Origin of the sequence: Thioclava kandeliae (assembly GCF_040297545.1) — a bacterium.
Lineage (GTDB): Bacteria > Pseudomonadota > Alphaproteobacteria > Rhodobacterales > Rhodobacteraceae > Thioclava > Thioclava kandeliae.
Genome location: NZ_JAYWLC010000006.1, coordinates 1 through 54935, shown reverse-complemented (window position 1 = coordinate 54935; position 54935 = coordinate 1). Strand labels below are relative to the sequence as shown.

General features: G+C 61.9%; 56 protein-coding genes and 2 tRNA genes (1 of these 58 running past the window's edge). 30 read left to right on the top strand and 28 right to left on the bottom strand.

Translation table 11 applies throughout. The features are described from left to right. The 8 genes from rpmI to VSX56_RS09325 all read left to right on the top strand — a co-directional run. Positions 1-119 carry the 3' portion of a 50S ribosomal protein L35 gene (gene rpmI / locus VSX56_RS09360; protein ID WP_339108460.1) on the top strand. Its footprint begins 82 nt before the window's first position, so the window shows 119 of its 201 coding nt (coding positions 83-201); its start codon lies beyond the left edge, outside the window; it ends in the stop codon at positions 117-119. Between the two features lie 18 nt (positions 120-137). Further along, a complete protein-coding gene (gene rplT, locus VSX56_RS09355; protein ID WP_339114014.1) occupies positions 138-497 on the top strand; it encodes a 50S ribosomal protein L20 in 360 nt (119 codons plus the stop codon). Positions 498-655: 158 nt separating this feature from the next. Continuing rightward, the gene (locus tag VSX56_RS09350; RefSeq protein WP_350936612.1) at positions 656-1789 is read left to right on the top strand and encodes an acyltransferase family protein; all 1134 of its coding nucleotides are present in this window, start codon (positions 656-658) and stop codon (positions 1787-1789) included. A gap of 89 nt (positions 1790-1878) precedes the next feature. Continuing rightward, positions 1879-2961 (top strand): phenylalanine--tRNA ligase subunit alpha, encoded by a 1083-nt coding sequence (pheS, locus tag VSX56_RS09345; RefSeq protein ID WP_350936610.1) that lies wholly within the window; start codon positions 1879-1881, stop codon positions 2959-2961. Positions 2962-3183: 222 nt separating this feature from the next. Beyond that, entirely contained in the window at positions 3184-3681 is a 498-nt protein-coding gene (locus VSX56_RS09340; protein ID WP_339114017.1) for a hypothetical protein, read from the top strand. Between the two features lie 10 nt (positions 3682-3691). Then, positions 3692-3985 (top strand): YrhK family protein, encoded by a 294-nt coding sequence (locus tag VSX56_RS09335; protein ID WP_339114018.1) that lies wholly within the window; start codon positions 3692-3694, stop codon positions 3983-3985. Between the two features lie 72 nt (positions 3986-4057). Further along, complete coding sequence (pheT, locus tag VSX56_RS09330; protein ID WP_350936607.1) at positions 4058-6466, top strand: phenylalanine--tRNA ligase subunit beta; 2409 nt, start codon at positions 4058-4060, stop codon at positions 6464-6466. 143 nt (positions 6467-6609) lie between these two features. Then, complete coding sequence (locus VSX56_RS09325) at positions 6610-6879, top strand: DksA/TraR family C4-type zinc finger protein (RefSeq protein WP_339114020.1); 270 nt, start codon at positions 6610-6612, stop codon at positions 6877-6879. On the opposite strand, the gene VSX56_RS09320 is transcribed toward VSX56_RS09325, so the two are convergent. The 4 genes from VSX56_RS09320 to putA form a co-directional block, all read right to left on the bottom strand. Continuing rightward, on the bottom strand, positions 6880-7236 hold the full coding sequence (locus VSX56_RS09320) for a VOC family protein (protein ID WP_339114021.1): 357 nt from the start codon (positions 7234-7236) through the stop codon (positions 6880-6882). It lies immediately after the preceding gene. A gap of 43 nt (positions 7237-7279) precedes the next feature. Further along, on the bottom strand, positions 7280-7975 hold the full coding sequence (locus tag VSX56_RS09315; RefSeq protein WP_350936604.1) for a helix-turn-helix transcriptional regulator: 696 nt from the start codon (positions 7973-7975) through the stop codon (positions 7280-7282). Beyond that, entirely contained in the window at positions 7972-8352 is a 381-nt protein-coding gene (locus VSX56_RS09310) for a GFA family protein (protein ID WP_350936602.1), read from the bottom strand. Before VSX56_RS09310 ends, VSX56_RS09315 begins: the two co-directional genes overlap by 4 nt. Before the next feature lie 87 nt (positions 8353-8439). After that, on the bottom strand, positions 8440-11835 hold the full coding sequence (gene putA / locus VSX56_RS09305; protein WP_350936599.1) for a bifunctional proline dehydrogenase/L-glutamate gamma-semialdehyde dehydrogenase PutA: 3396 nt from the start codon (positions 11833-11835) through the stop codon (positions 8440-8442). Between the two features lie 108 nt (positions 11836-11943). Between putA and VSX56_RS09300 the strand changes: the two genes are divergently transcribed. After that, positions 11944-12423, top strand: coding sequence for an Lrp/AsnC family transcriptional regulator (locus VSX56_RS09300; protein ID WP_339114025.1), 480 nt, complete (start codon positions 11944-11946; stop codon positions 12421-12423). Here VSX56_RS09300 and VSX56_RS09295 read toward each other — a convergent pair. Beyond that, entirely contained in the window at positions 12407-12820 is a 414-nt protein-coding gene (locus VSX56_RS09295) for an META domain-containing protein (protein ID WP_350936597.1), read from the bottom strand. The two genes, VSX56_RS09300 and VSX56_RS09295, sit on opposite strands and share 17 nt — an antisense overlap. A 188-nt stretch (positions 12821-13008) precedes the next feature. Between VSX56_RS09295 and VSX56_RS09290 the strand changes: the two genes are divergently transcribed. The 8 genes from VSX56_RS09290 (at position 13009) to VSX56_RS09255 (ending at position 18942) form a co-directional block, all read left to right on the top strand. Next, on the top strand, positions 13009-13473 hold the full coding sequence (locus VSX56_RS09290; protein ID WP_350936595.1) for an Lrp/AsnC family transcriptional regulator: 465 nt from the start codon (positions 13009-13011) through the stop codon (positions 13471-13473). Between the two features lie 103 nt (positions 13474-13576). Continuing rightward, positions 13577-15535 carry a heme lyase CcmF/NrfE family subunit gene (locus tag VSX56_RS09285; protein WP_350936592.1) on the top strand — a complete coding sequence of 653 codons (1959 nt, stop codon included), beginning with the start codon at positions 13577-13579 and terminating at the stop codon, positions 15533-15535. A 9-nt stretch (positions 15536-15544) separates the two neighbouring features. Continuing rightward, positions 15545-16009, top strand: coding sequence for a cytochrome c-type biogenesis protein (locus VSX56_RS09280; protein ID WP_339114029.1), 465 nt, complete (start codon positions 15545-15547; stop codon positions 16007-16009). A gap of 52 nt (positions 16010-16061) precedes the next feature. Then, positions 16062-16144, top strand: a tRNA-Leu gene (locus VSX56_RS09275). A gap of 123 nt (positions 16145-16267) precedes the next feature. Continuing rightward, positions 16268-17056, top strand: a complete 789-nt coding sequence (locus VSX56_RS09270; RefSeq protein ID WP_339114030.1) for an exodeoxyribonuclease III — start codon at positions 16268-16270, stop codon at positions 17054-17056. A gap of 84 nt (positions 17057-17140) precedes the next feature. Then, positions 17141-18058: a thioredoxin gene (gene trxA, locus VSX56_RS09265; protein WP_350936588.1), complete on the top strand. Its 918-nt coding sequence runs from the start codon at positions 17141-17143 to the stop codon at positions 18056-18058. Positions 18059-18085: 27 nt separating this feature from the next. Beyond that, the gene (locus tag VSX56_RS09260; RefSeq protein WP_339114032.1) at positions 18086-18724 is read left to right on the top strand and encodes an LON peptidase substrate-binding domain-containing protein; all 639 of its coding nucleotides are present in this window, start codon (positions 18086-18088) and stop codon (positions 18722-18724) included. 59 nt (positions 18725-18783) lie between these two features. Next, the gene (locus VSX56_RS09255) at positions 18784-18942 is read left to right on the top strand and encodes a Trm112 family protein (RefSeq protein ID WP_350936819.1); all 159 of its coding nucleotides are present in this window, start codon (positions 18784-18786) and stop codon (positions 18940-18942) included. Here the strand turns inward: VSX56_RS09255 and VSX56_RS09250 are convergent. After that, the gene (locus VSX56_RS09250) at positions 18939-20201 is read right to left on the bottom strand and encodes a UbiH/UbiF/VisC/COQ6 family ubiquinone biosynthesis hydroxylase (protein ID WP_434096022.1); all 1263 of its coding nucleotides are present in this window, start codon (positions 20199-20201) and stop codon (positions 18939-18941) included. The two genes, VSX56_RS09255 and VSX56_RS09250, sit on opposite strands and share 4 nt — an antisense overlap. An 88-nt stretch (positions 20202-20289) precedes the next feature. Between VSX56_RS09250 and VSX56_RS09245 the strand changes: the two genes are divergently transcribed. The 4 genes from VSX56_RS09245 (at position 20290) to VSX56_RS09230 (ending at position 26967) form a co-directional block, all read left to right on the top strand. Continuing rightward, complete coding sequence (locus tag VSX56_RS09245) at positions 20290-21609, top strand: amidase (protein WP_350936585.1); 1320 nt, start codon at positions 20290-20292, stop codon at positions 21607-21609. Between the two features lie 120 nt (positions 21610-21729). Then, positions 21730-22908 carry an aminotransferase class I/II-fold pyridoxal phosphate-dependent enzyme gene (locus tag VSX56_RS09240; protein WP_350936583.1) on the top strand — a complete coding sequence of 393 codons (1179 nt, stop codon included), beginning with the start codon at positions 21730-21732 and terminating at the stop codon, positions 22906-22908. A gap of 13 nt (positions 22909-22921) precedes the next feature. Continuing rightward, a complete protein-coding gene (locus VSX56_RS09235; RefSeq protein ID WP_350936581.1) occupies positions 22922-26275 on the top strand; it encodes a DNA translocase FtsK in 3354 nt (1117 codons plus the stop codon). 89 nt (positions 26276-26364) lie between these two features. After that, positions 26365-26967, top strand: coding sequence for a LolA family protein (locus tag VSX56_RS09230; RefSeq protein WP_339114036.1), 603 nt, complete (start codon positions 26365-26367; stop codon positions 26965-26967). 9 nt (positions 26968-26976) lie between these two features. Here the strand turns inward: VSX56_RS09230 and VSX56_RS09225 are convergent, their stop codons facing one another. Next, a complete protein-coding gene (locus tag VSX56_RS09225; protein ID WP_339114037.1) occupies positions 26977-27558 on the bottom strand; it encodes a transglycosylase SLT domain-containing protein in 582 nt (193 codons plus the stop codon). A 191-nt stretch (positions 27559-27749) separates the two neighbouring features. On the opposite strand from VSX56_RS09225, the gene hspQ reads away from it, so the two are divergent. Continuing rightward, on the top strand, positions 27750-28076 hold the full coding sequence (hspQ, locus tag VSX56_RS09220; protein WP_339114038.1) for a heat shock protein HspQ: 327 nt from the start codon (positions 27750-27752) through the stop codon (positions 28074-28076). 6 nt (positions 28077-28082) lie between these two features. Here the strand turns inward: hspQ and VSX56_RS09215 are convergent, their stop codons facing one another. Both VSX56_RS09215 and VSX56_RS09210 read right to left on the bottom strand, forming a co-directional pair. Next, a complete protein-coding gene (locus VSX56_RS09215) occupies positions 28083-28595 on the bottom strand; it encodes an ATP-binding protein (protein WP_339114039.1) in 513 nt (170 codons plus the stop codon). After that, a complete protein-coding gene (locus VSX56_RS09210) occupies positions 28585-28932 on the bottom strand; it encodes an STAS domain-containing protein (RefSeq protein ID WP_350936577.1) in 348 nt (115 codons plus the stop codon). Before VSX56_RS09210 ends, VSX56_RS09215 begins: the two co-directional genes overlap by 11 nt. Before the next feature lie 177 nt (positions 28933-29109). Between VSX56_RS09210 and VSX56_RS09205 the strand changes: the two genes are divergently transcribed. Further along, the gene (locus VSX56_RS09205) at positions 29110-29760 is read left to right on the top strand and encodes a pseudouridine synthase (RefSeq protein ID WP_339114454.1); all 651 of its coding nucleotides are present in this window, start codon (positions 29110-29112) and stop codon (positions 29758-29760) included. A gap of 6 nt (positions 29761-29766) precedes the next feature. Here the strand turns inward: VSX56_RS09205 and VSX56_RS09200 are convergent, their stop codons facing one another. The 3 genes from VSX56_RS09200 to VSX56_RS09190 all read right to left on the bottom strand — a co-directional run bounded on the left by VSX56_RS09200 (position 29767) and on the right by VSX56_RS09190 (position 30447). Continuing rightward, positions 29767-30000 carry a WGR domain-containing protein gene (locus VSX56_RS09200; protein ID WP_350936575.1) on the bottom strand — a complete coding sequence of 78 codons (234 nt, stop codon included), beginning with the start codon at positions 29998-30000 and terminating at the stop codon, positions 29767-29769. Between the two features lie 163 nt (positions 30001-30163). Beyond that, positions 30164-30289, bottom strand: coding sequence for a type B 50S ribosomal protein L36 (gene ykgO, locus VSX56_RS09195; RefSeq protein WP_096433353.1), 126 nt, complete (start codon positions 30287-30289; stop codon positions 30164-30166). 83 nt (positions 30290-30372) lie between these two features. Next, a tRNA-Val gene (locus VSX56_RS09190) sits at positions 30373-30447 on the bottom strand. A 192-nt stretch (positions 30448-30639) separates the two neighbouring features. On the opposite strand from VSX56_RS09190, the gene VSX56_RS09185 reads away from it, so the two are divergent. Then, the gene (locus VSX56_RS09185) at positions 30640-31503 is read left to right on the top strand and encodes an N-formylglutamate amidohydrolase (RefSeq protein ID WP_350936572.1); all 864 of its coding nucleotides are present in this window, start codon (positions 30640-30642) and stop codon (positions 31501-31503) included. A gap of 1 nt (position 31504) precedes the next feature. On the opposite strand, the gene VSX56_RS09180 is transcribed toward VSX56_RS09185, so the two are convergent. After that, positions 31505-32770 (bottom strand): DNA polymerase IV, encoded by a 1266-nt coding sequence (locus tag VSX56_RS09180; protein ID WP_350936570.1) that lies wholly within the window; start codon positions 32768-32770, stop codon positions 31505-31507. A gap of 214 nt (positions 32771-32984) precedes the next feature. Next, positions 32985-35597 carry an ATP-dependent chaperone ClpB gene (gene clpB, locus VSX56_RS09175; RefSeq protein ID WP_350936568.1) on the bottom strand — a complete coding sequence of 871 codons (2613 nt, stop codon included), beginning with the start codon at positions 35595-35597 and terminating at the stop codon, positions 32985-32987. A gap of 465 nt (positions 35598-36062) precedes the next feature. Here clpB and pyrF point away from each other — a divergent pair, with 465 nt between their 5' ends. Next, positions 36063-36773 (top strand): orotidine-5'-phosphate decarboxylase, encoded by a 711-nt coding sequence (gene pyrF / locus VSX56_RS09170; protein ID WP_339114045.1) that lies wholly within the window; start codon positions 36063-36065, stop codon positions 36771-36773. Positions 36774-36829: 56 nt separating this feature from the next. On the opposite strand, the gene VSX56_RS09165 is transcribed toward pyrF, so the two are convergent. The 6 genes from VSX56_RS09165 to def (VSX56_RS09140) form a co-directional block, all read right to left on the bottom strand. Next, entirely contained in the window at positions 36830-37093 is a 264-nt protein-coding gene (locus VSX56_RS09165) for a hypothetical protein (protein WP_339114046.1), read from the bottom strand. A 120-nt stretch (positions 37094-37213) separates the two neighbouring features. Further along, a complete protein-coding gene (locus tag VSX56_RS09160; RefSeq protein WP_350936566.1) occupies positions 37214-37417 on the bottom strand; it encodes a hypothetical protein in 204 nt (67 codons plus the stop codon). 22 nt (positions 37418-37439) lie between these two features. Next, positions 37440-37649 carry a hypothetical protein gene (locus tag VSX56_RS09155; protein WP_339114048.1) on the bottom strand — a complete coding sequence of 70 codons (210 nt, stop codon included), beginning with the start codon at positions 37647-37649 and terminating at the stop codon, positions 37440-37442. A 4-nt stretch (positions 37650-37653) separates the two neighbouring features. Next, positions 37654-38550 (bottom strand): methionyl-tRNA formyltransferase, encoded by an 897-nt coding sequence (gene fmt / locus VSX56_RS09150; protein ID WP_350936562.1) that lies wholly within the window; start codon positions 38548-38550, stop codon positions 37654-37656. 4 nt (positions 38551-38554) lie between these two features. Further along, positions 38555-39055, bottom strand: coding sequence for a peptide deformylase (def, locus tag VSX56_RS09145; protein ID WP_339114050.1), 501 nt, complete (start codon positions 39053-39055; stop codon positions 38555-38557). Continuing rightward, positions 39055-39597 carry a peptide deformylase gene (gene def / locus VSX56_RS09140; protein WP_350936560.1) on the bottom strand — a complete coding sequence of 181 codons (543 nt, stop codon included), beginning with the start codon at positions 39595-39597 and terminating at the stop codon, positions 39055-39057. Before def (VSX56_RS09140) ends, def (VSX56_RS09145) begins: the two co-directional genes overlap by 1 nt. A gap of 135 nt (positions 39598-39732) precedes the next feature. On the opposite strand from def (VSX56_RS09140), the gene VSX56_RS09135 reads away from it, so the two are divergent. Then, on the top strand, positions 39733-40911 hold the full coding sequence (locus tag VSX56_RS09135) for a MalY/PatB family protein (protein ID WP_339114052.1): 1179 nt from the start codon (positions 39733-39735) through the stop codon (positions 40909-40911). Between the two features lie 42 nt (positions 40912-40953). Here VSX56_RS09135 and VSX56_RS09130 read toward each other — a convergent pair whose 3' ends face one another. From VSX56_RS09130 to VSX56_RS09115, 4 genes are all read right to left on the bottom strand, one after another. After that, positions 40954-41331: a hypothetical protein gene (locus VSX56_RS09130; protein WP_339114053.1), complete on the bottom strand. Its 378-nt coding sequence runs from the start codon at positions 41329-41331 to the stop codon at positions 40954-40956. A 956-nt stretch (positions 41332-42287) separates the two neighbouring features. Further along, positions 42288-43694, bottom strand: a complete 1407-nt coding sequence (locus VSX56_RS09125; RefSeq protein ID WP_339114054.1) for an HlyD family type I secretion periplasmic adaptor subunit — start codon at positions 43692-43694, stop codon at positions 42288-42290. Next, positions 43694-45451 carry a type I secretion system permease/ATPase gene (locus VSX56_RS09120; RefSeq protein WP_339114055.1) on the bottom strand — a complete coding sequence of 586 codons (1758 nt, stop codon included), beginning with the start codon at positions 45449-45451 and terminating at the stop codon, positions 43694-43696. The genes VSX56_RS09125 and VSX56_RS09120 overlap by 1 nt, the downstream gene beginning before the upstream one ends. 118 nt (positions 45452-45569) lie before the next feature. Beyond that, positions 45570-47786 carry a transglycosylase domain-containing protein gene (locus VSX56_RS09115; RefSeq protein WP_350936556.1) on the bottom strand — a complete coding sequence of 739 codons (2217 nt, stop codon included), beginning with the start codon at positions 47784-47786 and terminating at the stop codon, positions 45570-45572. Between the two features lie 266 nt (positions 47787-48052). On the opposite strand from VSX56_RS09115, the gene VSX56_RS09110 reads away from it, so the two are divergent. Together VSX56_RS09110 and VSX56_RS09105 are read left to right on the top strand one after the other, a co-directional pair. Then, positions 48053-48391, top strand: a complete 339-nt coding sequence (locus tag VSX56_RS09110; RefSeq protein WP_339114057.1) for a P-II family nitrogen regulator — start codon at positions 48053-48055, stop codon at positions 48389-48391. 27 nt (positions 48392-48418) lie between these two features. Beyond that, on the top strand, positions 48419-49768 hold the full coding sequence (locus VSX56_RS09105; RefSeq protein WP_339114058.1) for an ammonium transporter: 1350 nt from the start codon (positions 48419-48421) through the stop codon (positions 49766-49768). Positions 49769-49867: 99 nt separating this feature from the next. Here VSX56_RS09105 and VSX56_RS09100 read toward each other — a convergent pair whose 3' ends face one another. From VSX56_RS09100 to smpB, 4 genes are all read right to left on the bottom strand, one after another. Further along, positions 49868-50305: a MarR family winged helix-turn-helix transcriptional regulator gene (locus tag VSX56_RS09100; RefSeq protein WP_339114059.1), complete on the bottom strand. Its 438-nt coding sequence runs from the start codon at positions 50303-50305 to the stop codon at positions 49868-49870. A 147-nt stretch (positions 50306-50452) separates the two neighbouring features. Further along, on the bottom strand, positions 50453-51634 hold the full coding sequence (locus VSX56_RS09095; protein WP_339114455.1) for an amino acid aminotransferase: 1182 nt from the start codon (positions 51632-51634) through the stop codon (positions 50453-50455). Then, positions 51634-52485 carry a 3-mercaptopyruvate sulfurtransferase gene (sseA, locus tag VSX56_RS09090; RefSeq protein ID WP_350936553.1) on the bottom strand — a complete coding sequence of 284 codons (852 nt, stop codon included), beginning with the start codon at positions 52483-52485 and terminating at the stop codon, positions 51634-51636. The genes VSX56_RS09095 and sseA overlap by 1 nt, the downstream gene beginning before the upstream one ends. Positions 52486-52587: 102 nt before the next feature. Next, positions 52588-53064 (bottom strand): SsrA-binding protein SmpB, encoded by a 477-nt coding sequence (smpB, locus tag VSX56_RS09085; protein WP_339114061.1) that lies wholly within the window; start codon positions 53062-53064, stop codon positions 52588-52590. Between the two features lie 152 nt (positions 53065-53216). On the opposite strand from smpB, the gene msrP reads away from it, so the two are divergent. Then, positions 53217-54125 (top strand): protein-methionine-sulfoxide reductase catalytic subunit MsrP, encoded by a 909-nt coding sequence (gene msrP, locus VSX56_RS09080; protein WP_350936551.1) that lies wholly within the window; start codon positions 53217-53219, stop codon positions 54123-54125. Continuing rightward, entirely contained in the window at positions 54125-54733 is a 609-nt protein-coding gene (gene msrQ, locus VSX56_RS09075; RefSeq protein WP_350936548.1) for a protein-methionine-sulfoxide reductase heme-binding subunit MsrQ, read from the top strand. Before msrP ends, msrQ begins: the two co-directional genes overlap by 1 nt. Positions 54734-54935: the final 202 nt, after the last annotated feature.

Genomic DNA, 54935 nt, shown 5'->3' with positions numbered 1-54935 from the left:
GTAAGCGCCACGGCATGATCAAGCGGACCACGAAGTTCATTCGTAACACCGCTGGCACCATGGTCCTGTGCGACTCCGACGAGAAAATCGTCAAAAAATACATGCCGTACAACCGCTGATACTGGGAGACTTGAACTATGGCACGCGTTAAATCCGGTAAGGTCACCCACGCCCGTCACAAGAAGGTCCTGAAGGCCGCAAAAGGTTACTACAGCTCGCGCTCGCGTAACTTCCGCACCGCCACTCAGGCCGTCGACAAGGCAAACCAGTACGCAACCCGCGACCGTAAGGCGCGCAAGCGTAATTTCCGCTCGCTCTGGATCCAGCGTATCAACGCAGGTGTCCGCGCAATCGACGCCGAAATGACCTACTCGAAATTCATCAACCTGCTCGCAGTTGCCGGTATCGAAGTGGACCGCAAGGTTCTCGCCGATCTGGCCGTCCACGAGCCGGAAGCCTTCGCTGCAATCGTTGCACAGGCAAAAGCAGCAGCCTGATCGCTGCCGCACCGATGAGTTCTTGAAAGCCCGTACCGAAAGGTGCGGGCTTTTGCATGTGTGAAGCGTCGTTTCCGACAGAAGCTTGCTGCAGCGCAGCAAACGTGCTTTATTTAATTTTAATTTATTTTCTCCATTTCAGCCCCGCAGGAGTGATTATGCTCGCTAGTGGTCTAGGCCGGAAAAATTTCCTTGCAGCCGGCAATTCGGAAACGACGAAGCTGGCTTCTTACCCGATGTTCGACTGGCTGCGTTTTGTATTGGCGTCGCTGGTGGTCATGGTCCATGCGCATCTGCCAGGTATACCGGGACACGCCGGAGGTCTGTCGGTAGGGGTGTTCTTTGCGCTGAGCGGCTGGCTGATCGGGTCGATCCTGCTTCGGACCTCGGTGACGGATCTGCCACATTTCTTCTTCAATCGCGCGACGCGGATCTGGCTGCCCTACGCTGCGGCAGTCGCACTGCTTTACACCGCCGCCGCTGTGCGCGAGGGCACCGGCTTTTTCTGGCTGAAATATCTGGTGATGGATCTGACCTTCACCCACCAGATTTTCACCATTTTCCCCGTGGCGAAATTCGAAATGCCGCTCGACGGGTCCGGGAACCAGTTCTGGAGCCTTGCCGTCGAAGAGCAATTCTATCTTTGGGCGCCCTTGGTGATCATTGGCCTGCCATGGGGGCGTAAAGCACTGACTTGGGTTGTGGTCTCTGCGGTGCTTTTGTCGGTCTACCCCTATTTCGGAAATATTGCTCTGGGCGTTCTGGCTGCCATCTTGCAGCGCGACTATGACCTCACGGAGCGTCCGTGGGTGCGGCGACTGACTGTATTAGTGGCTCTCGGGCTTGGTTTCCTGTTGTTTGGACCTGTGGATGTCTCTGTGCCGCCCGCAGTGCAGGCATTGTTCTGTGTATCGGTTGTGCTGGCGCTGTCGCAAAGCGGCCCGCGGTCTTCTGTGGGTAAGTTCTTGGGCGGGATTTCTTTTCCGCTGTATCTTAACCACTGGCTGGGGCTGGCGCTCTGCCACGGGATCGCCAATCAGTTCGGGCAGGGGGATGCGCTCTGGCTGCCCTTCGTGCAATATGCAGCGGCTTTTGCGATTACGCTGCCAATGTATCTGATGATCGATTGCGTGGTCATGAAGCGCCGGTCGGGCTGGTATAATGCAGTGGTCGGACGTCGCGTGATGTTTGCGGCCTACGCGCTTTTTGCCGTTGGAATGCTTTCGGGCGTGCTGATGTATACTTATGGTCCGCATGCCGAGCTTCCCCAGACCATCGCCTCGGCAGAGTGAATGCGGCTTCGGGCGGGGTTCTGCGCGAGAGCCGCTTGAATTTCGCCCCTGACAGGGCTAGCAACGGCCCCGACATTATGGAGAGGCAGATGAACGATCTCGACCAGCTTCGCACGAAGTATCTTTCCGGCGTGGCGGATGCCGCGGATGAGGCAGCTCTGGAAGAGCTGCGTCTGGCTGGGCTTGGCAAAAAGGGCGAAATCAGCCTGATGATGCGCGAGCTGGGCAAGATGAGTCCGGAAGAAAAGCAGACCTTCGGCAAGGCCCTCAACGAGCTGAAAAACGAGATTGACGCCGCTCTGCGCGAGAAGAAACAGGCGCTGGCCGATGCGGCTCTCGAGGCGCGCCTGCAAGACGAGTGGCTCGATGTTACCCTGCCGGGCCGTCCGCGCCGCCAGGGCACCATCCACCCTGTCTCTCAGGTGATGGATGAGGTGACCGCGATCTTCGCGGATATGGGCTTCTCGGTGGCCGAAGGACCGCAGGTCGAAGATGACTGGCATAATTTCGACGCGCTCAACATCGCGCCCGAGCACCCCGCCCGCCAAGAGCATGACACCTTCTTCATGCATCGCGACGAGGGCGATAACCGCCCGCCGCATGTGCTGCGCACCCATACCAGCCCCGTGCAGATCCGCGCGATGCAGGAAAAAGGCGCGCCGATCCGCGTGATCGCGCCGGGCCGTGTCTACCGCATGGATATGGACCAGACCCATACGCCGATGTTCCACCAGATCGAGGGGCTGGCGATCGGCCGCGACATCTCGATGGCGAACCTGAAATGGGTGCTGGAAGAGTTCTGCAAGGCCTTCTTCGAGGTCGATAATGTCGAGCTGCGCTTCCGCGCCTCGCATTTCCCCTTCACCGAGCCCTCGGCCGAGGTCGATATCCGGTGCTCGTGGGAAGGCAAACAGCTGAAGATCGGCGAAGGCGACGGCTGGATGGAAATCTTGGGCTCCGGCATGGTCCACCCCAAGGTTCTCGAGGCTGCTGGCGTGGATTCTACCCAATATCAGGGCTTTGCCTTCGGGATCGGGATCGACCGTCTGGCGATGCTGAAATACGGTATCCCCGATCTGCGCGCATTCTTCGATAGCGATCTGCGCTGGCTGAAACATTACGGCTTTGCGCCGCAGGATATGCCCAGCGTTCTGGGCGGCCTGAGCCGCTGATCTTCCTTACGCTTTCGCACAATGCCGCGCCTTCGGGAGCGGCATTGCGCATTTCTACCCAGGCGAAAGCTCTGCCCAAGAAATGGGCAACGAGCAGCATCCCGCCGACGGTTTGCACCGATATTAACAGCTTGGTCATCAACTTCACGCCAAGTGGCTAGCCGCACCGCCATGGCCCGCTATGGTCGATGGAAACGCAAATTGACGAACCGGAGGGATCTCATGAGCTGGGGTGGTTTGATATTTCTGATGGTGCTGGGCTGTGTCGTCAGCCTCGCGGGCCAGCTATATGTCTGGGGCAAGGGCCCGACGCGCACGCGCGACGCGGAGTATGAGGCGGGGATCACCCGCATCGGTGCGGCAAGCCTTGGCGGGGTGATCCTGTTCATCTTCCTGCTGGCCATTGGGGTGGATAACATCTCGCCGCTGGCAAGCTATATGGCCTTCGCTACCGGTATCTGTGTCACGCTGGTCATTGCCTGGGCCGATACACGCCAGACGATGAACGAGCGCAACTATGATCTGGGCATGAAATATGACGCCGTGATGTTTGTCGTGGCCGCGATGCATGTGGTCTTCGGGATCATGATGGGGTCGTTCGGCTGGAATTTCGATATGCTCAGCCTAATCTTTGTCGAGCTGGTGATCGTTCTGGTCAGCGTGATCTTCCGCTCGGTCTTCAAGGCCGCTGCCAGCGAGGCGGGAGAGCACGCCCACTAACGGGTGCTCGATGAAAATATCCGGAAAGCCACTGTTTCACCGCGATCAACGCGGTGATTCACATGAAAAACGCAAGCTCTATGCCGCCTATGAACTCGCCTATACGCTGGTCGATTTCGGAGCGGCATTCTGCTTTGTGGTGGGGTCGGTCATGTTCTTCTCCGAGGCATGGATGACACCCGGCACTTGGCTGTTCCTGATCGGCTCGATCCTGTTTGCCGCCAAGCCGACGATCCGTCTGGTCCGCGAAATCCGGCTTTTGCAGATGGGCGATGCAAAGGATGTCGCGAAGCGGCAGGACTGACCTTCCCATCGGGTCCCTTATCGGCTAGGACAGGCCCGCATCCCGTACGGGGAATAGACGAAGGGTTGACCCATGAAATTCACGCTGAGCTGGCTGAAAGAGCATCTGGACACCGAGGCAAGCCTTGACGAGATCCTCTATGCACTGACCGATCTGGGACTCGAGGTGGAAGAGGTCATCGACCCCGCCTCCAAGCTGGCCAGCTTTACCATCGCCAAAGTGGTCCATGCCGAGCAGCACCCTGATGCCGACCGCCTGCGTGTGTGCCGAGTGGCCACCGACGAGGGCGAGACACAGATCGTCTGTGGCGCGCCCAATGCCCGCGAAGGTATCACCGTTGTTCTGGCCAAGCCTGGCGATTACGTGCCCGGCCTCGATGTGACCCTGTCGGTCGGCAAGATCCGTGGCGTGGAGAGCTTCGGCATGATGGCCTCCGAGCGCGAGCTGGAGCTGTCGGACGAGCATAACGGCATCATCGAACTGCCCTCGGGCGAGGTCGGCCAGAAATTCGTCGACTGGCTGGCGGTGAACAATCCCGCGGCGGTCGATCCGGTGATCGATATCGCGATCACCCCGAACCGCCCCGATGCACTCGGCGTGCGCGGGATCGCACGCGATCTGGCCGCGCGCGGCTTGGGCAAGCTGAAGCCGCTGGTGGTGACGCCGGTTGCGGGCAGCTTCGACAGCCCCGTCTCCGTGTCGATCGACGCGGGCCTGAAATCCAAGGGCTGCCCCTATTTCGCAGGTCGCGTGATCCGTGGCGTGAAAAACGGCGAGAGCCCCGACTGGCTGAAAAAGCGCCTCGAGGCGATCGGGTTGCGTCCGATCTCGGCGCTGGTCGATATCACCAACTATTTCACCTTCGACCTGAACCGCCCGCTGCATGTGTTCGATGCCGCCAAAGTGGCCGGTGGCCTGCGTATCGAGCCCGCCAAGGGGGGCGAGAGCTTTGCCGCGCTCGACGAGAAAACCTATACCCTGCGCGAAGGCCAGATGGTGATCGTTGATGACAATGGCGTCGAGAGCCTTGCCGGTGTGATGGGCGGAGCGGCCTCGGGCGCAGAGTTCGAGACCGTCGATGTGTTCCTCGAATCCGCCTATTGGGACCCGATCACCGTGGCGGCCACGGGCCGTGCGCTGAAGATCAATTCCGATGCGCGCTACCGGTTCGAGCGCGGCGTCGATCCGGCCTTCACGCTGAACGGGCTGGAGCTGGCCACGCAGATGGTGCTCGACCTGTGCGGCGGCGAGGCGAGCCATGTGGTATCCGATGGCGCGATGCCGCAGGTGGATCGTGCCTATAAGCTCGACCCCGCCCGCGTGATCAGCCTTGTGGGCATGGAAATCCCCGAGGCGACCCAACGCGCAACGCTCGAGGCGCTCGGTTTCACGCTGGATGGTGATATGGCGACCCCGCCCAGCTGGCGTCCCGATATTCTTGGCGAGGCCGATCTGGTCGAGGAAGTGGCGCGTATCGCCTCGCTCTCGCAGCTGGAAGGCAAGCCGATGGCGCGCGAGACGGCAGGTGTCCCCGAGGCCATTCTCACGCCGCTCCAGCGCCGCGAGAAGATGGCACGTCGCACCATTGCGGGCGCGGGTTACAATGAATGCGTGACCTATAGCTTCATCGATGCGGCCTCCGCCACGCTGTTCGGCGGCGGTCAGGACGCGACGAAGCTGCAGAACCCGATTTCCTCCGAAATGACCCATCTGCGCCCCGACCTGTTGCCGGGTCTGCTGCAGGCCGCATCCCGCAATCAGGCGCGCGGAGCGGGCGATCTGGCGCTCTTCGAGGTTGGCCCCGCATTCACCGGCGGCGAGCCGGGTGAGCAGCATCTGCAGGTTGCGGGGCTTCTGGTGGGCCAAGCAGGCCCGCGTGACCCCTTCGGCTCGCGCCGTCCGGTGGATCTTTACGATGCCAAAGCCGATGCCGAGACCGTGTTGGCGGCCATCGGTGCGCCCGCGCGTGTGCAGATCAACCGCAAGCTTGCTGGCTGGTGGCACCCCGGACGGTCGGGTGTGATGGCGCTCGGTCCGAACGCGCTCTGCGCCTTTGGCGAGATCCATCCCAAGGTCCTGCGCGAAATGGACGTGAAAGGTCCGGCGGTGGCCTTCACCATCTGGCTGGAAAATGTGCCCTTCCCGAAAGCCAAGGGCCCCTCGCGTCCGGCGCTCGAAATGTCCGACCTGCAGGCGGTCGAACGTGACTTCGCCTTTGTCGTGGATGCCAAGACCGAGGTCCTGACGGCGGTAAATGCAGCCTTGGGCGCGGATAAGGCGCTGATCGAGGCGGTGAATGTCTTCGACCAGTTCACCGGTTCGAAAGCGGAAGAACAGATGGGGGCGGGCAAGAAGTCCATCGCCCTCAGCGTCCGCCTGCAGCCGCGCGAGAAGACCCTGACCGATAAGGATATCGAGGCGGTCTCCGCCAAGATCATCGACAAGGTCACCAAAGCGACCAAAGGCAGCCTGCGCAGCTGATCCTTTTTGCGACATTCCTCGACGCCCCTGCCTTTGGCGGGGGCGTTTTTATGTCGATATTCGAACATCGGGTGTCTGCCGCAGGCCTGCGCCCTTGAGCCACGCCCCTATCCTGACCATCTTGAGTGCAGGAGGTATCCGCCATGGCAGGAGGATGGGCCCGCGACGGGGCCGTGAACGAACAGATCGAGGCGTCGGTTCAGGACGAACTGGCCCGCATGCGTCAGCGCCGCGGTCCTGTGGGCGAGAGCGCCGAATTCTGCGTGGAATGCGACGAGCCGATCCCCGAGGCGCGGCGCAAGGCCATTGCGGGTGTGAAGCTCTGCGTCGACTGTCAGGGCGGGCATGATACCCGTCGGGCAAATCGCGGCGGGATGAACCGCCGCGCGTCGAAGGACAGCCTGCTGAAGTGATCAGGCGGCCAGCGCATAGGGCCGCAGACGGTGGCCATCCGGATCGGCGATCATGAAACTGCGGCCAAAGGGCAGGTCTGTCGGTGCCATCAGGACAGGGCCGAGCGTCTGCCAGCGGAGGAACTCTCCCTCGAGATCCCCGGCCTCGCATCTGAAGCCGATTTCGCAGCCTCCGGTCTGACCATTGGGGGCAGGCATGACATTGCCCGTCTGCCAAAGCCCCAGCGTCTGTCCGTCGGGCAGGAGGAACAGCGCGAAAAGATCGCGTTGCTCGACGGGCTTCTGGCCGAAAACCGCCTCGTAAAAAGCGCAGGACCGCGCGATATCGCTGACATAGAGAAAGAGGGTGGTTCGCATGATGTGCTCCTTGTGAATAAAGCCTTCCTAGCGCGTCCCTGTGTCAGTTTCTGTCAGCAGCCATCAGCCCATGTGCGCGGCGCCAGTCATCGAACAGTTTCTTGCGCGGCGGGCGGTAGGTCGCGCCCGTGGCGGTTGCCGCCATGATCCGGTCGGTGCGGAAACTGCGGAAATCCCCGCGCAGTTCGCACCAGCCGAGGAGCACGCGCGACTGGTCGAAAAACGCCAGAGCGACCGGCCAGATCACCCGCTCGGAGAGGGCGCCCTCGCCCGTGCGATAGGTGATGCGCAGCTTCTGCTGCTGGCGGATCGCCTGACGCAGCGCGTCCGATCTGACCTGATCGGGGGCAGGGCGCGGGCCACCCACCACCAATGTGGTGAGGTCCATCTCGGTGCGCAGCGCAGGCGGCACCACGGCGCGCAGCCGCGCGAGCGCGCTTTCGGCCGCGCGTGCCATATCTTCGTCGCCCTTGGTCGCCAGCCAGCGCGCGCCCATTACCAGCGCCTCCAGTTCCTCGACCGGAAATGTCAGCGGCGGCAACAGGAACCCTTCACGCAGAACATAGCCGAGGCCCGCCTCGCCCTCGATCGGCGCGCCTTGGCCCTGAAGGCTTGCAATATCACGGTAAAGCGTGCGCAGGCTGATGCCCAATTCCTGCGCCATAGCGACGCCCGTGACGGGATGGCGATGGCGGCGCAGGATATCCAGAAGCTGGAGCAGCCGCTCGGAGCGGGTCATCTGTCAGAGGGATGATTGATGCCGTCCACCCACGGGATCGGCTCCCAGTCGCGCGGGTTCACGCCCTCGATCGCGCCAAGGTTCACCCCATATTGCGTGGGGTCCGACCGGCGGCGGTGATGGGTGTAGACCCCGCAGGTCTTGCAGAAATAATGCACCGCCGTGTTGGTGTTGAACTGGTAGACGGTCAGGTTGTCCTCGCCCTGCGTGACCGTCAGATCATCGAGCTTCACCGACACGGCCGCGGCGCCGCGTCTGCGGCAGAACGAGCAGTCGCAGCGCCGGGCGGTGTTCAATCCGTCAGCCAGCACGATATCGAGTTTCACGGTGCCACAATGGCAGCTGACGGTTTGCGGGGCTTTGGGGTCGATGATCATGGGTGGCTCCTCCGGTTCGGTCCAGAGTAGCCCGCATCAGGAGGGCTGCAAGTAAAATGGCCTCCCGCGAGGGGAGGCCATCTATGGTTATTTGGCGCCTGCCGAGGCCAGAAGCTGGGCATTGCCGCCCGCTGCCGTGGTGTCGATGCAGATATGGCGCTCGTGCCAGACATGGCCCACATCGGGATGGCCGGTGATCAGCGCGAGGATCGGGCCGTCACGACGGGCGAGCGCCTGCGCATATTTGCGCGCCTCTTCCGGCTTGCCCCAATAAAGCGCGCCCGAGATGCCGCGTTTCGCGGTCAGCCCGTCAGGCGTCACATTGGTCGCGACCTCGGCCACACCGCCAAGCGCCTCGACGGCGGCTTTCTGGTTGCGGGCATCCTCGGCGCTGGGGCCCATGCACAGCAGCGGCGCGCGGGCATGCAGCGTCAGGCGGTTCGATTCACCGGTCGGACCCGGAAGCGAGCGCGCCTCTTGTGGCTTGTCCGAGGGCGCAGAGGTGGTGAAGCGCCACAGATAGTCGGGGCCACCCGCTTTGGGGCCGGTCCCCGAGAGCCCCTCGCCACCGAAGGGCTGGCTGCCCACGACCGCGCCCACCTGATTACGGTTGACGTAGATATTGCCGCAATGGATGCGTTCCGTGACTTCCTGCACGCGATTGTCGATGCGGGTATGCAGCCCGAAGGTCAGCCCGTAGCCCGTGGCATTGACCGCGTCGATCACCTTATGCAGGTCGGCGGATTTGAAGGTCGCGATATGTAGCACCGGGCCGAAGATCTCGCGCGTCATCTCTTCGATGCCGTTCACACGAATGGCGACAGGCGCGCAGAAATGACCTTGGGCGGGGGCGCTGATTTCCTTCAGCACGCGGTTCTCGGCGCGGGCTTGTGCCACATGGGCGCGGATGATGCCTGCGGCCTCATCGTCGATGACGGGGCCCACATCGGTGTCCAGATCCCACGGGTTCTCCACCGACAGCTCGTCCATCGCGTCAAACAGCATCTCTTGAATGGTCGGCGCGATATCTTCCTGCACATAGAGGCAGCGCAGGGCCGAACACCGTTGACCCGCCGATTGGAAGGCTGAGACCAGGATATCGCGCACCGCCTGTTCGGGCAGGGCGGTAGAATCCACGATCATCGCGTTCAGACCACCGGTTTCCGCAATCAGCGGCGCGCCCGGCTCCATCGTGTCGGCCATTGCCTTGCGGATGATCTTGGCGGTCTCGGTGGAGCCGGTGAAGGCCACGCCATTGATCCGCGCGTCCGAGGTCAGGCGCGCGCCCACCGTGGCACCATCGCCGGGCAGAAGTTGCAGCGCCTCGCGCGGCACACCGGCCTCATGCAGGAGTTTCACGGCGAGGGTCGCGATGATCGGCGTTTGCTCGGCGGGTTTGGCCAGCACGGCATTGCCGGTGGCCAGAGCAGCCGCCACTTGCCCGGTGAAGATCGCCAGCGGGAAGTTCCACGGGCTGATGCAGGTGAAGATGCCACGCGCCTGCGCATTCATCGGGATGTTATGGGCATAGAAGTGCAGGAAATCGACCGCTTCGCGCAGTTCGGCCACAGCATCGAGCTGGATCTTGCCGGCCTCGCGGGCGAGTGCCGCAAACAGCTCGCCGTAATGCGCCTCGTAAAACGCTGCGGCACGGTTGAGCACCTCGGCACGCTCGGTCTCGGAGGCGGTCCAGGGCTGGGCTGCGGCAAGGGCGGTCTCGACATCGGCCTCCGAGGCATTAAGCACCTGACCGATCACCTCGCCGCTTGCGGGGTTGAGCGCGGCCACGGCGGCCAGCGGCTGGGCGGTGCCTGCGATCAGCGGGCGGGCCTCGAAACGGGCGGTCTTGAAGGGCGCACGGGCGGCATCAATGGTGGCCAGAGCCTCGCGCTCGGTCAGATCGAAGCCCGTCGAGTTCTTGCGGGTGCCGAACAGGGCCTCGGGCTTGCGCAGGATCGGGTTTTCCACATGGCGGGTGGTCTCGACCTGCGCGAAGGGGCAGGCGGCCACTTCCTCGGGGGTCACATCCTCATCGACGATCTGGTTCACGAAGCTGGAATTCGCGCCGTTTTCCAGCAGACGACGCACCAGATAGGCCAGCAGGTCGCGATGCGCGCCGCAGGGTGCATAGATCCGGCAACGGGTCTTCAGATCGCCCAGCACGATATCATGCAGACGCTCGCCCATGCCATGCAGGCGCTGGAACTCGAAATTGCGGCGGTCTTCGCCCTCGGTCATTTCCAGAACGGCGGACACGGTATGCGCGTTATGGCCGGCAAATTGCGGATAGATGCGGTCGCGCAGGCTCAGCAGTTTGCGGGCATTGGCGATATAGCTGACATCGGTCGAGGCCTTGCGCGTGAAAACGGGGAAATCCCTGAGCCCCATTACCTGCGCGCGCTTCACTTCGGCATCCCAATAGGCGCCCTTCACCAGACGGACCATGATCTTGCGGTCGTGGCGGCCCGCCAGATCGTAAAGCCAATCGAGCGCCTGTGCGCAACGGCGGCCATAGGCCTGCACCACCACGGCAAAGCCGTCCCAACCCGCAAGAGAGGGATCGGCCAGAACCGCCTCGATCACCTTGAACGACAGCGTCATGCGGTCGACTTCTTCGGCGTCGACGGTGAAGCTCATATCGGCGGCGGCGGCCTTTTGCGCCAGACGCAGCACGACCGGCACCAGCTCGGCCATCACGCGCTCTTCCTTGGCGATCTCGTAGCGCGGATGCAGCGCCGAGAATTTCACCGAGATGCCCGGGTTGTCATAGAGGTGACCCTTACGGCAGTTGGTGGCGATGGCGTCGATGGCGTTCGAGTAATCTTCCTCGTAGCGCTTGGCGTCCTTCATGGTGCGGGCGGCCTCGCCCAGCATGTCATAGCTGTAGGAATAGCCCTTGGCTTCCTGTTTCTTGGCGCGTTCCATCGCGGAATGGATGGTCTCGCCCAGCACGAACTGGCGGCCCATCTCCTTCATCGCGCGGCCCACGGCCTTGCGGATCACCGGCTCGCCCAGACGGCGGATCGCGCCGCGCAGATGGCCTGCCATCCCCGGCGGGCGGTCGTCGAGCACCTTGCCCGTCAGCATCAGCCCCCAAGTCGAGGCATTGACCAGCGGCGAAGCGGAATGGCCCAAGTGCTTGCCCCAATCCGAGGGCGCGATCTTGTCTTCGATCAGCGCATCCATCGTATCGGCATCGGGCACGCGCAACAGCGCCTCGGCCAGACACATCAGCGCGATGCCTTCCTCGGTCGAGAGACCATATTCCGCCAGAAACACTTCCATCAGGCCCGGACGGCTATCGGCGCGGATGCGGCGCACCAGCTCGGCCCCGCGTGCGGTGATCTTGGCCCGTGCGGCCTCGTCCAGCGCGGCCTGTGCGATCAGACGGTCCAGAAGGGGTTCTTCGGGTTGCAGGGTCAGAGCGTCGATCTGGCGCAGATCCAGTGCCGGTTCGGCGAGGGTAGATGAAATTTTGGTCATGGCGGGCCTCGAACAAGGGATTTGATCCACAGTAGCGCGAATATGCCTTTTGTTTTGCCTATTGATTGGTGATTATTGGACGAAGAAACCAAATATAAGCAAATTGACATGCCAAATGATCTGCCGGATCTCGATAATTACGACCAGAAGATTCTCGCGGCCCTTTCCGAGGAGGGCCGGATCTCGGTGACCGAGCTGGCCCGCCGTGTCGGGCTGACCAAAACGCCAGTGCAGGCACGGATGAAGCGGCTCGAGGAACTGGGCGTGATCAAGGGCTATCGCGCCGTGCTCAGCCCGATCCGGATGGGGCTGAGCCATGTGGCTTTTGTCGAGGTGCGGCTTCTCGATACGCGCGAGGTTTCGCTGGCGGCCTTCAACCGCGCGGTGCGTGCGCTGCCCGAGGTGGAGGAGTGCCATATGATCGCGGGCGGGTTCGATTACCTGCTGAAAGTCCGCACCCGCGATATCTCCGATTACCGGCGCGTGATGGGCGAGAAGATCTCGGCGCTGCCGCATGTGTCCTCGACCACGACCTATGTCGCGATGGAGACGGTGATGGACGCTTCGGCGATTAGCCCGCAGGTCTGACTGCGGTCATCACCGTTTCACCATCCGCCTGAAGGGCGATTCCGTCCGCCGTAGGGAGGACCCCATCCACACGGCCAAGAGCCGTATGGAATGCCTGTTCGATCTGCATCTGCGGGGCGGGGCACATCATGCGGGTGCCAACAAGCGCCCCGATATGCAGCTTGCCCGCGCGGGCCTCGACCGGCGCGCTGTAGCGGTTGCATCCCGAACGCCCCGCGATCTGTCCCGTCTCGGCGCGCAGGAGCGTGACGTCGGCGCTCTCCGGCACGGGGCTCCCGCCGATCTGCGTGATCTGCCATGTTTCTCCCACGACCAGCGGCGCGAGCGGATCGGCGGCAGGCGTGCTCTGGCAGGCGGCGAGAGGGAGGAGGAGAAGGGCGGTCAGGACAGGGCGCATGGAGGCTCACTCCGGTTGAACAAGACGGGTCGGGGCAGGCTAGATCCGGCAGCGGGGGAGGGGAAGAGAATTAGCTTGCTTAATGCTCGTAAATTCAGCAGATACGCCGCGTAAGAAGCCCTGCTTGTGCAAGGACAGCCCGCGAATGCGGTGTCTGTTGCAAAATCCATAAGACCCCGAGGTGGTTCATGAAAGGTGAGAGCGTCCATACGGATCCGCTCGACGAGACGGATCGTCGTCTGATTGCGGCACCGCGTCGCGATGGTCGCGCGGCGGTGTCCGAACTGGCGATCCAGCTCAATCTGTCGCGTGCCACGGTGCGCTCGCGGATCGAGAAGATGGTCGCGCGCGGCGAGATCACCGGTTTTTCGGTGACTACCCGTTCAGATGCGCCGCAGGCGGCGGTGCGGGGCATCATGATGCTGGAGATCGATGGCCGCCAGACCGATCAGATCGTGCAGAATCTGCTGGGCCTGCCATTGGTGCAGGCGGTGCATACCACCAATGGCCAATGGGATCTTCTGGTCGAAGTCGGAGCGCCCGCTCTGCCGGAATTCGATGACCTTCTGCTGGTGATCCGCGCCTTTGACGGGGTGCGCCGCAGCGAGACCAGCCTGCTTCTGGGGACGCATCGCCCGACCGCCCTCGGATAGGCGGCGCGTATTTCAACCCTGCATTCGCGGTTGTGATCTGTCGGGTGCTTTCCCTGACCATGCGTGAGCGGTAAGGTGCCCGCGCAATAGGAGGCCCCCGCGTATGATTGCCGAGCTCGGTCATTTCACCCTCATTCTGGCGCTGTTCGTCGCCATTATCCAATCCGTCGTGCCGATGATCGGGGCGCAGAAGAACTGGCGCGGCTGGATGGCGGTGGCTGGGCCGGCGGCGACCGTGCAGTTTTTGCTGATCGCGACCTCGTTCTTCGCGCTGACCTATGCCTTTGTCGTGTCGGATTTCTCGGTCTCGCTGGTCTACCAGAACAGCCATACCGACAAGCCGATGCTCTATAAGATCTCGGGCGTCTGGGGGAACCACGAGGGCTCGATGCTGCTATGGGTGCTGATCCTGTCGCTCTTCGGGGCGGCGGCGGCATGGTTTGGCGGCAATCTGCCCGCGCGGCTGCGCTCGCGGGTGCTGTCGGTGCAGGGGCTTATCGGGGTGGCCTTCCTGATCTTCATCCTCTTCACCTCCAACCCCTTCCTGCGCATGGCCAATCCGCCGATGAACGGGCGCGGCATGAACCCGCTCCTGCAAGATCCGGGCTTGGCCTTCCACCCGCCCTTCCTCTATCTGGGCTATGTCGGGCTCTCGATGGCCTTCTCCTTTGCGGTGGCGGCCCTGATCGAGGGGCGCGTGGATGCGGCATGGGCGCGTTGGGTGCGCCCGTGGACGCTGGCGGCGTGGATTTTCCTGACTGTCGGTATCGCGCTTGGCTCCATGTGGGCCTATTACGAGCTGGGCTGGGGCGGTTTCTGGTTCTGGGATCCTGTGGAAAACGCCTCCTTCATGCCGTGGCTTCTGGCGGCGGCGCTTCTGCATTGTGCCATCGTGGTGGAAAAGCGCGAGGCGCTGAAAAGCTGGACGATCCTTCTGGCGATTCTGGCCTTCGGCTTCTCGCTGATCGGGACCTTCATCGTCCGCTCGGGTGTCATCACCTCTGTGCATAGCTTTGCCAATGACCCGCAGCGCGGCATCTATATCCTCATCATTCTGGGCATCTTCATCGGCGGGGCGCTCACGCTTTATGCCTTCCGTGCGGGGGCGATGCAGGCGCGCGGCGTGTTCTCCCTGCTCTCGCGCGAGAATGTGCTGGTGCTCAACAATATCCTTCTGGCGATTGCCGCGCTCGTGGTCTTTGTGGGCACGATCTGGCCTCTGGTGGCCGAAATGTTCTGGGGCCGCAAGCTGTCGGTGGGCGCGCCTTTCTTCGACAAGAGCTTCACGCCCTTCTTCATCGCGCTGGCGCTGATCCTGCCGGTGGGGGCGATGATGCCGTGGAAACGCGCCAAGATGGGCCGTGTGCTGCGGCCGCTGATCCCTGCGCTTGTGCTGGCACTGGCGATTGCGGGGCTGGCCTGGACCTTCGAGACCGGACGCTCGATGATGGCGCTGATCGCGACCTTCCTTGGCGCGTGGATCATTCTGGGCGCTATAGCCGAACTGTGGCAGCGCGCGGGCCGCACGCCCGCCCGCCTGACCCGCCTGCCGCGCGCCGATTGGGGCAAGTCGCTGGCGCATTCGGGGCTTGCCGTCACCATCATGGGCGTTGGTCTTCTGACCGCGGGCCAGACCGAGGATATCCGCGTGGCGCAGATCGGCCAGCCTTTCGAGGTCTCCGGCTACCAGATCTCGCTCGACGAGGTGCACCGCCGTCAGGGCCCCAACTATACCGCGACCACCGCGACCATGACCGTCAAACGCGGCGGCGATATCGTGACCGTGCTGCATCCCGAGAAGCGGGTCTTCCCGACCGAGGGCATGCCCACGACCGAGGCCGCGATCCATACCGGCTTCCTGCGCGATATCTATCTGGTGATCGGTGATCCGCAGGAAGATGGCGGCTGGGCAGTGCGCACCTATATCAAACCCTTCGCGATCTGGATCTGGGGCGGCGCGATCATCATGGCGCTTGGCGGGCTTCTCAGCCTGTCGGACCGCCGCTACCGCGTGGCGGTGGGTGCGCGCAAACAGGCCGTGGCAGCCACTCCGGCGGAATGAGGTAGAGCGATGATCCGTAAGGTCTTTCTGGTTCTTTCCCTGATCCTTGTGCAATCTGTGTCGGCCCTGGCCGTCCAGCCCGACGAGATGCTGTCCGATCCGGCGCTCGAGGCGCGTGCCCGCGATCTCAGCGCCGAGCTGCGCTGCCCCGTCTGTCAGGGCGAGAATATCGACGATTCCAATGCCGCCGTGGCGCGCGATCTGCGCGTTCTGGTGCGCGAGCGTCTGGTGGCGGGGGATACCGACCAGCAGGTGCTCGATTATGTCGAGGCGCGCTATGGCGAATATGTCCTGTTCTCGCCACAGGCGACGGGGGTCAACCTGATCCTCTATTTCGCGGCTCCCGTGATCTTCCTGCTGGCGCTTGGCGGGGTTTTCGTCTGGGTGCGCCGTCGCAACCGCGCGAAGGATGCCGGACCCGAGGCGCTCAGTGTCGAGGAAAAGGCACGTCTTGACGAAATTCTGCGGGGGTAACCGCGCCTGCCTCTTGCGCGGGGTGGGCGTTTCGCTTAGCGAAGGCGTCGTTGCGGGCGTGGCGGAATGGTAGACGCATGGGACTTAAACTCCCTGGGGCCTAGGCCCATACCGGTTCGAGTCCGGTCGCCCGTACGGTTTCCCCACGATATGCAAAAGACGATGCCCCTGCCGTCTTCCCCCTTGTGCTTCCAGCCTTTCGCCTTGCGCCCGATCCCCGTTATCGCCACTATCCGCGCGCGTTAAACGGAGACGATCATGAGTTTTACCCTTGCCACCTGGAACATCAATTCGGTCCGCCTGCGCGAGGGGCTGGTCTCTCGTCTGATGCAGGAGGAGGCACCCGATGTGCTGTGTCTGCAGGAGTGCAAGAGCCCTGTGGACAAGATCCCCTTCGAGACCTTCCGTGCGCTGGGATACGAGCACATGGTTGCCCGTGGCCAGAAAGGCTATAACGGCGTCGCAATCTTCTCGAAGATCCCGATGGAGGAAGCGGGCGCCGAGGATTACGCCAATCTGGGCCATGCCCGCCATATCGCGGGACGACTGGCCAACGGCGTGACGGTGCATAATTTCTATGTGCCGGCAGGGGGCGATGTGCCCGACCGCAGTGTGAACGAGAAATTCGGCCAGAAACTCGATTTCCTGACCCATATGCGCGATGAATTCGCCGCCCGCGCGCCCGAGCGCGCCATTCTGGTGGGCGATCTCAACATCGCGCCGCGCGAGGATGATGTCTGGTCGCACAAGCAGCTTCTCAAGATCGTCAGCCACACGCCCGTCGAGGTCGAGCATCTGGCCGATGTGATGCAGGCGGGCAACTGGGTGGATGTGACCCGCAAGGATATTCCCGACGGGCTTCTCTACAGCTGGTGGAGCTACCGCGCGAAGGACTGGGATGCCGCCGACAAGGGACGCCGTCTGGACCATATCTGGGCCACCGCCGATATCGCGGGCGCGGCGTCCGGCTCGCGGATCCTGCGCGATGTGCGCGGCTGGGAGCAGCCCTCCGATCACGCGCCGGTCTTCGCGACCTTCGATCTTTAATTTCGTTCCGGCGGCAAGCGCCCCTTGGCGGGACGCTGCCTTGGACGCATATAGAAACCGACAGAACTCCGAAAGGAAGACAGCATGCTCGGCAATGACATTATCGGGGGCGGAACCGCTCCGGCCACAGACCTGATCAAAGACGTAACCGAAGCCGATTTCATGGCAGAGGTGATCGAGAAATCGCAGACCGTTCCGGTGATCGTCGATTTCTGGGCGCCGTGGTGCGGGCCGTGCAAAACGCTCGGTCCGGCGCTGGAGGCGGCGGTAACCAAGGCCAAGGGCGCTGTGGTCATGGCTAAGGTCAATGTGGACGAGAACCAGATGATCGCCAGCCAGCTGCGCATCCAGTCGATCCCGACGGTCTATGCCTTCTATCAGGGCCAGCCGGTTGACGGCTTCCAGGGCGCGCTTCCCGGCTCGGAGATCGAGAAATTCGTGACCAAGATCGCAGAGATGGGGCCGGGCGCCGATAACGGTCTGGCCGATGCGATTGCGGCCGCCGAAGAGATGCTGTCCGAGGGGGCAGCGGAAGACGCGGCCGAGACCTTTGCCGCCATTCTCGACGAAGAGCCCGAGAATGCCGAGGCCTTTGGCGGGCTGATCCGCGCGCATGTTGCGGCAGGTCAGCTGGATCAGGCGCAGGCCGTGGCCGAAGGTGCCTCGCCCGCACTGGCCAAGGCCGCGCCCGTCGAGGCCGCAATCGCCCAGCTGGCACTGGCGCGGCAATCGGCCAATGCCGGTCCGCAGGCCGAGCTGCAGGCGCAGGTCGATGCCGATCCGTCCGACCATCAGGCGCGGTTCGATCTGGCGCAAGCCCTGTTTGCGGCAGGCAATGCCGAAGGCGCGATCGACCAGCTTCTGGAGCTGTTCCGCCGTGACCGCGAATGGAACGAGGGGGCGGCCAAAACCCAGCTGCAGACCATTTTCGAGGCGCGCAAACCCAATGATCCGCTGGTCTCCAAAGGCCGCCGGAAACTCGCATCGATGATATTTGCTTGATGCGCGTTTCGGCCTAACTGGTGGCTCATGTATAACCTCATCGACCTGCCCGATGCCATTCCGCTCTTCCCGTTGCCCGGGGCGCTTCTGCTGCCTCGGGGAACCTTGCCCCTGCATATCTTCGAGCCGCGCTATCTGCAGATGATCGAGGATTGCCTCAAGACGCCCGAGCGGCTGATCGGAATGATCCTGCCGCGCGAGCATGGCGAGGAGGCCGAGCTGGCGCCCATCGGCTGCGCTGGCCGTTTGACCGGATTCTCGGAGACCGAGGACGGGCGTTACCTGATCACGCTGACAGGTGTGTCACGCTTCCGTCTGATGGGCGCGCGGGACGGCTTTACCCCTTATGTGGTGGGCGAGGTCGACTGGGAGGAATTTGCTGGCGACCTGCGCGGGCCCGAACATGATGCCGGGCTCGAACGCGAGAGCTTCTTCCGGATCCTGAGCCGTTTCTTCGAGGCCAATGGCATGGAGACGGATTGGGACAGTCTCGAGGATGCCGAGGACGAGCTGCTGATCAACTCGCTCTCGATGCTGATGCCGCTTTCGCCCGAAGACAAGCAGGCGCTTCTGGAGACGCCCAACCTGACGGTGCGTCGCGAAACCCTGCTGACGCTGATCGATTTCGCCCTGCGTAGCGGGGATGGCGAGGAAAGCCTGCAGTGAGCGAGCCCGAGGACAATCCCGACCGCGTTGCCCCTGAACGTCCGGCCTTTGACCGCCGGATGCTCGAGGTGCTGGTCTGTCCGCTGACCCATGCGATCCTGCTTTATGATGCGCAGGCGCAAGAGTTGATCTCGAAACCGGCCAAGCTGGCCTTCCCGATCCGTGGCGGTATCCCGATCCTCATTCCGTCCGAGGCGCGGGAACTCGATACCGATTAAAGCGGCTCGCCTTTTAGAAGGCGCGGGAGTGGCCCGCCGAGGCCCGCCGCCTGTGCCATGAACCCGCGACGCAGGCCGGGCAGGGCCTGAACGACCCCCATTCCCAGCTGACGCCCGAGTTTCAGGATCGGATTATGGTTGGAAAACAGTCTGTTGACCGTATCCATCCCCAAGGCGAGCGAGGTGGAATCGAACCGCCGCCAGCTTTGATAATCCTCGAGCACATTCAGCGCTCCGATATCGTCGCCACGCCGGTGCGCATCCACCAGCACCTGTGCCAGCGCTGCCACATCGCGCAGCCCGAGGTTCAGCCCCTGTCCCGCAATCGGATGCACGCCATGTGCCGCGTCCCCCACCAGCGCGATCCGCGTCTGGACATAGGATTTGGCCAGCGTCAGGTTCAGCGGATAGCTGAAGCGCGGCCCCGCGAGCGAGATCTGGCCCAGAAAATCCCCGAACCGTGGGCGCAGGAGGCCCAGAAAATCGCCATCTGACAGCCCGTTGAGCGTCTCGGCATTCTCGCGTGTCTCGCTCCACACGATGGAGGAGCGGTTGCCGGTCAGCGGCAGGATCGCCAGAGGACCCGTCGGCATGAAATACTGGTGCGCGATACCGTGATGCGGTTTTTCATGGGCAATGGCGGCCACCAGCGCGGTCTGGCCGTAATCCCATCCCTCGCGGGCAATTCCCGCACGCTCGGCCACGCCGGATTTGCGGCCATCCGCCCCCACGAGAACGCGGGCGGTGAGGCTCCGGCCATCCGACAGGGTCGCGGTGACATGGCCCGCGTCGACCTCCTGTCCGGTGACCGAGGTCGCGGGGATCAGGGTAATATCGGGTTCCGCCTCCATCGCGTCGTGCAACGCGCGCGACAGGTAGCGGTCCTCGAGCATCCAGCCCACGGGGGATTGGTCCGTCTCGCGCGAGTCGAAATGCAGGAAGAAGGGGGCGGCCCCTTCGCCGGCATGACCGTCCGAGGCCTTTACATCCATCATCGGCTGCGCATCGGGCGCCAGCCCTGCCCAGAGACCCAGCCCCTTCAGCAGGCGCTGCGAGGCTGTAGCCAGCGCATAGGCCCGCCCGTCAAAGCCCAGATCGGCCCGCGCCCGTGCAGGCGTCGCATCGACCACAGTCACGCGCAGCCCCGCTTGGGCGAGGGCCAGCGCCAAGGTGGGGCCGTTGAGCCCGCCACCGGAGATCAGGATATCGCAATCGGTTTTCATGCCGCTAAATATGGCGTTTTCGCGCGGCTTGTCCATTCCCTGTGCATGATTGATCTAAGCCCCATTGTCAGAACGATAAAATCGGGGCTAGCCTTGCGGGGTTGATGATTGGAGAGCCAGTGTGATGACCTCGACACGTTATCTGCCTGCTGCGGAACAGGGCCGTCTGATTGCGGCGGGTATGCTGGATCCGGTGGCACAGGTGGAGTTGTATCTTGAAACCGCGGCAGGGCGCGACGGGCGGATGGCCTTTACCCGCCTGACCCCCAATCGGGCGCGGTTCGAGGCGATGGCCGCGCGCACCCGCACCAAGGTAGGGCAGGGGCGCTCCCGGCTCGACGGGGTGGCGATCAGCTGGATGGACAGTTTCGATAGCGCGGGGCGGGTGAGCGAGGCTGGCACGCGGCTGTTTGCAGGGCGGGTGCCCGAGCGTGATGCCGCTGTTCTGGCGCAGGCAAGTGCTGCGGGCGGCGTCTGTCTGGGCAAGACCCAGATGACCGAGCTGGGGATTGATCTTCTGGGGGTAAATTCCATCGGGGTGACCCCGCCCAACCGCCATGATCCGGCGCGGGTAACGGGGGGCGGGGCCTCGGGGGCGGCGCTTTCGGTCAATCTGGGGCTTTGTGCGATGGCTGTGGGTTTGGATGGTGGCGGTGGTGTGCTTGTGCCTGCGGCATGGAACGATCTGGTCGGGTTCCGGCCCAGCGTCGGGCGGTTGCCGCAAGCGGGAATGGTCTGCGCCACGCAGTTCGACACGCCCGCGCTCATGGCGCGTCGCGTGGAGGACTGCGCCGAGGGGCTGGCTTTGATCGAAGGCGGGCGCGCGCCGGATCTGCGCGGGGCCACCCTGTCGGGCGCGCATTTCCTGCTGCTGGAGGGGCCGGTCTATGATGATGCCGACCCCGCCTGCCTCGAGGCGACCAGCAAGGCGCTCGGGGTCCTGTCGCGGGCGGGGGCACGGATTACGGCGCAAAGCCCGCCGGTCGTCGAGGCGCTGATGGGGCTGTGTTTTCTGATCGAAACCGAGATCCATGCCTGCTGGCAGGCACTGGCGAGTGCGAATCCGCTGAAAGTCACGCCGGATCTGATGCGTGTCTTCGAGAAGGCAGGCGGGGTCAAGGCGGAGCGCTATCTACAGGGAATGCGCCAGCTTCAGGAGCTGCGGCGGGTTTGGGGTAGGCTGGTTTCGGGCTATGACGGCGTGATCATGCCGAGTGTCGCGCAGCTGCCGCCCACCTATGATAGCCTCTTGATAGATCACGATTTATTCACGACGCAACGGAAGCTGGCCTGCCGGAATGCCCGTTTGGCCGCGCTCTCGGGCGGACCAGCCATCACCTTGCCGACAGGGCAGGACATGGTCGGGCTAAGCCTGCTTGGACAAAATGGGCATGACGAAAAACTTCTCTGCGTCGCGGCGGCGGTGGAATCGGCTCTTGGCTGAAATGCCACAATCCTGAGGCGACCGCGCCCCTCTCTTGCCATGATCTAGACAGGTGATGTGGTTTTTGGGTAACGTCGTCCCGAACGGGGCGATAAATGACTCCGGCAGATGAGGCACATAATGGATTATCCCGAGCGGTTCTCGAACCTGCCCGAATACGCGTTTCCGCGTTTGCGGACGCTGCTCGATTCCCACCAGCCGGGCGGGGAAGTGATCAACATGACCATCGGCGAGCCACGGCATACAATGCCTGGGTTTGTGGGGGATGTGCTGGCAGCCTCTGTGGCCGAGTTCGGCAAATACCCTGCCAATAATGGCACGCCCGAGCTGTTGTCGGCGATTTCCGCATGGATCAAGCGCCGCTATGGCGTGGAGGTCGGGGACGACCGGATCATGGCGCTCAATGGCACGCGCGAGGGGCTGTTCAACGCCCTGCTGGCGCTCTGCCCCGAAACCAAGGGCGGCAAGCGACCCGCCGTGCTGATCCCGAACCCGTTCTATCAGGTCTATGCCATCGCCACGATGATGGTGGGCGCCGAGCCGGTGTTTGTGCCCGCGACCAAGGAAACGGGCTATATGCCCGATTACCGTTCGCTGCCGCCCGAGGTGCTGGATCGCACGGCGATCGCCTTCATCTGTTCGCCGGCCAACCCGCAGGGCGCCGTGGCCTCGCGCGCGTATCTGGCCGATCTTCTGGCGCTGGCCGAGAAACACGATTTCCGCGTCTTCGCCGATGAGTGCTATTCCGAGCTTTACCGCCACGATCCGCCCCCCGGTCTGATCGAGGTGGCGCAGGAGGTGGGGGCCGATCCCGAGCGGGTGGTGATCTTCCATTCGCTCTCCAAGCGCTCGAGCCTGCCGGGACTGCGGTCGGGATTTGTGGCCGCAGGGCCCAAAAGCATGTCCTATATCCGCCAGCTTCGGGCCTATTCGGGCGCGCCGCTGCCGCAGCCGCTCCAGCGGGTGGCGGAAAAGGTCTGGGCCGACGAGGACCATGTGGTCGAGAACCGCAGGCTCTACCAAGAGAAATTTGACGATGCGGCCGTGGTGTTTGACGGTATCAATTCGGTCGCCATGCCGGAGGCGGGGTTCTTCCTGTGGCTTCCGGTCGAGGATGGCGAGGCCGCCGCTATGAAACTTTGGCGCGAGACGGGCGTCCGGGTGCTTCCGGGCGGCTATCTTTCGCGTGACGTCGCGGGCGAAAATCCCGGCAGATCCTATATCCGGGTGGCTCTGGTCGCCCCGAGAGAAGAAACGCAGCGGGGGCTGATCAGGCTCCGCGATTGCCTTTACCTTTGAGGACGAGCAGCAGATGGCATTGTATCAGATGAGACAGCGCGACCCCCTTCTCGACCAGAATACGCAGGCTCTTCTCGAGCGTCGCGGTAAGGAACTCGCCGGAGCGGGCCTGATCGTTCTGGCGGCGCTGCTGACCATGATGCTTGCCAGCTATTCGCCAGAAGATCCCAGCTGGATGGCCGCCACAGATGGCGAGGTCCATAACTGGCTGGGCCGGATCGGTGCGGGCCTTGCCTCGCCGCTCTATGTGATCTTCGGGCGCGGTGCGTGGCTGCTGCCGGTTTCGGCGGCGCTCTGGGGGGTGCGGTTCATGACCCATCGTGGCGAGGAACGCGCTCTGCCACGGCTGATCTTCCTGCCGATTGCCATTGCGGTCTCCTCGGTCCATGCGGCGCTTCTGGTGCCCGGCGCCGAATGGACGGCGAATTTCGGGCTTGGCGGCCATTTCGGCGATATGATCGCGGGAATGATGCTGGGCATCGTCGGGGCCTCGGCGTTTGTTGTGAAATTCCTGTCGCTGGTCTTTGTGGCGCTGAGCATCGCGATGACGCTGTTTGTCACCGGTTTCATCAAGCCGGAGCTGCAGAATATCCTGCGGTTCCTGCTGCTGGGGTTGCTGGCGATCTATGACACGATCATGCGGATGGTCGGGCAGGGGGCTTCGGCCTCCGTGCTGGCGGCACGGGGTGCCGCCGAGCGCCACCGTTCGCGCCGCGCCGAAGCGCAGGCCCATGCCGAGGAGCTGGCCGCATGGGAGGCGCAGCAGGAATATCAGGCCGAAGCGGTGGCCCGCCCTGCGCGCCGCGTGGCATATCAGGAACCCGTATTCGAGGAAGAGGACGAGGTTCTTTATGACGAGGAACCCTATCAGGAGCCGCCACGCGGCAATTTCCTGACGCGGATTATCCGCCCCACGGACACGATGCCCGAGCCGCAGTTGGAGCCCGAGATTGTCGATTTCAGGTATGACGACCTGCGTGCCGAACCTGCCGAAGCTCCGAGCCCCGACAGGATCAAGGCGCGTATCGCCGAGGCAGTGCACCAGCGCCGTCAGGCCCCGCCTGCGCCGCGCGTGCAGCGCAGCGCCCCGCAGCGTTATGCGGAGCCCGAACTGGAAGAGGTCGAATCCTATGAGCCGGCACGTCCCGAGGCCCCGCGCTCGGTGATGGCCGCCGTTGCCCGCCGTCTGGCACGTGGGCCTAAACCGCGCGAGCGTGTCGAACCGCAGCTGAAGGCAGAACCTGCGCGGATCGAGCCGCCGCTTCGCGCCGAACCGCGCTATATGCCGCGCTTCGGCGGGGCACATGCCGGTGCCGAGGCGCCCGTTTATGCCGCGCGGCCCGAGGAGGTCTCGCAGGCTCGCTCCCGTCTGATGGCCGAGCCGCGCAATGAGTTCGCGAAGCAAGATCAATGGCTTGATCAGGGCTACCATATGGACGAAGTCGAAGAGGCCGAGCCGCAAGGATTCGAGCCCTTCGATGTGGATGCCTTTGGCGAGCTGGATGAGAGCTATGGCAGCGCCCGCGTGTCGCCCGAGCCGGAAGAGGCGCCGCGTGCGCGTTTCTCGGCTCCTGTCGAGCCCTATGACGCCCCCCAGGATGAGCCAGAAGAGACCGATATGTCTACGGCCACCTATCGCACCATCCAGCGCGGTGAGGCCTATGCCGAAGATGCGACGCTCAGCGGCGACGATCATGACGAGATGGAGGATCTTGCCCCGATCGCAGCCGAACCCGCCCGTCCTGTGGCAGCCGAGGCGCCGATGGCCAATGCCCGAACTGTGGCACAGGGCGAGAGCCTGAACCGCAGCGCGATCCAGAAGCCTGCGAAAATGCCGCCTGCGACCCATGCGAATTACGAGATGCCGCCGATCAACCTGCTGACCGATCCGGCCTCTATCCCGCGTCACCAGCTGCCCGACGAGCAGCTGGAAGAAAATGCCCGGCAGCTGGAAAACGTGCTGGAGGATTATGGGGTGAAGGGCGAGATCGTGTCGGTCCGTCCGGGCCCTGTGGTTACCATGTACGAGCTGGAACCGGCGCCGGGCTTGAAGGCCAGCCGCGTGATCGGTCTGGCTGATGATATCGCGCGTTCCATGTCGGCGCTCTCGGCGCGTGTGTCCACCGTGCCGGGCCGGACGGTGATCGGGATCGAACTGCCCAATGACCATCGCGAGAAGGTCGTGCTGCGCGAGATCCTGACGGCGCGTGATTTCTCGGATGGTAATATGCGCCTGCCGCTGGCGCTGGGTAAGGATATCGGCGGCGAGCCGGTTGTAGCAAACCTTGCCAAGATGCCCCACCTGCTGATCGCGGGGACCACGGGGTCGGGGAAATCTGTGGCGATCAACACGATGATCCTGTCACTCCTCTACCGCCTGACGCCGGATGAGTGCCGTCTGATCATGATCGACCCGAAGATGCTGGAACTGTCGGTCTATGACGGCATTCCGCATCTGCTGTCTCCGGTCGTGACCGACCCCAAGAAGGCCGTAGTGGCACTGAAATGGGTCGTGGGCGAGATGGAAGACCGCTATCGCAAGATGTCCAAGATGGGCGTGCGCAATATCGAGGGATATAACGGCCGCGTGAAAGAGACGCTGGCCAAAGGCGAGATGTTCAAGCGCACCGTGCAGACCGGCTTTGACGAAGAAACCGGCGAGCCGATCTTCGAGACCGACGAGTTCCAGCCCGAGCCCTTCCCCTATATCGTCGTCATCGTCGACGAGATGGCCGACCTGATGATGGTCGCGGGCAAGGAGATCGAGGCCTGCATCCAGCGTCTGGCGCAGATGGCGCGGGCCTCGGGCATCCACCTGATCATGGCCACCCAGCGCCCCTCGGTGGATGTGATCACCGGCACGATCAAGGCAAACTTCCCCACGCGGATCTCCTTCCAAGTGACCTCGAAAATCGACAGCCGCACCATTCTGGGCGAGCAGGGCGCCGAGCAGCTGCTGGGCATGGGCGATATGCTCTATATGGGCACCGGCTCGCGTCTGAACCGCGTCCACGGCCCGTTCTGCTCGGATGAAGAGGTCGAGGAGGTGGTCAACCACCTGAAATCCTTCGGGCCGCCCAGCTATATGTCGGGTGTGGTCGAGGGGCCGGAAGATGATAAAGCCTCCGATATCGACGCGGTGCTGGGCCTCAATACCGGTGGCAATACTGGCAATGAGGATGCGCTTTACGATCAGGCGGTGCAGATTGTGGCGAAGGATCGCAAATGCTCGACCTCCTATATCCAGCGCAAACTGGGCATCGGCTACAATAAGGCCGCGCGTCTGGTGGAGCAGATGGAGGAAAATCATGTGGTCTCCTCGGCCAACCATGTCGGCAAACGCGAGATCCTGATCCCCGAGGCCTGAGCGGCTTTCTGCTGAACTGTGATGAACGCCCCGCGCAAGTTGATTGCGTGGGGCTTTTCCTTTTTCAAAAAGCGCCTAAATTCTCGTCTATGAACATACTTCGCTTCGCGCTTGCGCCCGTCCTCGCCCTGTCTCTTGCCGTGCCGGCATTTGCCGATGCGATCCCGCTTGGGACTTTGTCCAGTTATCTCAACAGCCTGCAATCGGCGTCGTCCAAGTTTACACAGGTAAACTCCGACGGCTCGATCTCGACGGGCACGATCTATATCCGCCGTCCGAATCGCGTGCGGTTCGAATATGACAATGACAACACGCTGGTGCTGGCTTCGGCCGGTCAGGTGGCGATCTTCGATCCGAAGTCGAATATGGGCCGGCCAGAACAGTATCCGCTGTCCAAAACGCCTCTGAGCCTTATCCTGGCGGCGGATGTAAATCTGGCGAAATCGGGTATGGTGACCAGCCACACCTCCGATGGCACAAAGACCACTGTCACCGCACATGATCCGCAGCATCCGGAATATGGCAATATCCAGATGGTTTTCACGGATGGCCCGACGCAGCTGCGCCAATGGGTGATCACCGATAATGCGGGAGCGAAGACCACCGTTATCCTCAACGGGCTTCAGAACGGTAAGGCGCTGGCGCCGTCGGTCTTCTCGATCAATCAGGAAATCAGCCGCCGAGGCGGCTGAGCTCTTTCGTTACAGTCGACCACAAGAAGCAAGCTGCGCGCGATACATCAGCGCGCGGCTTTGCACTTTTCGGGCCACGGCCAGAAGCCACGGCTTGGATTTGTGGCTGCCACGCGAATAGCCGCCACGCCCTTCATGATAGGCGAGATACTGGTTCATCGCATCGGTCTTCGGAATACCGAGGCTCTTTGTCGTGCCGTCCATATACCAACCGATGAAATCGGTCGCGTCCTGGATACGGTTGCGTCTTGCACCGCGGCTGCCGCCCTGCGCGCGATATTCCTCCCAAGTGGCATCAAGGGCCTGGCTATAACCATAGGCCGAACTCTGACGGCCGAGGGGAATCACACCCAGAGCGTATTTGAACGGGGTTTTTGCATTGCCGACGAACCGCGATTCCTGATGGATCGTGGCCATCTGCACATAGACGGGAACACCCCAGCGCGATTCGGTGCGTTTCATGGCCCGGAAATAGGCAGGCCGCTCACGCGACAGGGCGCATGCGTCGTCTAGATTTTGTGGCGCCTGGTAGTTGCCCCCACCACAGGAGGCGACCAGAAGGGCCAGCGCCAGAAAGGCGAATTTCTTCATACTGCTCTTGCCTGATTTTTGCTCTCGTTTTGTCGTTAATTGTATCTGAAAATGCCCCAAACGAAAATCACAAAGCCTATCAGCGAGCCTTCTGCACCAATAATACAGATTGTTTCCTGCGAATTTGTGGAAAAAGCCCTAGTTTCTTTGTAGAAGCATTAAGAAATCGAAAAGACTAGGGAAGGGCGAACATGTTTGCCACTCAAGCCAAATTCCATATCGGGCAGGTTTTGCGCCACCGTAAGGACTCGTTCCGTGGTGTGGTCTTCGATGTCGATCCGACTTTTGCGAATTCGCAGGAGTTCTATGACGCAATCCCCGAAGACAGCAGGCCGACAAAGAATCAGCCCTACTACCATTTGCTTGCAGAGACGGATGATGATTATTACATCGCCTATGTCTCCGAACAGAACCTTCTGGCGGATCAGACTGGCGAGCCTGTGGAGCATCCGGACCTGCCGGATCTCTTTGGCGAGTTTGCCGATGGGGCCTATCCTCTGCAATTCCAGATGAACTGAGCCGGATCAGCCGTCCTGTTTCAGAGGCAGGCGGAAAGCGAGCATGTTGCGACCATCCTCGCGCCTGTAGCCCAGATCTTCTGCAAGATCACGGATCAGGAACCAGCCGAATCCTCCCTCCGGAAGCTCCTCGGTATCCAGCGTCTGAAGGGCGTTTTCTACCGTGTCGAATGTCGCGGGGTCCTCGAGAACGAAGGCAGGAAGTTCGAGGCCGTCATCGGTCACCGAACAGTTAAGCCCGCGCTTATCCATCACCATGGAGAGGGTAATCGTGCCGACCCCGCTATCCTGATAGCTGTGTTCGACGATATTGTTCAGGATCTCGGCCAGTAACAGTTCGAGCGTTCCGGCCTCGTCCTGACTCATATGCAGGACGAATCTCGCGAGCGCATTGCGCAGGGCTTCGCGCACGGCCAGCGGAGTGGCCGGAAAACTATGATGGAAGATCCTTGGCTGCCGTTCACCACGCGGAACAGCCGTGCCACTTTTCAACGCATGTGCGTCGTGGTTAGCCAGCATTCCGCACCTCCGGTAGGAAGGCATCCTCTAGGGTCGGGTGGATCTTGAAGATCGTGTCCATGCGGGTCAGCCGGAACACCTTCGCGACGTTCATGTTCAGCGCGGCCAGTTCCAGCTTCCGGTCCTTGGGCAGGGCTTTCATGACGGCGACAATCGCCCCCAATCCCGAGCTATCGAGGAAGGTGACAGATTCCAGATCGAGAATGACGCGTTTTGACGGCTGCATGCAGACTTCGCGCATCTGGTCCTTGAAGCGGATGGCAATGGCTGCATCGAGTCGATTCTCGTCGACGCGGACCCACAGTGCATCCTGGCGGGCTTCGGCATAGAGGTTCATCTGCGGTCTCCGGCTCGTCACTCAATTTTCTCTAGGAGTAGGGGCTAAAACTTACCAAACCGTAATTCCGAATCGATTTCGCTCCATTCCCCAACGGAAGTGGCCGAGATGTCTATTTTAACCCCTCATGCGCAAGGAAGACTTGACCGGCTGGCACATCGCGGGCAATCGGTGGCGATGATGTATCGCTATGATCCGCCCTCCGACCCGCCCAAGATCCTGCATGCCGATCACGAGATTCTCGTGGTCGACAAACCGTCAGGGCTGCTTTCGGTGCCGGGGAAGGGGCCGGAGAAAGCGGATTGCCTGATCGCGCGGTTGCGCCAGTCCTATCCGGAGGTGCTGCTGGTGCACCGGCTGGATTGCGACACCTCGGGGGTGATGGTCTTCGCGCTGACGCCTCATGCGCAGCGCCATCTGGGACTGCAATTCGAGCATCGCCAGACCAAGAAGACCTATCTCGCGCGTCTCTGGGGGCATCTGGAGCCCAAGACGGGCCGGGTGGACCTGCCGCTGATCGTGGACTGGCCCAACCGTCCGCGCCAGCATGTGAACCATGAAACCGGCAAGCCCGCCCAGACCGACTGGAAGGTGCTGCAGCATGATCCCGATGGAACGACGCGTGTGCGGCTTATGCCGGTGACCGGGCGTAGCCATCAGTTGCGGGTGCATTGCCAAGCGCTAGGGCATCCGATTCTCGGAGACCCGCTCTATGCCGAGGGCGCGGCGCAGGACTTTCCACGGCTGATGCTGCATGCCCACACGCTGCGGCTGCGCCATCCCGATGGCGGCGAGCCTCTGGCATTTACCGCCGATACGCCCTTCTGAGGGGCTTCAGGCGGCCACAGCCTCGGTCAGGGCATATCCCCTGCGGGCGGCCTTGAGGCGCCATGTATCGGCCGCCTGCACGGCGTCGCGAAGGTTGGTGAACAGCACGTTGCGCATGCCACAAGCGCGGCCATCGCGACCCCATTCGCGCTGCACTGTATATTCGCCGAAGAGATTGTCACTCACCTCGACGCGGTAGAACTCTTGCGCCGAGGGGCGGTGGAGAAGAAGGGTCAGCATGGCAGTGCCTTCCGAAACGCTACAAATCCATAGAATCAGAACTTTGTGCCGCAGGCTACAGAAATCCGGTCTGACCGCAGGGTAATCCGGCATGGTGATCGCCCAATAAGAAAGACCGCAAGGTTTCCCTTGCGGTCTTGTCTTTGCCGATGGCTCGGTCGAGTCAGCCCTGACGGGCTTTAAAACGACGCTGCGTCTTGTTGATTACGTAGACGCGGCCCTTGCGGCGCACGATCTGGCAATCGCGATGACGCTGCTTGAGCGAGCGGAGCGAGTTGCGAACCTTCATGGTCGTATCTCCTTGTCGCGGCGCGCGTGCGCCTTGAAAGCAAAAAGCCCCGACAGCCAGGCCGAAGGGGCGGCGAAATAGAATGGTGGGCGGTACTGGGATCGAACCAGTGGCCACTACGATGTCAACGTAGTGCTCTACCGCTGAGCTAACCGCCCACGCTCCGAAATGATTTGCCTTGGATTGCGTTTGGTCTCAAGCTGTTGCCTGTTCCGGTCTGCAACCTTTCGGTTCACCTCTTCGGTGTGGAGGGGTCTATAAAAGGTGTTCGCACGACGCGCAAGGGGGTTTTGACGAGAAAATGCATTGCGCTACACTGAGAGCATCACAAAGGAGGTTCATGACTGTCCATGAAACATGATCGACCGGCTTTCCGGCTCTGCGAACCCGATCCAGTCCGGACCTCTGTTATTTTCTCGTCTCCCCATTCTGGAAGCTATTATCCCACTGATTTTCAACAAAATACTGTTCTGGATCTGGCGCGCCTGCGGTCATCCGAGGACGCGTTTGTCGATGATTTCATGCATCTGGGGGCGCAGCTCGGGGCCTATTGCATCGCCGCAACATATCCGCGCGCCTATCTCGACCTCAATAGAGCGCGTGACGAACTCGACCCGGGAATCGTCGAAGGACTGCGTCAGCGCGGCAGTGGCAGCCGTGTTGCGGCCGGTCTGGGCGTGATTCCCCGCGTGGTCTCTGGCGGGCGGGCGATCTTGCGCGGGAAAATAAGTCTCGCGGAGGCCGAGACCCGTCTCGATGACATCTGGACCCCATGGCACCGTCAGATCGATCTGCTGATGGAGGCCAATAAAAAACGGTTCGGGGAGGCGCTTCTCGTCGATCTGCATTCCATGCCCAGCGAGGCGATCGAGGCATTCGGCCTTAAACGACCGGAAATCGTGATCGGCGATCGCTACGGCAGTTCCGCCTCGGAGCATATCGTCGAAGAGATCGAGGCCGCTTTTGCCGCGACAGGCCTCTCGGTGAGCCGCAATACCCCTTTCGCAGGAGCCTATATCACCAAGACCTATGGCCAGCCTGCCAATCATCGCCACGCCATCCAGATCGAGATCAACCGAGCGCTTTATATGGATGAAGCGCGAATTGAACGGCGTGCGGATTTCGCCGAGTTCCAGTCCCTGATGGATGGGGTTCTGGCGCGGATTGCGGCCATCGGGCGGTCGGACCAGCCAGATACCATGGCAGCGGAGTAGGTCAGTCTTTCCGGAACCCCCGCCCCATCTGGATCGCATCCACGCCGAATTTGGCCCTGATGGCATCCATCGCGCGCTCCTGCTTGGCGCGCCGCCCCGCATCGGGGTCCAGAAGATCGCCCACCGGATCTCCCTCGCGTGCGGGCCTTAGCCCCGAATAACCGATACCGATCAACCGATAGGGCGTGCCTGCGGGCAGGGTGTCAAACAGCCGCTTTCCGACCTGAAAAAGCGTATCTGCCAGCTGGCTCGGATCTGCGAGCTGCGACTGGCGGGTCAGGGTGGAGAAATCCGATTTCTTCAATTTCAGAGTGACGATACTCCCCGATAGGTCCTTTGCCTTCATACGCGCTGCCGTCTTCTCCGCCATGTGCCATAGCTGTGCCAGAAGCGCCTCGCGGTCGCTGAGATCCTGCGAGAAGGTCGTCTCGTTCGAAACGCTTTTGACCGGCGCATCCGGGGTTACACGGCGATCATCCTCGCCCATCGCCAGCGACCAGAGCCGCAGGCCCTGTCCACCGAAGCGACGGATCATATCGTCGCGCCCGATCCGTAGGATGTCGGTGAGCGTGCGGATGCCGGCCTGCCCCAGGGCCTGTCGTGTTGCTGCCCCTACGCCCCACAGAATGCCTACCGGCTTGTCGCGTAGAAAATCGCGCGTCTCGGCCCGACCGATCACGGAAAATCCACGTGGCTTATCCAGGTCGGAGGCGATTTTCGCCAAAAACTTGTTATGGCTGAGCCCGACTGAAACAGTTACTCCGACCTCGCTCTCGATTTCGGCGGCCAGCCGCACAAGGCTTTCGGCGGGTGGCATGCCATGCAACGTATCGGTTCCACGAAGATCCAGAAAGGCTTCGTCCAGCGATAGCGGCTCGATCAAGGGCGTCAGACGCGCCATCTTCGCGCGGATCTCGCGAGAGACTTCGGCGTAATAGCCGATACGCGGCGGTAGGATCACCGCATCGGGGCAGAGCTTGCGGGCTTGGAACATCGGCATTGCCGAGCGCACACCGTAGATCCGGGCGACATAACAACAGGTCGTTACCACCCCGCGTGCGCCCCCCCCAACGATCAGAGGCAGCGAGGCCAACTCGGGATTGTCGCGCTTCTCGACCGAGGCATAGAAACTGTCACAGTCGATATGGGCAAGGCCCAGCTGGAGCAGTTCGTTATGGCTCACCAGCCCGTCATGCCTGCACCGCGGGCACCGTCGCTTTGGAGCCTCGGCGAAGGAGGCGAAACAGGATCTGCAAAGACTGGCCATACCTCTTTCCGATAGCGAGACAGAAAGGGGCGCTCTCGCCCCTCTTGGCACGTCGTGCCAATTCACCCCTGAGGATATTTATGGACACTGGAAGTGGGAGAATGGCTTCCAGTGTCCATAAATATCCCGGGGGACTGCCGCAAGGCAGTGGGGGCAGAGCCCCCTCCATGCGTCGTATCAGCGGGCGGTGGCCGGAGCCGCCGCCCGCTTGCATTCAGTGCAAAGCCGCGCCGAGGGGCGTGGCTTCCGAAGGCGGGACGATATGCCCGCCGACAGACAGACCGTCTGGCCCTGCCGTGACCGTAACCGTTGATCCGTCCAGCACATCGCCCGACAGGATCAGATTGGCGAGCGGGTCCTGGAGATAGCGCTGGATCACCCGTTTCAGCGGGCGTGCGCCATAGACCGGATCATAGCCCTTGTCGGCCAGCCATGTGCGGGCTGCGTCATCGAGCGCCAGCCCGATTTTGCGATGGCCCAGGCGGGTTTCCAGCCGTGCAAGCTGCACGGTGACGATTCCGTCCATATTGCCGCGCGACAGACGGTCGAAGATGACCATCTCGTCCAGGCGGTTGAGGAATTCGGGGCGGAAATGTGCTCGCACCGCGTCCATGACCTGCGCTTTGGCCTGTGCGCCATCGGTGCCTTCTGGCAGGGTGCTGAGCGCTTGGGACCCGAGGTTGGAGGTCAGGATGATCAGCGTCTGCTTGAAGTCCACCGTCCGGCCCTGACCGTCGGTCAGGACGCCGTCATCAAGCACCTGCAGCAGCACGTTGAACACATCGGGATGCGCCTTCTCGACTTCGTCGAACAGCACCACCTGATAGGGGCGGCGGCGCACGGCTTCGGTCAGTACTCCGCCCTCGTCATAGCCGACATAGCCCGGAGGGGCGCCGATCAGCCGCGAGACGGCATGTTTCTCCATGAATTCCGACATGTCGATCCGCACCATCGCCTGATCATCGTCGAAGAGATATTCGGCGACAGCCTTGGTCAGCTCGGTTTTGCCCACGCCGGTCGGGCCGAGGAAGAGGAACGAGCCCAGTGGACGGTTCTCGTCATTGAGACCCGCACGCGCACGCCGCACCGCATTGGCCACCGCCTTAACTGCGGCATCCTGCCCGATCACCCGCTTATGGAGCTCTTCCTCCATTTTCAGCAGCTTCTCGCGCTCGCCCTCGAGCATTTTCGAGGTCGGGATACCGGTCCAGCGCTCGACCACCTCGGCGATCTGTTCGGGACGCACGGCCTCTTCGACCATGACATCCTCTGCCGATTCCGCCTGTTCGAGCTGCTTTTCAAGATCCGGAATGCGGCCATATTGCAACTCGCCCGCTTTTGCGAAATTGCCTTCGCGTTTGGCGGTTTCCAATTCGGCGCGCGCGCGGTCCAGCTGTTCTTTCAGCACGCGGCTGCTCTCCAGCTTGTCGCGTTCGGCCTGCCATTTGGCGGTCATCTCGGCGGAGCGTTCCTGCAGTTCCGACAGTTCCTTCTCGAGTTTCTCGAGACGGTCCTGACTTGCGACGTCGTCTTCTTTCTTCAGCGCCTCGGCCTCGATCTGCGCCTGCAGGATCTGGCGATCCAGCGCATCTAGTTCCTCTGGCTTCGAATCAACTTCCATCCGCAAGCGCGAGGCGGCCTCGTCCACGAGATCGATCGCCTTGTCGGGCAGGAAGCGGTCGGTGATATAGCGATGCGAGAGCGTCGCCGCCGACACGAGCGCCGAATCGGAGATCCGAACCCCGTGATGGAGCTCGTATTTCTCCTTGATGCCACGCAGGATCGAGATCGTATCCTCGACGGTGGGCTCTTCGACCATTACCGGCTGGAAGCGCCGGGCCAGAGCCGCGTCTTTCTCGACATATTTGCGATATTCATCAAGCGTGGTGGCGCCAACACAATGCAACTCGCCTCGCGCCAGCGCCGGCTTGATCAGGTTGGCCGCATCCATCGCACCATCGGATTTGCCCGCGCCCACAAGCGTGTGCATCTCGTCGATGAAGAGAATGATCTCACCGGCTGCGGTTTCGATCTCCTTGAGGATGGATTTCAGCCGCTCCTCGAACTCGCCGCGATATTTCGCCCCTGCGATCAGCGCGCCCATATCGAGCGCCAGAAGCCGCTTGTCGCGCAGGCTCTCCGGCACATCGCCATTGACGATGCGCAGCGCAAGCCCTTCGGCGATCGCGGTTTTCCCCACGCCCGGCTCCCCGATAAGGACGGGGTTGTTCTTGGTGCGGCGCGAGAGCACCTGCATCGTGCGGCGGATCTCGTCGTCACGACCGATGATCGGGTCGATCTTGCCTTGCTCGGCGGCCTCGGTCAGGTCGCGGGCATATTTTTTCAGCGCCTCATAGCCGTCCTCGGCGGAGGCGCTATCGGCGGTGCGGCCCTTGCGCAGATCGTTGATGGCCGTGTTCAGCTTCTGCGCGGTCACGGCACCTGCATCAAGCGCGTCTTTCGCACGGGTATTGACCACGGCCAGCGCCATCAGGATACGCTCCACCGGAACGAAACTGTCACCGGCTTTCTTGGCGATCTTCTCTGCCTCGTCGAGCACGCGCACGAGCGACTGGTCGATATAGGTCTGGCTATCCGTGCCGGACACTTTGGGAAGTTTGCCGACGGCTTGGGTGACGGCATCGGCCACGCGGGCGGCATCGCCACCGGCGCGATTGATCAGGTTGGACGAAAGTCCCTGATCGTCATCCATCAATGCTTTGAGCAGATGTTCGGGGACCACGCGCTGATGGCCTTCCCGCATTGCGATTGTCTGCGCGGATTGAAGGAAGCCGCGCGAACGCTCCGTGAACTTTTCCATGTTCATCGGGTATCTCCTTTTCTAAAGCCCCCGCAAATCGACATGCCCGTAAGCGGCACATGTCTGGTCGGGTCTTATCGAATAATTGGGTAGGTGGGTCAGGCTATTCAAGATGTCAGACCACGCCTGAAACGAAAATCTTGGCTTTTGCGAAGCGCCTAGGGAACTCGCAGGCACCGTGCAAGGTTCCGTAAATGTCTCGCCTGTAAGGTGAGACCCCAAGGAACAGGAGAGACGCCATGACTGTGCTGCATTATCTGCCCTTCCTCGCTGCTTTGACCCTTCTGGGCATCGTCATGATGCACCGTGCGCGTGTGCGTGCCTTGATACCGGTCAAATCTCGGGATTGAAGACCTGTCCGCGGGGCTGCCGATACCGGAGTGATTGCGGGAAAGTTCCCCCTGTGGTTCCTCAGGGGTTGATTTTTCGTGCCGTCTTGCGCATCGGGGTGCAAACCACAGGAGATGCTGCATGACCGCCCTTTTGCCCGCCGATGACCGCCTGATCGTTGCCATGGATGTGCCCGACGCGCTGGCCGCGCTCGAGCTGGCCCAGAAACTGGGCGATAGCGTTTCTTTCTACAAGATCGGTCTAGGGATGCTCACGGGGGGCGGTCTGGCCGTTGCCAACGAGCTGAAACAGGAGCATGGGAAGCGCATCTTCCTCGATATGAAATTCTTCGATATCGGCGCCACGGTCGAGGCTGCGGTGCGCGGGATCGCACAATTCGATCTGGACTTCCTGACCGTGCATGGCGACCCCCATGTGGTGCGCGCCGCGAAGGAAGGCGCCTCGGGTAAGGATCTCAAAATCCTCGCTGTGACCATCCTCACCTCGCTTGATCGCGCCGATCTGGATGCCGCGCTGATCCAGCCGGGCGATATTGCGGATCTGGTGACAGAGCGCGCCGCGCGCGCGCTTGAGGCCGGAGCTGATGGCGTTATTGCCTCGCCGCGTGAGGCCGCGATGATCCGGGCACTGCCGCAGGCCGAGGGCAAGCTGATCGTCACGCCGGGTGTGCGGCCCGCAGGGGCCGCATTGGGAGACCAGAAGCGTGTGGAAACACCCGCTTCGGCGCTATCGGCGGGGGCGGATCACCTTGTCGTTGGCCGCCCGATCTGGCAGGCGGCGGATCCGCAGGCGGCCGCGCAGGCCATTCTGGCGGAGATCAAAGCGATCTGAGTGTTTCACGATAAACGCGTCATGTGAAAGGCCCGCCAACTGGCGGGCCTTTTACATTACTGTTGGGGGGCAGGGGCGTCATCGGCTCCCGGAGCCACCTCGACCTCGGCCGGTGCGTCCGACGCAGGCTCTTGGGCCGGCTCGGAGGCAGGGGCCTCGTTGGTGATCGACACCTCGTTGCCCGCAGGTGCAGGGGTTGTGGTGTCACCGGGCGAGCCCATCACATACCAGACCAGCACGCCAAGCGCGACGACGATCGCCCCCAGAACGAAATAGAGGCCGTTGTCGCGGCGCGGCGGAGGCGTGTTATTCTCGGTCATCTTCGTCTCCTTCGACATTCGATTTGAAGAGAGAACGCGGGGATGACGGGGCTGTTCCCTGAGCGGTGGCGCCGCTCGCCCGCATGGGCGGGAGCCTGCCGATAGAGCCGGCGCGGCCACTTACAGCGCGGGCGGCTCAAGCCCTTTCTTGCATTGCTCGGGGCCGTCATAGCGGGCTGAATAGGCCACCGCGCCGCAGGTCTTGCATCGGAATTCCTTCAGTGCGCCCTTGCCGCCGATACGTTCCCACCGGCAGGGATTGCGCTTGCGATACCACAGGAGACCGATGAAAACGGCGATAACGAGAATGATGGCAATGGGCATGATCCGCTCCTTTGGCTCCGACTTAACGCGAAGCAGGCGCGGTAACAGGGGGCGGGGAGGTCACTTCGGAGTGAGTGTCGGGCTCGGGCAGCAGCTTCACCCCCACCAGAACCAGCACCACCAGCACCGCCCAGCCGCCCGGTCGCGACAGCAGCCAGATCGCCACGACCAGCATCATGCCGATCAGGCGGGAGGTCATGGTGGTCAGGGGCGCGATCAGGAGGCCGAACATGGAATCAGTCGAGGCGCTCGGGCAGGGTCAGGGCCTGCAAGACCTGCGCGGCTGCCATCGGCTTCTTGCCCGCGCGCTGCGCCTCCAGCACCTGCACGGCGCCTGCTCCGCAGGCAATGGTGAACCCGCCCAGAACATCTCCGGCAGCGCCATGACCGTCGGTCTGGCGGGCGCGCAAAAGCTTTACCCGTTCCCCCGCAATCTCGCACCACGCTCCGGGGAAGGGCGACAAGCCGTTGATCTTGCGGGTTACATCGGCTGCAGGGGCAGTCCAGTCGATCCGCGCCTCGGCCTTGTCGATCTTGGCGGCATAGGTCACGCCCTCGTCGGGCTGGGCCTCGCTGGGGAGCGTATCAAGATGGGCCAGCGCCTCGATGATCATTGAGGCCCCCATGACGGACAGCCGGTCATGCAACTCTCCGGTGGTCTCGGTCGCGCCGATCTCGGTCGCGCGACGCAGGCGCACGGGGCCGGTATCGAGCCCCGCTTCCATCTGCATGATACAAATCCCTGTTTCGGCATCGCCTGCCATGATCGCACGGTGGATGGGCGCCGCCCCGCGCCAGCGCGGCAGCAGCGAGGCATGGATATTGAGGCAGCCCTTTACTGGCGCATCAAGGATCGCTTGCGGCAGGATCAGCCCGTAGGCCACCACCACAGCCACATCGGCCTTCAGATCGGCAAAGGCCTGACGGTCGGTCTCATCCTTGAAATTCAGCGGGGTGCGCGTCTCTATCCCCAGTTCCTCGGCGCGGGCCTGAACGGGGGAGGGGCGCAGATGTTTGCCACGACCTGCAGGGCGCGGCGGCTGCGAATAGGCCGCCACGACCTCGTGCTCGCGCGCCAGTGCCTCGAGCACCGGGACTGAAAACTCGGGGGTGCCCATGAAGACGACGCGCATGACCTTAGCCTTTGTTCAGTTTTTTCGATTTCTGGATCAGCATCTTGCGCCGCAGGGGCGAGAGATGGTCCACATAGGTCTTGCCGTTGAGATGGTCGATCTGGTGCTGGACCGAGGTCGCCCAGAGCCCGACGAAATCACGTTCTTCCATCTCGCCATCGGCATTGAGGAACCGCACGGTAACCGCCCGCGGACGCTCGACCGGTGCCCAGACGCCCGGAAGATTGGGGCTTGCCTCATCATGTTTGCGCATCTTGACGCTGGCATGGAGCACCTCGGGATTGGCCATGCGGATGGCCTCGCCACGCTTGTCGGAGGCATCCACCACCGCCAGACGCATCATGATCCCGATCTGCGGGGCGGCCAGACCGACCCCCGGCATCGCATCCATCGTCTCGATCATGTCATCCCAGATCATCCGCACCGTCTCGGTGATCTCGGCCACAGGCTCGGCCGCTGTGCGCAGACGCTTGTCGTCAAAGGGGATGAACTTGCGCACGGTCATCAGATGATCCCGTCGGATTTCGGCGCGCGGGCGCGCTCGCGTTTGAGCTTCTGCATCTTCGAGGTGATCATCTTGCGTTTCATCGGTCCGAGATAGTCGATGAACAGCTTGCCATCGAGGTGATCCAGCTCGTGCTGGGCACAGGTGGCCCAGAGCCCGTCGAATTCCTCTTCCATGATCTTGCCATCCACGCTCAGCCATTTCATCCGCACCAGTTTCGGGCGGGTGACTTCGGCATATTGATCGGGGATCGACAGGCAGCCCTCCTCATAGGTGTTGGTCTCTTCCGAGGACCATGTGATCTCGGGATTGATCATCACCATTGGCTGGGGCGCTGCGTTCTCTTCCTTCACGCAATCCATCACGAAGACACGCTGCAGCACGCCAATCTGCGGCGCGGCAAGGCCGACACCGGGGGCGTCATACATCGTGGCCAGCATATCGTCAGCCAGCTTGCGGATTTCGGCATCGACCGAGACGACCGGATCACAGGTCTTCTTCAGTCGCGGGTCGGGGTGAATGAGGATCGGGCGTAGGGTCATAAGGCCGATTTAGGCGATGGTTGGTTCCAAGGCAATGGGGCAGCGGCTTGGCGGTGCATTATAAGGATACAATCAGGCATTTGTATCCCGCCGCCAGAGGTGATCTGATGCGCGCAAAGACGCAGGAGACATCTGATGAGCAAAGCGCCCGATTTCGACGAGATCATTGACCGCACCGGCACCCATTCCGCCAAATGGGACAGCATGGAAGACATCTATGGCGTGCCCGCCGCGACGGGTATCCCGATGTGGGTGGCCGATATGGATTTCCGTCCGCCCGCCTGTGTGCAGGAGGCGCTGGAGGAGATGACCCGTCAGGGCGTCTACGGCTATTGGGGCGGCAATGCAGAATACAACGCCGCAATCCGCTGGTGGATGAAGACGCGCCACGATTGGGAGGTGCAGGACGACTGGATCTTTACGACCCATGGTCTGGTGAATGGCACGGCGCTGTGCGTGGATGCGTTCACGGCGGAAGGCGACGGGGTAATGCTCATGACGCCAGTCTATCACGCCTTCGCCCGCGTGATCAAAGCGGCGGGGCGCGATGTGGTGGAATGCCCGCTGAAGCTGGTGGATGGCGGCTACCAGATGGATTTCGACGCATGGGATAGCATTGTGGATGAAAAGACCCGCATGCTGGTGCTCTGTTCGCCCCATAATCCGGGCGGGCGTGTCTGGAGCCGCGCCGAGCTGGAAGGTGTTGTGGAGTTTGCCCGCAAGCATGACCTGGTGCTGGTCTCGGACGAGATCCACCATGACCTGGTCATGCCGGGGCAGGTGCATACTCCCATGGCCAATGTTGCGGGCAACTACCCCGTGGTCATGATGACCGCCACCACCAAGACCTTCAATATCGCGGGCACGCATTCGGGAAATGTGATCATCGCCGATCCTGCGCTGCGCGCCAAGTTTTCCGCGCGGATGAATGCGCTGGGGATTTCGCCCAATAGTTTCGGCATGGCGATGGCGACGGCGGCTTACAGCCCCGAGGGGGCCGACTGGGTGGACGCGCTTTGTGCCTATCTGGATGGCAACCGCAAGATTTTCGACGCGGGCGTCAATGCCATTCCGGGCCTGAAATCGATGCCACTGGAGGCGACCTATCTGGCATGGGTCGATTTTTCCGGCGCGGGGATGGAGCGGGCCGAATTTACCCGTCGGGTGGAAAAAGAGGCGCTGATCGCCGCGAATTACGGCACGACCTTCGGCACGGGCGGCGAAACCTATCTTCGTTTCAATCTGGCCACGCCGCGGACACGGGTCGAAGAGGCTGTGGCGCGGTTGAAAAAGGCTTTTGAAGATCTGCAGTAATAGAAAAGGCCCCGAATGCGGGGCCTTTTTGACTTTGTGCCATCAGGCGCTTGGCAGATAGCCCACTGGCGCATCGGGATCGCGCACAAAATCCACAGGCGCGCGGTCTCTGACCGGCGTTTCCCGTTTGATCGCACATATCAGCTCGCCATTCTCGACCTCGGAGGCAATGATCAGCCCCGTCGCCACATGGCGGATGCCGTCATAGAGATAGACCTCACCTCTGAGATGATCGATCTCGTCGGCATTGAGCGCAAGCCCGCCTTCCCAGCGGCGCAGGATCGGCCAGTTCTTGTCGCCCGATCTAAGGCTGAGCTTCGTGCGTTTGCCCGCTGTCTTGATTTGCGCATCGCGCATCGCCTGGGCGATATCTTTCGGCAAGAACTCCATCAGGTCCTCCTTCCAGATGAGTCTTCTCATTCACAATTCTGTTCTCTTAATCATGAAAATCAAGTGAAACCCCGAGAGGATTTGAGAAGATATTTGTGGTGTGGGTGACTCTCCAGTCAGAAGATAGGGGAGTTTTTCCGAAGACAATGGTAGCCTTACCCATGCGATGCACCTGCGCGCGGTCGGAGCGCGCCCTTTGATCCGCGTGCAGAAATTTCGCGCCGGACCATGCACCCTGTTTGCGCTCAAACCGTCCGAGAAATGTTTCAGCGGCGGCACTGCACGGCAATCACCGGCCAGACGCATGGTTGGATTAGATGAATCCCGATCAGAGATGGTTCTGGCGAGAGGGCGAGGATCGGATGCGTGTCGGATATCGGGGCGGTGTTCAGAACGGCGTTGGATAAGCTGGCCATGGTAACGACGGGATGAGCCTGCCGTTGGCATGCGACACTCCGGATGGATCGGCACATTCCGCTGTCGTGTTCTTCGGACGGACCCCCATCGCTCTTGTAAGGTAAAGACTGCTGCCCTGTCGAAAAGATTCTGCCTGATAGAACGCGCCAGCGAGTGACGCATTTAGCTGTTCCGCGACTTGGGACGCGCACTGGGCGGGGCGGTGCCTCAAGCGTTGTTGCGCCGTAAGGCCAATGAGTGCTCGATGCCCTTGGCCGGTGGTCGCCTTGCCCTCTGGGTCTGCGGTAATGACGTTATGAGCATCCGCGATGGCGAGGTCATTGCCCGGCCTCCGCGTCTCTTGATGGATGGATGTGGTCTGAAAGCCGGATGCCGAGTTTCTGTCCGAGACCAGCGTCTGCGGGAGATCTTTTGCAACATCAGACACCTCCATTGGACGTTTTGTGGAGCATGATCAACAGGCAGGCTATGCGCCAGAAAAAACTCTTCCGCGAAATGCGGGGGCACTTCAGAAGGCCTGGGCGGTGGGGCGCCCGACAGACGGCTGGCGTGTTATATCTGCGCAGGATCTAGCTTTCGCGGAAGGCGTGGTCGAGATAGCTCAGGAAGGGCGCAAGGATATAGGTCAGCGGGGTGCGATCGGTCGTACGCAGATAGGCTTCGACCGGCATGCCTGGCAATAGCGGCATCTGCGCCATAATCGCTTCGGTTCTGGCATCCGGCATCACCTCTGCGCGGTAATATGCGGTCGCTGTGACAGGGTCGATCGAGGCATCCGGCGAGATCCTCTGGATCGATCCGGTCAGCTCCTGCACATCGCGCGCAGCGAGGCCGGGCAGGCGGAGGGTCGCCAGCTGACCCTGCCGGATCTCGTCGATATTCATGGGCGGGATGCGGATCTCGATCATCATAGGTCGATCCTGCGGAATGAGATAGAGAACCGGATCTGCGGGGCGCAGCACGGAAAGACGGGTGGTGGTGGCCATCTCGTGTACGATGCCGTCGATCGGTGCGCGGATGTCGAGAAGTTTGATCTTGTTGCGTAGATTCCGTACCTGCTCCATCTGCTGCAGTTCCTGCCGATCTATGTCATGCAGTTCGCTTTCGAGTTCGACCTGCCTCTGTGACAGGATCTGCAATTTCTGCAATTCGATCGTGGTGATATCCTCTCGTGTCTCCGCCTGTTTGGCGATCAGCTGGCCGTTCTGCCCGTAAAGCACGGCCAGTTCGCGCTCGAAGGAAAGCCGGCGGGCGCGTTGCTGGGAGGTCGTATCCGCGATCCCGCCCTGTGTTTGTAATTCTTCCGCCAGAAGAACCTGCTGTTGTTGAACGGATTTGATCTGCGCATCGATGCCGATGATCCGATCCTCGGCCTGAATGGCCTTGCGGTCGAGTTGCATCAGCATCTGCGCGAAGGCGGTGTTGCGCGCCTCGAACAGCGTTGTCTGGCCGGACAGGATCTGCTGCAGGCCGGGCTTGCTCTCGGCGCGCTGGGTCAGTGTCTCGGGATATGTCAGCTGATCTTGCCGCAACCGTTCGGCATTCAGCCGCGCCCGCCGCGCCTGAAGCGCAAAGAGCTGGTCCTGGAGAATGGTCAGTTCGGGCTGGAGATCCTGCCCGTCGAGCTTGATCAGGATGTCGCCCGCCGAGACCTTATCCCCATTATTCACGAAAATCTCCTCGACACGCCCGCCTTCCGGATGCTGTACGACCTGCCGGTTGGTATCGAATTCAAGCCGCCCCGAGACGATGACGGCCCCCGCGATCTTTGTCAGGCTCGCCCAGCTGCCGAAAATGACCACCAGAACGAAGAGGGCCGCATAGCCCAGGACCAGCAGATTATAGGTCGTGCGGTCCTTGGCCGCGATCTGGGGCTGCGGGCGGGGAGTTTGCGCGCCTCCAGAATGCGCCTTGGCACCGATTCTTCTGGTCAGATCTGCCGCGCGCAGTGGCGGGCGGGAATTGTTGCGAAGCATCAGGGCGCCTCCTTCCTCTGGGTGGCACCCGACATACCGGTCTTACCGATATGGCTAATATCCTTGGCATTGCGGACGGTCTTGGCAAGCACCTCCTGACGCGGACCGTAGGCGCGGCATTGCCCGTTCTCCAGCATCAAAAGGGTCTCGCATTCGGAGATGGCCGCGGGCCTGTGCGCCATGACGATAACGGCCCCACGCCGGTCTTTCATCTCGCGGATGGCGCGGTTGAGAGCGGCATTCCCGTCGGCATCGAGATTGGCATTGGGCTCGTCGAGAATCAGTAGCAGCGGGTCGCCAAACAAGGCTCGCGCCAGGCCGATCCGCTGGATCTGCCCGCCCGAAAGCGGCCCCGATGTACTGTGGATTCGGGTATCATACCCGTCGGGCAGATCGAGAATCATGTCATGTGCATCGGCCCGTTTCGCCGCCTCGATTACGGATTCGGGGGAGGGGTTGGCTTTCATGCGTGCGATGTTCTCGGCAATGGTGCCCTGAAAAAGGGTCACGTTCTGCGGCAGATAGCCCAAGAGTTGGCCCAATGTGTCGCTCGGGAAGCGGTGCAGGTCACTCTGGTCGAGGCGCAGGCTGCCATCGGCAAGGGGGCGCACCCCGCAGAGGGCACGGGCCAGCGTGGTCTTGCCGCACCCCGAGGGGCCGATCACGCCCAGAGCCTGTCCGGGTTCCAGCCGGAAGCTCAACGCACGCAGCGCGGGCCTGCGGGTCCCTGGAAGGACCACCGTGATGTTCTTGGCGATGACCCGTGCAGCGGGGCGCGAGGGGGTGATATGTATCTCGTCGGTCTGGCTGTCGAGCAGGTCGGGGAGCCTCAGCCAGCCATCGCGGGCACGGGCGATCACGCTCCAGCCACCGATGACGGTCTCGATCGGGCTGAGCGCACGGCCCATCAGGATCGAGCCCGCAATCATCGCACCGGCGCTCATCTCTCCGCGCAGCACTACCCATGCACCAAGGGCCAGCATGGCCGATTGCAGCAACTGGCGGAAACTGCGGGTGAAGGTGGTAAATCCTGTCGTCCGGTCTGCCGCGCGCGCCTCGGCGCGGAGCGCCGTTCCGCGGCTCTCGCGCCAGCGGTTGAAGGCGGCGCCCTGCATGCCGAGCGCCTGCAAAAGCTCGGCCTCGTCGCGCAGGTAATCCCCCAGCCTGCCGGAGACCGTCTGGGCCTGCGCCGCCTCGCGCGAAAGGCTGCGGGTGGCCACGCGGTTGAGCAGGGTCACCGCGATCAGTACCGCCCCGCCGCCCAAAGCCAAGAGCCCCAGCAGCGGGTGGAAGATGAAGATTGCCAGAAAGAACAGCGGGGACCACGGCATATCGAACAGGGCCAGCACTACCCGCGAGTTCAGGAGCTTCTGCACCGCGTCCAGGTCGGACAAGCCGAGGCTCGAGACGAGATCCTCGGGATTGAGGGCATTGCGGCGCAGGACGGCTGCGAAGACCCGCTCCTCGAGCCGGCCCATCAGACGTTTGGCCACGCGCGACATCAGGCGGGAGCGGACAAAATCCAGAAGGCCCATGACGGTGAAAAGAAAGACCACCAGCAGAAACAGGCTGGCAAGGGTCTCCTCGGCGCGTGATGCCAGAACCCTGTCATAGACCTGCAGCATGAACATCGGGCCGGTCATCATCAGGATGTTCACAAAAGCCGAGAACAGGCCGACGCTCAGGAACAGGCCCCATTCGCGCTTGCTTTCGTCATTCAGTCTTTTCTTGCCCAGAGGGGAGCGGCGGTCCGGCATGGGATACTCTCAGACAGTCGGAAACGAAAAACCGGCCCCACCAAAGATGAGGCCGGTTTTCATTTTTACCGCGAGGTATTTCGGAACCTTTACCGTTAGGGTTGATCTAGATAAAAATCTAGCGGTTTCCGGTAATTGCTCCCAAGACATCGTTGATGATCTTCTCGGCGATATTGGGTTCACGCCGTTGCTGGACCGGGGCGTTCTGCGCATTCCACGCCGATGTCGTCGTGCCGTCGCTATTATAGGTCTGGCCGGCATAGGGCTGCGTCTGGGCCTGCCATTCGGACGGGTTGGCCATCGGCAACGGTTTCGCGGGCTGGCCTTTCTCGACCCGGGTCATGACCTCGTGCCAGATCTCGGCGGGCAGGCCGCCGCCGGTCACGCCGGTCAGGGGCTTATTGTCGTCATTGCCCATCCAGACACCGGTCACATAGTCGTCGGTGAAGCCGATAAACCACGCATCGCGCGCCGACTGGGTGGTGCCGGTCTTGCCCGCAACCTCATAGCCATCAAGCTTCGCGCGGTGGCCCGTACCCTGTTCTACCACGTTATGCATCATATAGATCAGCTTGCGTGCGGCATCTTCCGAGATCACCCGCTCGCCGATACCGCCACCCGAGGTGAAGATCGGCTCTTTGTCGCCTTTGATCCGCAGATCGGTCAGGCCGTAGGGCTTCACCGAAGAGCCCCCATTCAGGATGCCCGCATAGGCGCCGGTCATGTCGATCAGCGTCGATTCGGAGACCCCGAGCGCCAGTGCCGGACCTTTGGCGAGGTTATGCCCGAAGCCGAAATCCTCGGCCACTTTGCGCACCGCATCGCGGCCCACCTCTTCCTGCAGGCGCACCGTCGCCACATTGACCGAATGGGTCAGCGCGGTGGTCAACGTGATCGGACCGCGGAAGACACCTTTCTCGTAATTCTGGGGCGACCAGGGGCCGGAGCCCGGGACATTGATCGTCAGGGGCGTATCCTCGACGATGGTATCGGGCGTCATCCCCATATCCATCGCTGCCGCGTAGACGAAGGGCTTGAAGGTGGAGCCCGGTTGGCGCAACGCCATTGTCGCGCGGTTGAACGCGCCCGAGACCTTGGTCTGGCGTCCGCCGACCATGGCCCGCACCGCACCATCGGCGCTCATGACGATGACCGCAGCCTCGGCCGTCGAGCCGTCTTTTACCTTGGTGTCGAACACATCCTTCAGCGCCGTCTCGGCAGCGGTCTGGATGCGCTGGTCGAAGGTGGTATGGATGATCACATCCTCGGTCGTGTCATTCGACAGGAAGGGCGGGATGTCATCCATGACCCAATCGGCAAAGTAACCGCCCGCGCGTTTCTGTGCAGCTTCCGACAGGGTCGCGGGGTTGGCTTTGGCTTCCTTGTATTCCGCATCCGTCAGGAATTTCTGCTCGTGCATGAGCGACAGGACGGTGTCGGCCCGTGCCTGCGACCGCGCGAGATTGTTGGTGGGGGCATAGCGGGTCGGGGCCTTCAGTAGCCCTGCCAGCATCGCCGCCTGCTGCGGGTTCACATTGGCCGCCGAAATCCCGAAATACCGCTGGGCAGCGGCTTCGAAGCCGCGCGCGCCCGCACCAAGATAGGCGCGGTTGAGGTAAATCGTCAGGATATCGGATTTTGTATATTTGGCCTCGAGCGCCAGCGCATAGGGCACTTCCTTGATCTTGCGGGTCAGACCGCCCGACCGGCAGTCATCCTCGTATTCGCCTTCGTTCTTCCACGTCTTAGGATCATAGGGCACACCGAGGCAAAGGAGCTTGGCAACCTGCTGGGTGATGGTTGAGCCACCATTGCCCGAGAAGGGGCCGCGCCCCTCGCTGAGGTTGATGCGGATGGCCGAAGCGATGCCGCGCGGGCTGACCCCGAAATGGTGATAGAAGCGGCGGTCCTCGGTGGCGACCACGGCCTCGCGCAGATAGGGCGAGACGTTTTTGGCGGTGATCTGCCCGCCAAAGGTCTCACCGCGCCATGCAAAGACGTCGTTATTTCGGTCGAGCATGGTAACCGAGCCGCGTGTGCGACCGTCCAGAAGCTGGGTCAGCGGGGGGAGGGTGCTGTAATAATAATAGACCGAAATCCCGAGAATGATGGCAATCACCGCCAGCACGCGCCATGTCGCCTTGAAGATCAGGCGACCGAAGAAGCCAAGGATGCCAAGAATGAACCCCAAGATCGGTCCATGCTTGCGCGGGGGCCGTTTGGGCGCCACTTTGGCGGGCTTTTTCGGAGGGGTTTTCTTCGGTCCAGGTTTGCCGCCGCTTGTGTAGCGTCGCTCCGCTACCAGCGGTTTGCGCGGGCCGCCATTATTTGCCATCTGCTCGTATCCGTTCTTGATCGTTCTGGCCAATTTACACGGATTGTTGGTCTTTGTGGAGGTTAGGGTTCTCACGATTCGGTATATTGCGTGATTAAAAAATATACTTACTGTCCAAAAAGTGTGCTTTGCCGGTTCGCTGGGCCACGGGAATGTGAGGCTGACGGCAAGGTTGCCTTGTAACATGCCTAAGTATTGGGCTTTGTGGCGGCATGCCGCCTATCGGTTCCGATAAGCGGAGCTGAGGAGACAGGAAGGAATCGAACGTGAAACTGATTATTGCAGCAATCAAGCCTTTCAAGCTCGAAGAGGTGCGTGAAGCGCTGACCTCCATCGGCGTGCGTGGCATGATGGTGACCGAAATCAAGGGTTTCGGCGCACAGTCCGGCCATACGGAAATCTATCGCGGTGCTGAATATGCGGTGAATTTCGTGCCGAAAGTGAAACTGGAAATCGTCGTGACGGATGGTCTTGCAGACGAGGTCGTTGATACGATTCTCAAGGCTGCAAAAACCGACAAGATCGGTGACGGCAAGATCTTCGTGCTCGACGTCGAACAATCGGTTCGCGTTCGTACCGGCGAAACCAACGAAGACGCTCTCTAAAGCGTCCGTGGGACAGGGGAATTACTGATGAAAAACTTCGGAAGACTTACCGGCCTTGCGGCCGCGGCCGCGCTGGTGGCTATGCCCGCGCTGGCTCAGGATGCACCGGCGGCTCCCTCCGCAGTGCCGACCGACAGCGTCTGGATCCTGAACACGCTGCTGTTCCTCGTGGGCGGCTTCCTCGTGTTCTTCATGGCGGCAGGTTTCGCCATGCTCGAAGCGGGCCTTGTTCGCTCGAAAAACGTGGCGATGCAGTGCCTCAAGAACATCGCGCTCTTTTCGATCGCCTGCATCATGTACTACCTGATCGGCTACAACCTGATGTATCCGCTGGGCAATTGGTCGATCGGCTCCGATGAGACCGGCGGCTATCTGGGCGCGTTCGCGACCGCAGTTCTCGAAGCCGTTGGCGTTGGTGCGGATGCGGTTGACGACTATTCCTATGCCTCGACCGGCTCGGACTTCTTCTTCCAGGTCATGTTCTGTGGCGCAACCGCCTCGATCGTGTCGGGGGCTCTGGCCGAGCGTATCAAGCTGTGGCCCTTCCTGATCTTCACCGCGATCCTGACCGGCGTGATCTATCCGATCCAGGCATCGTGGAAATGGGGCGGCGGCTTCCTCGACAGCCAGTTCGGCTTCCTCGATTTCGCAGGTTCGACCGTCGTGCACTCCGTCGGTGGCTGGGCAGCTCTTGCTGGCTGTCTGATCCTCGGCCCGCGTATCGGTAAATACAAAGACGGCCGCGTGACCCCCTTCCCGGGCTCCAACCTGACCCTTGCCACGCTCGGTACCTTCATCCTGTGGCTCGGCTGGTTCGGCTTCAACGGTGGCTCGCAGCTGGCGCTCGGTTCGATCGGTAACGCAGCCGACGTGTCGCGTATCTTCGTGAACACCAACATGGCCGCCTGTGCCGGTGCTTTCGCGGCAATGGTTCTGACCCAGATCCTCTACAAGAAGCCCGACCTTACCATGGTGCTTAACGGTGCGCTGGCCGGCCTCGTGTCGATCACCGCAGAGCCGCTGACCCCGGGTCTCGGCTGGGCCTGCATCATCGGTGCCATCGGCGGTATCATCGTGGTCTTCGCGGTTCCGTTCCTCGACAAGCTGAAGATCGATGACGTTGTCGGCGCGATCCCGGTCCACCTGTTCTGCGGTATCTGGGGCACCCTGGCTGTCTGCATCACCAACCCCGATGCGACGTTCATGGGCCAGCTGATCTCGATCATCATCGTCGGCGTCTTCGTCTTCGTGGTCTCGGCGATCCTGTGGCTGATCCTCAAAGCCGTAATGGGTATCCGCGTCTCCGCCGAAGACGAGACCATGGGTCTCGACAAGGCCGAGCTGGGCATGGAAGCCTATCCGGAATTCCGCTCCTGATTTCAGGTGCAGTGTGAACAAGAAAGGCCCGGATCATCGATCCGGGCCTTTTGCATTGGACAAAGGATAACAGAACCCGAGGTCCCTCCCGCCACCGCCTCAGCGGTTCTGGTTGTTGAGCGTATTGAGATTCTTGATCAGCGTCTCGAGGATGTCGGTCAGCTGTTCATAGGTGCCCTCCGGCATGCCGGTCATCGATTCGGCATAGACCTTATCGGCGGCGCTGCGGGCATCGGCAAAGGTGCTCTGGGCTTTTTCGGTGGGTGCCACGAGGCGCACGCGCCGGTCATTGGGCGAGGGCGCACGTTCGACCCAGTTGCCCTGTTCCATCCGGTCGACAAGGCGCGAGACCGAGATCGGCTCGATTTCCATCAGTTCGGCGAGCCGCGCCTGTGGCAACGGGCCTTCCCGCATCAGGATCGACATCAGACGCCATTGCGAGGAAGTCAGCCCGATTTCGGCAGTATGGGTTTCGAAACGGCTACGCACGGCGCGCGACGCATCATGAAGAAGATAGGCTAGGCGGGCTTTGGGCATAGTGGACCTCTGTTGTACAACGCCAATCTAGGGCGAAATTGTTATGATTTTATAAGTCCGCTCAAATTAACTTCAACATATTCTGGTTACAATATGCGAAAAGGCAGCCCGGAGGCTGCCTTTCATGTTTGCGGAGCCTATACGCGGTTAAACGCCGGCGGCAACAATCGCCTTGGCCAGAAGCGGCACAGAGGTCTTGTTCAGGCCCGCGATATTCAGGCGGCTATCGCCGACCATGTAGATCGCATTGTCCTCACGCATCTTCAGAACCTGCTCTTCGGTCGCGCCCAGGCGCGAGAACATCCCGCGGTGATGGGCCAGGAAGTCGAACCGGTCCGAATTGGTCAGCTGGCGCAGTTCCGAGGCGAGTTGCTCGCGCAGGCCCAGCATGCCGTTGCGCACGGCTTCCAGCTCGTCTTCCCATTCCTGACGCAGGGTCGGGTCGGTGAGGACCTTGGCCACCAGCGCCTGCCCGTGGAAGGGCGGGAAGGAATAGGCCAGACGGTTGAGTTTGCTGAGGTTGTCCTGCGTGACGGCGGTATTGGCCGCATCGCCCAGCACCATCAGGCAGCCGGTGCGCTCGCGGTAGATGCCGAAATTCTTCGAGCAGGAGGCCGCAATCATCAGTTCGGGCATTTTTTCGGCCATCAGGCGAGTGCCGGCGGCATCAGCCTCGAGACCGTCACCGAAGCCCTGATAGGCCAGATCGATCATCGGGGTCGCGCCGGTTTCGAGCAGGGTCTCTGCAACCACGGCCCATTGCTCCAGCGTCAGGTTGGCGCCGGTCGGGTTATGGCAGCAGCCATGCAGCAGGACGACATCGCCCTTCTTGGCCTGCTTGAGGTCCTCGATCATCGCATCGAAAGCCACCGCGCGGGCGTCATTGTCGAAATAGCGATAGGGTTTGACCTCGACACCCATGAAATTCAGGATGGTGATATGGTTCGGCCAGGTGGGGTCTGACACCCAGACCTTCATGTCGGGATTGGCCACGCGTGCCAGTTCGAACGCCTGACGGCAGGCACCGGTGCCGCCCACGGTCGACAGGAAGGCCAGACGGTCGGCGGGATAGCCCTCGCCCAGAACCATCGAGGCCATCGCCGCGTGGAAGTCGGGCTGGCCCGCAAGGCCTGCATAGCTTTTGGTGGTCTCGGTCTCGTGCAGGATCTTTTCTGCCTTCGAGATCGCGGTCATGATCGGGGTCTTGCCTTCAGCAGTCTTATAGACGCCGACGCCGAGGTCGATCTTGTCCTCGCGCGGATCCGCGCGATAGAGGCCGGACAGGGCAAGGATCTTGTCTGCCGGTTGCGGTTTGAGATTGCTGAACATCATGCTTCTCCGGTTGCGACCCTGAGGTCGTTATACATGCCCCATTCGGACCAGCTGCCGTCATAGAGCGACCAGTCGGTTTTGCCCATCGATTCGAGCGCCAGCGCCAGCACCGACGCGGTGACACCCGATCCACAGGACGTAATGGCGGGTTTCGCCAGATCGACGCCTGCCGCCTCGAAAACGGCGCGCAGTTCGTCGGGGGATTTCATCGTGCCATTGGCGGTGAGCACCTCGCCAAAGGGCACATTGCGCGCATTGGGGATGTGGCCCGCCCTCAGGCCGGGGCGCGGCTCGGGCTGGGTGCCGGCAAAGCGCGCGGGTGCGCGGGCGTCGATGATCACGGCATCACCCAGTTTCGAGCTATGCGCCACCTGCGTCACATCCTTCACCAGCTGCGCCTGACGCTGCACGGTCATATGGCGCTCGCGCAAGACGGGGGGCAGATCCTCGGTCGGGCGGCCTTCGGCCAGCCATTTCGGCAGGCCGCCATCGAGCACGGCCACATCCGTTTTGCCAAAGAGGCGGAACAGCCACCACACGCGCGGTGCCGAGAAGATGCCGCTCTGGTCATAGATCACTACCTGATGGCCATCGCCCACGCCCATGGCCCGCATCCGCGAGATGAACTTCTCGGCGGGCGGGGCCATATGCGGCAGATCGGAGCGGTGATCGGAAATCTCGTCGATATCGAAGAACCGCGCATTGGGGATATGGCAGGCCTCATAGGCCGCCTTGGCGTCCCTGTCGGAGCCGGGCATGAACCAGGACGCGTCGATCACCCGCAGGTCGGGGTTCTTCAGATGGTTTTCGAGCCACTCGGTCGATACCAGAGTCTTGGGATTATCCATCGTGCCACGTCCTCCCTTGCGGTCATTGCCTTGATTAAACGGAAGGGGCTCGGCGGTGCAAGTAGGGATAGGGCAGGGCGGGGATCTAGGGCCCGCCCCGACTCACATATTCTGCTTGAGCAGGCGCTGTTTCTGGCGGTTCCAGTCGCGCTTGGCTTCGGTGGCGCGCTTGTCGGCCACTTTCTTACCCTTGGCGATACCGATCAGGAGCTTCACGAAGCCCTTGTCGTTGAAATACATCTTCAGCGGCACAATGGTCATGCCCTCGCGCTGGGTCGCGTTCCACAGGCGCGAGAGTTCCCGCTTGGACACCAGCAGCTTGCGCTTGCGGCGTTCCTCGTGGCCGAAGGTCTTGGCCTGGGCATATTTCTCGATATTGCCATTGATCAGCCAAAGCTCGGCCTCCTCGACCGAGGCGTAGCTTTCGGCGATGTTCGCGCGGCCATTGCGCAGGGACTTGACCTCGGAGCCCGTCAGCACGATGCCCGCCTCGAGCGTATCCTCGACGGCGTAATGGTAGCGTGCCTGACGGTTTTCGGCGATCAGGCCGTTATTTTCTGAACTCGGTTTCTTTGCCATGGTCGCGCAGAGATAGGGCGGGCGGGCGTCTGAGTAAAGATCCTCAATCGTCCTGTCTGACCAAAACGTGAGGCTTTTTTGCGGAAACGCTGAAACTTCTCCCCGCTTCTGCCCGTATACTCTCCAAAGGCCGCAATCCCGGAGGACCGAGTATGACGCGCAGAGAGTGGGATATCTACAAGGATAGGGACGTCACCCCCAAGGAGATGTTCCTCAACCGCCGCCAGATCATGGCAGGAGGGCTGGGGGCGGGGCTCGTGGCGGCGCTGCCCAAGGGCGCGCGGGCCGAGGAGGCGCTCAAGCCCAACACATTCGAGGAGATCACCTCCTACAACAACTTCTATGAATTCGGTTGGGATAAATCCGACCCCGCCAAATATGCCAGCGCGCTGACGACCTCGCCATGGCCGGTCGAGATCGACGGTCTGGTCGACAAGCCCGGCACCTATGCTTTCGATGATCTGATAAAGATGGTCACCGTGGAAGAGCGTATCTACCGCTTCCGCTGTGTGGAGGCGTGGTCGATGGTAATCCCATGGTCGGGCTTCCAGCTGTCCGAGCTGCTGAAAAGGGTCGGCGTGCAGCCGGAGGCGAAATATGTGGCCTTCACCTCGGTCCTGCGCCCCGAGGAGATGCCCGGCCAGAAAGGCTATTCCGGTATCGACTGGCCCTATCAGGAGGGGCTGCGCATGGATGAGGCGATGAATCCCCTGACCCTGATGGCGACGGGGCTCTATGGCGAGGATCTCCCCAAACAGAACGGCGCGCCCATGCGACTGGTCGTGCCATGGAAATACGGGTTCAAATCCGCCAAGAGCATCGTGAAGATCTCGCTGGTGAAGGATCAGCCGCTCAATACCTGGCAGGCGCTGCAGCCCAGCGAATATGGCTTCTATGCCAATGTGAACCCGCAGGTGGATCACCCGCGCTGGTCGCAGGCGACGGAGCGCGTCATCGGCGCAGGACTGTTCGGTGGCCGCAAGGAGACACTGATGTTCAACGGCTATGGAGATCAGGTCGCCGCCATGTATGACGGTATGGATCTCCGGAAGTTCTATTGATGCAACTGGCTATCGCATCCCCGATCAATCGCGCGACGCGGCATCTGCCGACCTGGGTCGTCTACCTTGCGGGGCTGATCCCGCTGGCCTGGGTCGTCTGGCTGGTTCTCTCGGGCGGGATCGGCGTCGATCCGGTCAAGGGAATCGAGCACCGTCTGGGCAAGATCGCGTTGTGGTTCCTGATTGGCGGTTTGGTGATCTCGCCCCTGCGGCGGATCACGGGCGTGAACCTTCTGCGCTACCGTCGTGCGGCCGGTCTTCTGGGCTTCTTCTATGTGGCGCTTCACCTCATGGCGTGGATCGTTCTCGATATGGCGCTTCTCTGGAGGCAGCTGCTGCCTGACCTCTACCGCAGGCCCTATCTCTTGTTCGGGATCGCTGCATTCGCGTTGCTGATTCCGTTGGCAGTGACGTCGAACAACGCCTCGATCCGGCGTTTGGGGAAAAATTGGCGCCGCCTGCATTGGCTCGTTTATCCTGCGGTGGGATTGGGGCTCCTGCACTATCTCTGGCAGATGAAGGTCATCTCTGGCGAGGGCTGGATCTGGGCTTTGGTGTTTGTGGCCTTGCTGGGCGCGCGCCTCTTCTGGCGGTTTCGGGGACGCTGAGCCCCTTATCGGCTCTGACGGGGGAAGGATGAGAGATCGGGAGATCTGGCTGTGATCCATCGGCGCCGTTTCTTCGCTGGCAGCGGTCGTTCGCAAGGCTCTCGATGGGGTGCTTTAAAATAACTATATATATTTCAGCATGTTATTTGAATTTTTGTATGAATTTATGATTTTCGTTGAAAAAGGGGTTGCGGTGTTTGGG

What these genes read in the sequence shown, in the direction of transcription:
- VSX56_RS09240 (WP_350936583.1), top strand. Translation starts at nt 21,730, where the DNA reads ATGGATTATCCCGAGCGGTTCTCGAACCTGCCCGAATACGCGTTTCCG.
- VSX56_RS09165 (WP_339114046.1), bottom strand. Translation starts at nt 37,093, where the DNA reads ATGACCGAGAATAACACGCCTCCGCCGCGCCGCGACAACGGCCTCTAT.
- pyrF (WP_339114045.1), top strand. Translation starts at nt 36,063, where the DNA reads ATGACCGCCCTTTTGCCCGCCGATGACCGCCTGATCGTTGCCATGGAT.
- VSX56_RS09270 (WP_339114030.1), top strand. Translation starts at nt 16,268, where the DNA reads ATGAGTTTTACCCTTGCCACCTGGAACATCAATTCGGTCCGCCTGCGC.
- VSX56_RS09315 (WP_350936604.1), bottom strand. Translation starts at nt 7,975, where the DNA reads ATGACCCGCTCCGAGCGGCTGCTCCAGCTTCTGGATATCCTGCGCCGC.
- VSX56_RS09285 (WP_350936592.1), top strand. Translation starts at nt 13,577, where the DNA reads ATGATTGCCGAGCTCGGTCATTTCACCCTCATTCTGGCGCTGTTCGTC.
- VSX56_RS09335 (WP_339114018.1), top strand. Translation starts at nt 3,692, where the DNA reads ATGAAAATATCCGGAAAGCCACTGTTTCACCGCGATCAACGCGGTGAT.
- VSX56_RS09115 (WP_350936556.1), bottom strand. Translation starts at nt 47,786, where the DNA reads ATGGCAAATAATGGCGGCCCGCGCAAACCGCTGGTAGCGGAGCGACGC.
- VSX56_RS09185 (WP_350936572.1), top strand. Translation starts at nt 30,640, where the DNA reads ATGAAACATGATCGACCGGCTTTCCGGCTCTGCGAACCCGATCCAGTC.
- VSX56_RS09260 (WP_339114032.1), top strand. Translation starts at nt 18,086, where the DNA reads ATGTATAACCTCATCGACCTGCCCGATGCCATTCCGCTCTTCCCGTTG.
- VSX56_RS09325 (WP_339114020.1), top strand. Translation starts at nt 6,610, where the DNA reads ATGGCAGGAGGATGGGCCCGCGACGGGGCCGTGAACGAACAGATCGAG.
- ykgO (WP_096433353.1), bottom strand. Translation starts at nt 30,289, where the DNA reads ATGAAGGTTCGCAACTCGCTCCGCTCGCTCAAGCAGCGTCATCGCGAT.
- VSX56_RS09245 (WP_350936585.1), top strand. Translation starts at nt 20,290, where the DNA reads ATGACCTCGACACGTTATCTGCCTGCTGCGGAACAGGGCCGTCTGATT.
- VSX56_RS09310 (WP_350936602.1), bottom strand. Translation starts at nt 8,352, where the DNA reads ATGATCATCGACCCCAAAGCCCCGCAAACCGTCAGCTGCCATTGTGGC.
- VSX56_RS09125 (WP_339114054.1), bottom strand. Translation starts at nt 43,694, where the DNA reads ATGCTTCGCAACAATTCCCGCCCGCCACTGCGCGCGGCAGATCTGACC.
- VSX56_RS09160 (WP_350936566.1), bottom strand. Translation starts at nt 37,417, where the DNA reads ATGCCCATTGCCATCATTCTCGTTATCGCCGTTTTCATCGGTCTCCTG.
- VSX56_RS09210 (WP_350936577.1), bottom strand. Translation starts at nt 28,932, where the DNA reads ATGAACCTCTATGCCGAAGCCCGCCAGGATGCACTGTGGGTCCGCGTC.
- VSX56_RS09155 (WP_339114048.1), bottom strand. Translation starts at nt 37,649, where the DNA reads ATGTTCGGCCTCCTGATCGCGCCCCTGACCACCATGACCTCCCGCCTG.
- VSX56_RS09235 (WP_350936581.1), top strand. Translation starts at nt 22,922, where the DNA reads ATGGCATTGTATCAGATGAGACAGCGCGACCCCCTTCTCGACCAGAAT.
- VSX56_RS09180 (WP_350936570.1), bottom strand. Translation starts at nt 32,770, where the DNA reads ATGGCCAGTCTTTGCAGATCCTGTTTCGCCTCCTTCGCCGAGGCTCCA.
- hspQ (WP_339114038.1), top strand. Translation starts at nt 27,750, where the DNA reads ATGTTTGCCACTCAAGCCAAATTCCATATCGGGCAGGTTTTGCGCCAC.
- VSX56_RS09120 (WP_339114055.1), bottom strand. Translation starts at nt 45,451, where the DNA reads ATGCCGGACCGCCGCTCCCCTCTGGGCAAGAAAAGACTGAATGACGAA.
- VSX56_RS09255 (WP_350936819.1), top strand. Translation starts at nt 18,784, where the DNA reads ATGCTCGAGGTGCTGGTCTGTCCGCTGACCCATGCGATCCTGCTTTAT.
- VSX56_RS09290 (WP_350936595.1), top strand. Translation starts at nt 13,009, where the DNA reads ATGAAAGGTGAGAGCGTCCATACGGATCCGCTCGACGAGACGGATCGT.
- VSX56_RS09320 (WP_339114021.1), bottom strand. Translation starts at nt 7,236, where the DNA reads ATGCGAACCACCCTCTTTCTCTATGTCAGCGATATCGCGCGGTCCTGC.
- def (WP_350936560.1), bottom strand. Translation starts at nt 39,597, where the DNA reads ATGACCCTACGCCCGATCCTCATTCACCCCGACCCGCGACTGAAGAAG.
- pheS (WP_350936610.1), top strand. Translation starts at nt 1,879, where the DNA reads ATGAACGATCTCGACCAGCTTCGCACGAAGTATCTTTCCGGCGTGGCG.
- VSX56_RS09135 (WP_339114052.1), top strand. Translation starts at nt 39,733, where the DNA reads ATGAGCAAAGCGCCCGATTTCGACGAGATCATTGACCGCACCGGCACC.
- putA (WP_350936599.1), bottom strand. Translation starts at nt 11,835, where the DNA reads ATGACCAAAATTTCATCTACCCTCGCCGAACCGGCACTGGATCTGCGC.
- msrQ (WP_350936548.1), top strand. Translation starts at nt 54,125, where the DNA reads ATGCAACTGGCTATCGCATCCCCGATCAATCGCGCGACGCGGCATCTG.
- trxA (WP_350936588.1), top strand. Translation starts at nt 17,141, where the DNA reads ATGCTCGGCAATGACATTATCGGGGGCGGAACCGCTCCGGCCACAGAC.
- VSX56_RS09340 (WP_339114017.1), top strand. Translation starts at nt 3,184, where the DNA reads ATGAGCTGGGGTGGTTTGATATTTCTGATGGTGCTGGGCTGTGTCGTC.
- VSX56_RS09225 (WP_339114037.1), bottom strand. Translation starts at nt 27,558, where the DNA reads ATGAAGAAATTCGCCTTTCTGGCGCTGGCCCTTCTGGTCGCCTCCTGT.
- fmt (WP_350936562.1), bottom strand. Translation starts at nt 38,550, where the DNA reads ATGCGCGTCGTCTTCATGGGCACCCCCGAGTTTTCAGTCCCGGTGCTC.
- VSX56_RS09095 (WP_339114455.1), bottom strand. Translation starts at nt 51,634, where the DNA reads ATGTTCAGCAATCTCAAACCGCAACCGGCAGACAAGATCCTTGCCCTG.
- pheT (WP_350936607.1), top strand. Translation starts at nt 4,058, where the DNA reads ATGAAATTCACGCTGAGCTGGCTGAAAGAGCATCTGGACACCGAGGCA.
- VSX56_RS09300 (WP_339114025.1), top strand. Translation starts at nt 11,944, where the DNA reads ATGCCAAATGATCTGCCGGATCTCGATAATTACGACCAGAAGATTCTC.
- VSX56_RS09295 (WP_350936597.1), bottom strand. Translation starts at nt 12,820, where the DNA reads ATGCGCCCTGTCCTGACCGCCCTTCTCCTCCTCCCTCTCGCCGCCTGC.
- VSX56_RS09250 (WP_434096022.1), bottom strand. Translation starts at nt 20,201, where the DNA reads ATGGACAAGCCGCGCGAAAACGCCATATTTAGCGGCATGAAAACCGAT.
- VSX56_RS09350 (WP_350936612.1), top strand. Translation starts at nt 656, where the DNA reads ATGCTCGCTAGTGGTCTAGGCCGGAAAAATTTCCTTGCAGCCGGCAAT.
- clpB (WP_350936568.1), bottom strand. Translation starts at nt 35,597, where the DNA reads ATGAACATGGAAAAGTTCACGGAGCGTTCGCGCGGCTTCCTTCAATCC.
- VSX56_RS09200 (WP_350936575.1), bottom strand. Translation starts at nt 30,000, where the DNA reads ATGCTGACCCTTCTTCTCCACCGCCCCTCGGCGCAAGAGTTCTACCGC.
- msrP (WP_350936551.1), top strand. Translation starts at nt 53,217, where the DNA reads ATGACGCGCAGAGAGTGGGATATCTACAAGGATAGGGACGTCACCCCC.
- VSX56_RS09215 (WP_339114039.1), bottom strand. Translation starts at nt 28,595, where the DNA reads ATGCTGGCTAACCACGACGCACATGCGTTGAAAAGTGGCACGGCTGTT.
- VSX56_RS09130 (WP_339114053.1), bottom strand. Translation starts at nt 41,331, where the DNA reads ATGAGAAGACTCATCTGGAAGGAGGACCTGATGGAGTTCTTGCCGAAA.
- sseA (WP_350936553.1), bottom strand. Translation starts at nt 52,485, where the DNA reads ATGGATAATCCCAAGACTCTGGTATCGACCGAGTGGCTCGAAAACCAT.
- VSX56_RS09230 (WP_339114036.1), top strand. Translation starts at nt 26,365, where the DNA reads ATGAACATACTTCGCTTCGCGCTTGCGCCCGTCCTCGCCCTGTCTCTT.
- rplT (WP_339114014.1), top strand. Translation starts at nt 138, where the DNA reads ATGGCACGCGTTAAATCCGGTAAGGTCACCCACGCCCGTCACAAGAAG.
- VSX56_RS09100 (WP_339114059.1), bottom strand. Translation starts at nt 50,305, where the DNA reads ATGCCCAAAGCCCGCCTAGCCTATCTTCTTCATGATGCGTCGCGCGCC.
- VSX56_RS09205 (WP_339114454.1), top strand. Translation starts at nt 29,110, where the DNA reads ATGATGTATCGCTATGATCCGCCCTCCGACCCGCCCAAGATCCTGCAT.
- VSX56_RS09105 (WP_339114058.1), top strand. Translation starts at nt 48,419, where the DNA reads ATGAAAAACTTCGGAAGACTTACCGGCCTTGCGGCCGCGGCCGCGCTG.
- smpB (WP_339114061.1), bottom strand. Translation starts at nt 53,064, where the DNA reads ATGGCAAAGAAACCGAGTTCAGAAAATAACGGCCTGATCGCCGAAAAC.
- def (WP_339114050.1), bottom strand. Translation starts at nt 39,055, where the DNA reads ATGACCGTGCGCAAGTTCATCCCCTTTGACGACAAGCGTCTGCGCACA.
- VSX56_RS09280 (WP_339114029.1), top strand. Translation starts at nt 15,545, where the DNA reads ATGATCCGTAAGGTCTTTCTGGTTCTTTCCCTGATCCTTGTGCAATCT.